Raw genomic sequence first — 57,671 nt, forward strand, 5'->3', positions numbered from 1 at the left:
AGAAAAATTAAAATCCCTCCCTCCGCACGCGAATCACAAAGTACGAACGGAAACGCGAGTGAAGCTAATTACATCGAATGTCCATTTTCTTACAAAACCTTTCCACTACTCACCGTATTTTGTGAAGATATGATACCACAATAATTTGAAGAGGCAGGTGTCATCGAGCTTTATTGATGTCATGGCCAAGACATCTCTTTGTGAGTGTAGTGCGCTCTATCAAGAAGGGATAACAGCGAATATGGAGGCAGCAAACTCATCTTACGGGAAAACATCTTTAAGTTATGTTGGTATATAAGTTAAACTATTTGCATCATTGCTTTGCAAGAATTTGGAGATGTTTAATTCGTTCCACTGAGTAAATATGCTCTACCGATCACGGACAGTACACATTAATAGATTATCACTTGTTTACACAGTAACTGAAGAAGTGAATGTAAATAATTCACTAATGATAATCATAGTTATTCCGTTGTGTTACTAACCCATTGAGACAATGCTTCTAAGCTATCGTATGCTGTTAAATCGACATGCAAGGGTGTCAAAGAAACACACTTATTTTCAATAGCATAAAAATCAGTACCCCATCCTGCATATTGGGTCATCCTTGGAGGGCAAATCCAATAAATAGCCTTTCCTCTTGGGTCTGTCTCACAAATCATGCCTTCTGCGCGATGTCTTGAACCCAAATGCGTTACTTGCCAACCTGCTAAATCATCCCATATACAATCAGGCACGTTAATGTTTATTATCCGATTCCTTGGCAAGGATTGCTCTCGATCACCCAATACAACTTTCTTCACTACTTGCGCTGCAGTATGAAAATGCATAGATCCACAAAGAGAGACAGCTATTGCTGGTGCACCAAGAAGAAATCCCTCTGTTGCAGCGGCAACCGTGCCAGAATATAACACGTCATCACCCAAGTTCGCTCCGTGATTAATCCCAGTGATCACGAAATCGATCTTTTCAGAAATAAGCTCATTCATGGCTATATGAACACTATCTGTCGGTGTACCTTGCACGGCATATCTACGTTCACCAACCTGCCGAACACGCAACGGATTTTCTAGTGTAAGAGAGTTTGAAGCACCTGAGTGATTTCGATCCGGTGCAACGACGGTGATTGTTGCTATTTCAGACAGTGCGTCTGCCAGTATATTAATACCCTCTGCAAAAACACCATCGTCATTACTGATCAGTATATGCATCAGGTTCTCCATCCATTGAATCATCTTATTTATTGATAATTTCTCGCATCACTGCAATAGCAAAGCACCCTACAGACAACAAAAAACTAATTGTTAACACTCTTTCATCCTGCGTCCTCGATATATCCTACAATAAAAGAATCAGTGACAGACGAGCATCGCGAGAACAGATTACAAGCAATAAATACTGGCGCTTGATCGATAATATTTTTCTCTAACTTTCACGCTTACACTTATGTCAGCGATATCTTATCATCAGTCCTCGATCCCTAGATTTTCCATGAGAATTTACCCAACAACACAATATCTTTGCTTACATTCAACACAAACTTCAAATATTCATAGCCTTGTATAAACTACTCACTTAGCACATGACCATGTGTTAATTTCCTGTTCAATATGTGCTAACAACACCATATGAAACAGGTATGACCGCACTGCGGTCAAATAAAAACCACGTTTACTTTTGTTACGAATCCAGAATTTATCTTGTCCTAAAAATTGAGCAGTTATATAATTAGATGTCTTTTAATAAAGACATTAATCTACCAGAGAAATTTGGGATCACTTTGTTACGAATATCGTCAATAAGCAACCAGATGGGCGCGTTCTCATAAGAATCAGTGACGAGAAACGATTGCTAATTAAATCGATTGAACGCAGTTTTTGTTGTAAAGAGTGGCTGCTAAAATCACATCGACACCTTTTTTGCATGGTATAGAACTCGCTTAAGTCTTGATCACTGTGTATCGGAAAGTACACACTAAACTGCTGTTTTGTCATTGCGGGTACTCTTTCAGTCCCGACCACATCACATGTTTTGCAAACTCATTCACGACAGATCTGGTATTTCCACCCATCTTAATGAAGAAAGATGAAAAAATGTTCTCCGTGTTCGACTGATACAAAACCAAAAGTTTGACTTACAGAGAAATACTCTGACTTTTTTAAGCAGCAAGTTACTATTAGTTTACCAGGCTGGCAGCCCAACGAAGTCATTACATTAGTGAAGTCATTACATTAGTCATCGACTTCCCTACGGATAATCACCACTGCTTCACAGGCAATACCTTCTTCACGGCCTGTAAAACCGAGTCGTTCTGTTGTGGTAGCTTTCACATTAATATTACTGATGTCCGTTTCTACATCTTGTGCAATAACCATACACATGGCATCAATGTACAGTGCCATTTTTGGTATTTGTGCAATAATAGTCACATCAAGATTACCAATTACGTATCCTTTCTTCTTCACTTTTTCGTAAATATCGCGCAGTAGAAGACGGCTATCAACTCCTTTCCATTCAGCATTTGTATCAGAAAAGTATCGACCCATATCACCAGCAGCGATCGCGCCGAGTAGGGCATCACAGACTGCATGTATGGCTACATCACCATCTGAATGGGCAATCAACCCTTTCTCGGAAGGAACCTTCACGCCACCCATTAAAACAGGCCCCAACCCACCGAATTTATGAACATCAAATCCGTGTCCAATACGCATTATAATCAGTCCTCACTAGGTGAAATCAATTAGTTTGTGCGTTGCGCCAAGAAAAATGCCACCAGTTCCAAGTCTTCAGGCTGAGTAACCTTAATGTTATCTGCACGACCTGTGACCAATTTCGGTGCCCCACCCACAAGTTCAATAGCCGATGCTTCATCGGTCACAGTAAGTGAATTATTGAGTGCATGTTGCAAAGCACCACATAATTGCTTACGTTTGAACATTTGTGGCGTAAGCGCATGCCAAAGCTGCTTACGGCATACAGTGATCTCGACAACACCATCGTTATTCGCACGTTTCATGGTATCGCGTACTGGAGACGCCAACAATGCACCATCAGGGTGTAGAATTGCTGCTGCTATCAAAGTATCAATGTCGTTATGACTAACACAAGGTCTGACCGCATCATGTACCATGATCCATTCAGCATCCGTAGCTTTCAACCCTGCCAACACAGAATCAATTCGCTCTTCGCCACCCGTTGTCACAACAATACGCAGATTTGATGCCAACGAAGTGTTGTAAAAGTATTCGTCTTCAGCACCAATGGCAATAACTACCTGAGAAATGGCAGGGTGTGCAAGCAAACAGTGTACCGTGTGCTCGAGTAGTGTTTTATGATCTATGATCATATATTGTTTGGGCCATGTTGCACACATGCGCTTTCCGATTCCAGCTGCTGGCACAATAGCCACCACATCTGGAACTGTAGTTTGTGGCAAACACACTTGTACATTACTAGCTGAGGTTTTCATGTTTGTCTTCGTGTTAATGAGCCGAGTGTGGATTAATCGCCAACAATGCGGAAAAAAGTTTCACCTTGTTTTATCATCCCCAATTCATTACGAGCACGTTCTTCTATAGCTTCGTGTCCACGCTTAAGATCAGCAATATCTGCATATATTTGCAGGTTTCGCTGATGGAATTTATCATTGGTTTGTATCGCTAACTTGGCCACATGATAGACATCAAAATAATCTGTGATTCCATTTTTTCCCCACCATAGTTGATATTGGAGCCATCCGAACAAGACAAATAGCAACACTGCCAGCATTTTCATCGCTATTTATTAACCATGACATGATCTAATTGTTGCTTTGTTTGTCCGAGAATCAGAACACAACCATAAAATTAATATTTTCAAATTTATCCCTTTCACACAAGTAGTGCCTAGATAAACACGAAGTTATCGCTATATTAGCGAAAGAGATTATCATAAACTCAATTTTTCAGATAAACTCTTATCGAATCCTGTGCTAGAAGAAAACTTTAAGGATGGATCAATGATGGCACAGTTACCCGCAAAAAAATGAAGGAACACCTGAAATACGAATATATATCTCAGTAATCTCAGTGTGTACATTAAAGATCAAACCTCAAATAAGTCGTTAGCGCAACGCGGGATTTCTTTATACACAGATCTTCCGGAATATTCACTATGATACCGTAATTCTCAACATTCATTTTTGCATCTAAAAAATGTCACCTACCTAATAGGATGGTTATTTTTTAATAATAATACTCACGTTCAATAAATCTACCAATCACTTTGTCGTGTATTTTAGTTGATTTTAAGTATCCAATCCTTCTCAAAATGAGTCGTCTCAGGCGTGTACGGAAGGTCAAGATTTCCCTCTCAATGCGTTACATATAGAGCTTGCCAACGATGTATTTATTTTCAGGAAAAGATATCATATACCTTAAATCCAGCTTGGCACCAAAATACAAGATTGAATATAACTAACAAATTAGAAAGTAACATTGAGGCTCTTTCTCTCACGACAACCGAATGCGTAAGCAATGCTTTCCTTCAATCAATAGTTCCAATTATACCAGAGACAGCATTGGTTATTTTTATTACCACGCAGACCCATTACTCATCTACTTCGCAGATAAGCACCACTTCCTTGACATCAAAAAGGAATGTGGACACACTCTTGGGTGTAAATATTTAAAACTAGGACATCAGCATTAATGCTGATGTATAACACTAGATAAAAGTCTTGGATACCGAGCATTGTTCAACCTAAGTTCAGTACCTTGCTCCTTTATCCCCGCTAACAATCCATGTATGTATTGTATATGCAAACTGGAAGATTCTGGAACATGACTGGCAATGATTAGTGTAAGAGTTACCATGTAAAGGCATGGTCTGTTACACGAAAACAACCCGTTAAATATATGACTATCTTGGATATGATGTAGTTTGGATGAAAACTTCCTCATTTCCTCTCTTAACTAACCTGAGCTGTGTATAAGAAATGAACGAAATGCCCAAGTCTCGATCTGATTGTTTGAAATAACCTATTGACTGCGCAAGGACTTGGGGATGAATAACTCAGACGCTGTTTTTGTCGAAGTCGATGACTTCTGCCAGACTTTCCTCCCTGCATGGGAAAAACACCTAATTTCTTCCGGTATCAAACACAGAAATAAGCCTTTTCGCCTCTCAGTTAGCGAAGTGATGACGATGGTGATAGATTTCCATCAATCTAGCTATCGATACTTTAAAACTTATTATATCCACTTTATTTACCGCTACCTTACCAACGAATTTCCTGAATTAGTCAGCTACACGCGAATACTCAAGCTCATGCAAGGTATCCTAGTTCCACTTTGCTCTTACCTCACTTACCGTTAGGCAAGGCCGACAGAGATTGCCTTCATTGATTCGTCCAAGCTACAGGTTTATCATAACCTCCGCATTTGCAGATATCAGATTTTAAAAGTACTGCAAAGAGAGAAAAAGGCACGATGGGGTGATTCTACGGCTTAAAATTACACCTTATTATCAATGACCAAGGTGGCATTATTTTAGTCAAAGTGACGACGGCTAACGTGGCTAATAGAAAGCCTGTGTCGAGAATTACTGACGAGCTTTTAGGGTATTTATATGGAGACAAAGGTTATATCTCATGACCCATGTGAGCGGGAACTCGCAGACAAGGGCGTGCTACTGATAACTGGTGTGAAAAAGAATATGAAACCTAAAGTGATGAAACTTTGGGATCGCCTGATACTCCAGAAACAATTCATTATTGAAATCGTTTTTGACCAACTAAAAAACATATTCTAGATCGAGCATTCTCGGCACCGTAATTGTATCAGCTTTATGGTCAACTTGCTGGCGGGTCTCATCGCGTATTCATTTCAACCAAAGAAGCCGAGCATCAAGATTACGTGGTTTGATAAGCAAGTGGTTATGCAGATCTGAGGTTAGCTAGCTGGTACAACTCAGAATAAAATGGACTAATGGATCGAAGAAAGTTATGAGCAAGGAGGCTTCATCTTACAAATCATCCTCGAATATGACAGTTTTTACTGTCTCTTGACATTTCAAATGTACTTAAAAAACTACTCTTATACGGAGTTTAAGCTGTCTAATTAGAGTCTAATTATAGGAAGATACGGATAAATTAGTGAAGAATGCGAGCACGTAGTGTTCCCTCGATGGCTTTTAGCTTCTCCAGTGCATTTGCGAAGTGCTTCCTCTCGACATCAATCACGACATAACCGTATTCCTTATTCGTCTGCAGATACTGACCTGCAATATTGATGCCTTCTTCTGCGAAGATGATGTTAATTTTAGTCAGAATGCCTGGTTTATTTTGGTGTATGTGTAGCATGCGCAATGTACCTGCATGCTCTGGCAACACTACTTCAGGGAAGTTTACAGAAGACAATGTAGAACCGTTGTCCGAGTATTTTACGATCTTACCCGCAACTTCAATACCAATATTTTCCTGCGCCTCGTGCGTCGAACCGCCAATATGTGGCGTCAGGATGACATTATCAAATGACTGTAATGGCGACGTAAATGGATCATTGTTAGTTTGGGGCTCCGTCGGAAATACATCAATCGCGGCGCCACTAACGTGACCATTTCCTAGAACATGGCAAAGTGCATCGATATCGACTACGCTACCACGCGCTGCGTTGATAAACACAGTACCTGGTTTCATGAGTGCAAACTCTTCACTACCCATCATGTTCCGCGTAAATTCAGTTTCAGGAACGTGAAGTGAAATAACATGACTCTTATTCAAGAGCTCAGACAATGACCCCACTTGCTGTGCATTACCCAGTGATAATTTGTTTGCAATATCGTAGAAATAAATACGCATTCCCAAATTCTCAGCCAAAATTCCCAGCTGAGTACCGATGTGACCGTAACCGATAATGCCAAGTCTTTTTCCACGTGCTTCGAAAGAATCATCAGCCGATTTTATCCATTCACCCCGATGTAGCATGGCATTCTTTGCAGGAATACCTCGAAGCAAAAATAAAATTTCTGCCAGTACCAATTCAGCAACACTGCGGGTATTAGAAAAAGGGGCGTTAAAAACTGGAATACCTCGCTTCGCTGCTGCAGTTAAATCAACTTGGTTGGTACCTATACAAAAACAACCGATGGCGACCAGTTTTTTAGCTTTTTGAATAACTCCTTCAGTCAACTGAGTACGCGAGCGAATACCAACGAAATGGACATCTTCAATGGCCTTTTCTAGTTCTTCACCTGCCAACGAACCTTTGTGATATTCAATATTATTGTAGCCCGCGCATTTCAGTACTTCTAACGCGCTAGAATGGAGACCTTCAAGTAGAAGGATCTTTATTTTACTTTTTTTAAGTGACACTTCAACCATATGAATTTTAGCCTTTATAAACAACAGTAAGATAAAACCAGAATCAGAAAGTTAATTTTTGCAAGTTAGGTGTGTTAATCAGTAACTTAAGGTAACAAACAGTGCTTAGAAATGTATTAAAAATTACCTTACTTACATAACAAATGTTTGAGTTACATGTCAAAGAAAACTACGAAGCTATATAGATAAAGTTTGTGCACTAAGCAAAAACTAACTTTTCAACACACCCTTTTGTGTACCTTCTAGCACCACATCCGCACCACGGTTTGCGAACAAACCAACCGTTACCACACCAGCAATAGCATTAATTTTGTTTTCCAGTACTTTCGCATCGATGATTTTCAGATTATGTACATCCAATATCACATTGCCATTGTCTGTAATACAACCGTGACGATAACAAGGATCACCCCCCAAATTGACCAACTCACGACCCACATAAGAACGAGCCATTGGGATTACTTCTACAGGAATAGGAAAACGCCCCAATACATCAACTTTCTTGGTGTCGTCAATGATGCAGATAAATTTCTTTGCAATTGCCGCCACGATTTTTTCTCCGGTTAGTGCCGCGCCACCACCTTTAATCATGTACTTGCTAGCATTAATTTCGTCTGCACTATCAACGTAGATATCCAGATACGCCACTTCATTGGAATCAAAGATCGGAATACCGATTTTATCCAAACGTTCACTCGATATAACAGAACTCGACACGACACCTTTTATCTGATCTTTCATTGTATCTAAGGCATCGATAAAGTAATTAACGGTTGAACCAGTGCCAACACCTACAATACTCCCTTTAGTTACGTATTCTAATGCAGCCCAGCCCGCCGATTTTTTCATTTCATTTTGAATCAACATAATTTCCTGTTAATTTGGATGGAGACGCATAGCTACCAACGAACCCGTAATTGTACAGATGGAAATGCCTATACAGTTGAAAATGCCTCTCGCGTAAAAGTTTTGCAGGGAGTATACAACGATTATCCTCCAACATAAGCGGATCTCATATTCAATATGTTGGTTTTCGTCTAGAAAATGATCTTTGATGGTTACAACTCCTGTTAGAACACATGATATCTGCAGTAGTAGACAACTGAATTGCGAATTATACTGCCGAACCATGCAACTGATTGAATATATGACACATAATCTGTTTAATACACCCTACCTATTCCATTCCCACACACGTGACGGCGTTAAGATAGAAGATAGTGGGACATCCCACGCTTCCACTGGTAATATCTCAACTTGTTGGAAATCGTATGCTAGTCCCAAAGCGTGAGGACCCGCACCCATATTCCACCATGATGCCAGTGTCCTATCGTAGTATCCGCCCCCCATACCAAGACGTTGACCTGATCCATCAAATGCCACTAGTGGTGTACAAATGATATCCAGTTTGGATACTGATAACACCTCACTCACATTAAACTTAGGTTCGAGAATACCGTAGCGATTCGGTATCAAATCGGTATTAGGACAGTAATGTAAAAAAAGTAAATTTCCGTTACTAAAAGGATGAATCACGGGCAGATAGACCGCTTTTCCCTGTCTCCAACAATATTGGATCAATGGCTGGGTACCAAGCTCACCATCTACTGAAAGATAAAAGGCAATATAGTTTGCACATCTTACTACCTCGAAATTCTGAAAATGCGTTAATAACTCACACGCTGCAACACGTTGCTTTTCAATACTTAACGCACGACGCTTAGTGCGGATGAGCTTTCGAAGTTCAATGCGCTGTGCAGAGAGTGTGATTTTATCGTGCATCAACGATCCGTACAATCAATGTATATCCTGTTAGGAAAGATCTCAAAGTACTGTTATGATAGTTCGCTCTTGAACCCTATAATTTAAAGGGCTCCGAAGACAAAGGCATAATAATTTCAATACCCTCCCAGCCTACTCAATAACCTATAATGAGTTTCCCTTAGTCGTACTTACCTGTTCAGTAACCAACTTCAGTTGTCAAATACTCCAAAAGCAGACAGGTACGATCAAAGCCGTTTAACGTTGATCAGCAATCGTTTGTTTTAGTACCCGAGCACTATGTTTTAACAATGCTGCTTCAATCGTTTGTTGTAACAGCAAAACTCGCTGCTCCATTTCATTCGTGGTGCTGACAGTTCGCTTTCTTTCTTCACGAAGCTCATTGCAAAGATTAAGAGCAACGATAGTGATTAGTTGCTCTGTATTCGTTACTTTAGTGCGCCCTGACAATTCATGCAACCGCTGATCAAAATCATTTGATGCTTCGATGAGTGATTGTTCCTCACCAATTGGACAATTCACCTGCATGATTTTACCGAGGATTTGAATTTCAATAACCTGCGTAGTCATAACTTCTTTAATCCCCCTTCAAAGGATGATGCTACACCTTGACGTAACGGGAACAAACTATAGGAAATGACAGGTTAAACTGCAAGTCCATCCTAGCTTCGAAGTGCTTATCAATGCACTGGACAATCAAAAAGTCATCCATGTGATGGAAATCAGTACACTTCCAACCATGCCTATATAAATAACACCGAAACGTGACGACTTTAATACCCAATCAACTTGAAGGTACACATTTTTACACCTGAAATTTATCGTTCATTTAACATGTCAAAAAGTCTGTAATATCGAGAAAAAGTGCGGTGAGAAATTGATAAATGGTCTCTTTGGAATCACGTTTATTTTTAGAGTCAGCATTGTTCTACAAACTTTCATTCATCACCTTCAAAATCCTTCCTATTGGATTTAGATTCGGACTATAAGTAGGTAGACAGTGGAGCTAGATATTGAGGATGAATAAGGCATATCTAACTAGGTCACCTCAGTGAGGTCCTGCTCCGTCTAAGATTATATGCAACCTATTTAGTAAATGGATAATCATCTCATCTTTGCAAAAGAACTAACAATCTTTGCGCTGTCGGTGGTATCCTATTCGCTATCATCTATATTTTTAATATCAGAAAAATTAAGCATACCCATAATATTCAAGCAACTACGACTCCCTGTGATTTCAAGTGCTTTATCTTATCTAGGACGTATACATGCGTGCTTTTTGTCGTTTGCGTTTGATAAACGTCGTCAATGAATATAAAAAAATTTATCCTAGGTGCAGGCGGTTTTTGGGATCATCATAGTGACTAATTAAATTACGTTGTTTTCTACGTCAGACTTTCTGGGAATACCTATAGGTATATTATAATTGAAGTCATGATGATGGAGCCATGCAGACAATTCCAAGAATTGTATATTCTATTCGGCGTTATTGATTAAATCAGGCCTATAACGCACTCATCCCAATCTTTTTTATAGTCTTAATTTATCTGCTGGCAGACAAGCATACCAAGTTTTATTAACTTTGTTCATCGCTTTCATATTTGCCAGCGATTCAATAAATTGAGAATTGTAATTAACCTGAGCTGCGCATAAGAAATGAACTAAATTCCCAAGTCGAGATCTGATCGTTTGAAATAACCTATTAACTGCACAAGGACTTGGTCATGAATAACTTAGACGCTGTTTTCAGAGATGTCGACGGCTTCTGCCACACTTTCCTTCCTGCATGAAAAAACCTAATTTCTTCCGGTATCAAACAAATAAACAAGCCTTTTCGACGAAAAATTAGCGAAGTCATGACGATAATGATAGCTTTCCATCAATCGGGATATCGAGACTTCAAAACCTATTACATCCACTTTGTTTGTCGCTACCTCACAACGAATTTCCTGAATTAATTAGCTACACGAGGATGCTCAAACTCATACAAGGTGTTCTAGTTCCGCTTTGCTCTTACCTCACTCACCCTCAGGCAAAGCTGACAGGAATTGCCTTCGTTAATTCGTCCAAGCTACAGGTTTGGCATAACCTACGCATTCTCAAACATCAGGTTTTTAAAGGTACCTCGAAGCGAGGAAAAAGAACGATGGGGGTGGTTCTATGGAGACAAAGGTTATATCTCTGGTTTATTGGAGCGGGAATTTGCAGAAAATGGAGTGACACTGATAACGGGTGTAAAAAAATATGAAACCAAAAGTGATGAAACTTTAGAACCACCTGATGCTCCAGAAACTATTTATTATTGAAACCATTTTTGACCAACTAAAAAACATATCCCAAATCGAGCATTCTCGGCACCATAGTTGTATCCGCTTTATGGTCAACTTACGGGCGGGGCTTATCGCGTATTCATTTCAACCAAAAAAGCTGAACATCAAGATTACTAGGTTTGATAAGCAAGCACTTATGCAGATCTGAGGTTAATTACGAAGAGTAAGTTTAGGGGTGAGCAACTGTTTATAGCAAATTATAGTGAAACATTGCTGTCTCTACTGATGAGTAGTTTATGATAACCCCTGTCCTTTTTCCACTCTGATAGTTTTTCCTCTTTTAAAGTCTTTACAGCTCCATTTCGAGGATGTCCTTCCTCCCAGTACTCCGCGTTGCCTCAAGGTGGAATACTTAGCGTTATTCCTTTGTTTTTCAGTACGTGGTTACATGCTTTTGTGTCATAGGCTCCATCAGCACTGACTTGCTGTATCTTTCGTCGTAATGGGTTAAGCAATATAGGTAAAACCTTATTATCATCTACAGAAACTAGGCTAACTCCTACAGCAATAGCCTTATGAGTAAACACATCAACGGTAAGATGAAGTTTACGCCAGATACGTCGCTTATCCTTACTGTGTTTACGTGTTTTCCATTCACCTTCGTCGTATAATTTTAGGCTTGTAACATAAATAACGACCTAATCGGCATCTCCTCGACTAGGCAAACGGTACTTAACTTTTACGTTCTTACGAACGCATGACTAATGCAAGTGGATGTAGGTAATTTAAGTGAGACGTTCATCAACGTAAAAAATGAATTGAGAAAGCCTTTTAACCTACGAAGTGGGAGTATTAAAAATACCTTTCACCATCAGTGCCGTTTCCATCGCAGTATTCGAAAATATAAACCTATGGCCATGATAATCTGATCGTAGGAATTGCGATTAGTTCAGATATTTGGGAAACAACGCCATTATATGCTAAATAACTATTCAACATACATCACAATTTAAAGGGTATGATGATAAATCGGAACTCTAAGATGCGCTATGAGAATCAGAGTTAAAATAGTTGAAGGGTGGCTGTTTCATGGATGCACAGAGCTTAAGAAATCATCTCGGTACTACAACCTTCTGATGCAAGCAGTACTGATTTTACACGATCGAGGATTCGAGCATCACGCATTATATCATGCTAGCTTTCGTGCAGGTGTTTTTCCTTGAAACGGTAACTGTCACAGCACGTAGTTTTAAGCTAAGTTCATCAAAAATCAAGCATCTTCAATGGTCACGGGGTTATAGGGTATATATTATAAACATGTTTAGCCAGCTTGTGATGAGAAGTGATACATATGGTAAAGAATGAACGGCATTTAAGGTTTCCTAACTTAACCCAAGTAACTTTACCAAGATACATCAACATTGCTACCATGCTTTGTGGTAGATTAAACCATCAACTAAGCACTAGGAAGCTAATATTGTACAATTGCACTAACCACTATCAAGAGTTGTTCATCCAATCACAAACAATGCTGCCACGAACACTTAGTATATCGATGAACAATTAACTCAGTTGACTTCTGCTTCAAACCCTTACTTCCTAGCGACAATTACAGCCTTCTGAATCATCTTTATGCATTGTCAGAATGGGTGAATTCTTTTAGTGCTGGTATTCAGCTTGGCATCGATTACGACGATGCCATGGAAGAGGAGCAAGCTATTTTGTTTGAACAAGTGATAAAACATATTCAATTATACCATGACTTACATACTGAACTTGGTATAAAGCCCGATGATAGTGCAACTCACAACAAGCCAACATCGGCTAATTTTGGTTGGGGACTTAGTAGGACATGAATACGTCTGCACCTGTGACACATAAATTTGATGTCGTCATCACGGGTGGCGCAATGACAGGTGCCTCTCTGGCATTAGCAATTGAACACTTTACTAATGCTGGCTTGACCGTTGCGGTTGTCGAAGTGGCAATTCTGGACGATACTAAGTTTAGCTGTGACGCCAGAAGCATTGCCTTATCTTACGGTAGCTGCCAACTACTTGAACGCATTGGCGTTTGGCAGTCTTTAGCACCGTTTGCCACTGTCATCAACACCATCCATATATCCGATCAAGGACACTTTGGTTTAACTGACATACATGCTAACAATGAAGACATCCCATTTTTAGGGAATGTTATTGAGCTAGCTGATGCTAGACAGGTATTTCATCAGGCGTTATGGAATACAACTAACGTAACGCTTTTCTGTCCCGCAGCAGTGTCATCCGTCGAACGAACCATCGATGAAGTACTGTTAACTCTGAATGATGGTCAAACATTAAAAACCAAGTTATGGGTTGCTGCTGACGGCACGATATCATCGTGTTGTAAAATGCTCAGCATTGACCATCATGAACATGACTTCAAGCAAATAGCGCTGATTGCCAATATCACAACTGAATTACAACACAAAGGCCATGCATTTGAACGCTTTACACACTCAGGTCCCCTCGCTTTACTACCCCTATCTCGAGGGCGTTGTTCTTTAGTTTGGTGTTTAAATTCAGAAGACGCATCCGTACTTTTAAGAAGCAGTAATAACGAATTCCTAGATGCACTCCAGCGCACTTTTGGTTGGCGCTTGGGCCGTCTAGTGAGTGTTGGTCAGCGTCGCTTGTATCCACTAATTTTACACCAATCAACACGTATAATTAGCCATCGTTTTGCTGTAGTGGGCAACGCTGCACAAACACTTCACCCTATCGCAGGACAAGGGTTTAATCTTGGACTACGTGATGTAGTAACACTGGCAGAAGAAATTTCATCAATGTACCAGCAAAATCAAGATTGTGGTGAAATGGAAATGCTACAGAGCTATCAACAACGGCGATTTCCTGACAGAAATACCATTATTGCTATTACATCAGGGCTTGTCCATGGTTTTTCCAACACATCGTTACCATTAACGTTTGGTCGAAATTTAAGTTTGGTGGCCTTATCTGTTTTCAATGGATTAAAAACTCCTTTATTTCAACACGCAATGGGATTAGTAAGACGACCATGAAAATGATTAATGTTGATATCGCCATTATTGGCGGCGGTATCGTTGGACTGACTTTCGCTGCTGCACTAGCTGATAGCGATTTACGTATCATTGTTATTGAAGATAAAGTTCAAGAACCAACACTTAGTGATTTGCCAAATCCTCGTGTATCAGCACTAAACCGTGCCAGCGAATTCATACTGAGAAATATCGGTGTGTGGGAAGATCTTTCCTCTCACCATAACAACTCATATCAAAAGATGTCCGTGTGGGAGCAAGATAGCTTCGGATCAATTGAATTCGATGCCTTAGATTTAGGTCAACCAAATCTTGGTCATATCATCGAAAACCAAGTGATTCATTTAGCGTTACTTGACCGCATAAAACAGCAGCATAACGTAATATTGCTTTGTCCCAACAAATGTACCTCCATGCGGTTTGGAGAAACAGAAACATGGCTAACACTTGATTCTAGTAATTTAATTACTACAAAATTGGTTGTCGGCGCTGATGGCGCAAACTCTTGGGTCCGAAATCAGCTTTCAATACCACTCACCCATTGGGATTACGGTCAAAGTGCACTGGTTACCAATATCCGCACCACTGAACCACACAATAGCGTTGCGCGTCAAATATTCACACCTGACGGACCTCTGGCTTTTTTACCACTATCACAACCAGATCTCTGCTCAATCGTATGGTCGCAATCGCCTCGGCTTGCGAACGAACGTCATAATATGCCAGACCACAAATTTAACAAAATACTCACGGCAGAATTCGATGCACGACTTGGACTGTGCTTTGTTGAAGGTGAGCGAGCTGTATTTCCACTAAAAATGCGCTATGCACGTGATTTCGTCGTCAATCGGGTCGCTCTGATTGGTGATGCTGCTCACACTATCCATCCACTTGCAGGACAAGGCGTGAACCTTGGTTTGTTAGATGCAGCAACGCTGGCACAAGAATTACGTCGCCTTCATGACGAAGGAAAAGACATTGGCAAGAAAGCTCATCTGCGTAGCTTCGAACGCTGGCGTAAAACCGAGGCAACACAGATGATTGCGATTATGCAGGGATTTCGTGATTTATTTTCTGGTGACCATCCAACTAAGATACTATTTCGAGGCATAGGTTTGATCGTTGCCTCTACACTGCCAAGTATTAAGGTGCAGTTTATTAAGCATGCTCTCGGGATAACTGGAGATTTACCAGAATTAGCTAGGAGAAAGTAGGTTATAAGGTACAAAAAGAGGACTACTCTTTCTTGTTATTATCCTTCACTACCCAACTACACAGAAACCAAAAAACTCCCAAGAAGACCACCCAGCTCCCACTCGGAACTATTTCTCAATTTAAATTAGTTTAGAACAGAGCTATTACACTTGGCCTTTAACTTCTTTGCGACCATAGAAAGGTGCGAGTACACCTAGTGCTTCTTCTATCCGGATCAGCTGATTATATTTAGCAACACGGTCGGAACGGCTCATAGAACCAGTTTTGATTTGGCCAGCCGCAGTTCCTACCGCTAGATCTGCGATAGTTGCATCTTCAGTTTCACCTGAACGGTGAGAGATCACTGTAGTGTAGCCTGCATCTTTTGCCATTTTAATAGCAGCAAGAGTTTCGGTCAGTGACCCAATCTGGTTAAACTTGATCAAGATAGAGTTAGTGATGCCTTTTTCTATGCCTTCGGCAAGGATCTTAGTATTAGTTACGAACAGATCATCACCAACCAATTGAATTTTGTCACCCAATAGTTCAGTTTGGTGCTTAAAGCCAGCCCAATCAGACTCATCCAAACCGTCTTCAATAGAAATAATAGGGAACTTCTCTACCAAACCTGCTAGATAGTGGTTGAACTCTTCAGAAGTAAATGTTTTTCCTTCACCTTTCAGGTTGTAGGTACCAGTTTCTTCATTGTAAAACTCAGACGCTGCACAGTCCATCGCCAGTGTAACGTCTTGTCCTAGTTCGTAACCTATCGATTCAACCGCTTCTTTGATTACAAGAAGAGCATCAGCATTAGATTTTAAGTTAGGAGCAAAACCACCTTCATCACCAACTGAAGTGTTCATTCCTTTAGATATCAATACTTTAGATAAGCTGTGGAATATTTCTGAACCCATACGAACAGCTTCTCTTAATGTTTTCGCACCAACAGGCTGAATCATAAACTCTTGGATATCTACGTTGTTATCAGCGTGTTTACCACCGTTGATGATGTTCATCATGGGAAGAGGCATGGAGAATACGTTTGGAGTGTCGTTTAGATCAGCGATATGCTCGTACAGTGGTATGTTTTTCGCTGCAGCTGCAGCTTTTGCATTCGCCAGAGAAACAGCTAGGATTGCATTAGCCCCAAACCTAGATTTGTTCTCAGTACCATCTAGGTCAATCATAATTTGGTCGATTTCTGCTTGGCGAGTCGCATCCTTACCTCTTAGAGTGTTTGCAATTTCACCGTTCACAGCTTCGATCGCCTTCAGTACGCCTTTACCTAGGAAACGTGAGTTGTCTCCGTCACGCAATTCCAATGCTTCACGAGCACCCGTAGATGCACCAGAAGGTGACGCAGCCATACCTACGAAACCACCTTCTAGGTGAACTTCTGCTTCTACCGTGGGATTACCACGTGAATCAATAATTTCACGACCCAGAACTTTAATAATTTTAAACATTAATGTTTCCTTTAATATATCAATTGGTTATAAAGTATATAAGAGACTACACAATCGTCATAATTGCTCTTTATTCAGTTGCAGCCTCCAGGTTGATTTCTACCAGCCGCAGCTACAAATCCAGAAAATAGTGGATGCCCGTCACGAGGTGTTGAGGTGAATTCAGGGTGGAACTGACAAGCCACAAACCATGGATGATTAGGGTTTTCAATAATTTCTACTAACTGTTTATCTGCTGATAATCCAGAGACAACCAAACCAGCATCTTCAAGTTTTGAACGTAGCACATTGTTCACTTCATAACGGTGACGATGACGCTCATAAATAGTCGCATTACCATATAATTCACGAGCCTTTGTCCCTTCCTTCAGATGGCATAGTTGCGCGCCAAGGCGCATGGTGCCACCAAAATCTGACTTTTTTGTACGCTCCTCAACGTTACCTTCTCCATCAACCCACTCCGTGATCAAACCCACAACAGGAAACTTGCTTTCTTTATCGAACTCGGTTGAGTTCGCATTTACCATGGCAACCACGTTGCGCGCGTATTCAATCACGGCAACTTGCATACCAAGACAGATCCCTAGGTAAGGGACGTTATTTTCACGTGCATATTTAGCAGCCATAATTTTGCCTTCAACACCACGATCACCAAAGCCACCAGGTACGAGAATCGCATCTAGACCTTTCAAAGTCTCATCGCCTTTGGTTTCTACGTCTTGAGAATCAATATACTTGATCTTCACCGTTAAACGTGTTTTCAAGCCACCGTGTTTCAATGCTTCACTAACCGACTTGTAGGCGTCTGGCAGTTGAATGTATTTTCCAACCATACCAATGACCACTTCACCCGTTGGGTTGGCTTCTTCATAAATAACTTGTTCCCACTCAGAAAGGTCTGCCACGGACGCGTCGATACTGAATCGGTCACACACTAGATCATCAAGACCCTGCGCACGGAGAAGTGAAGGAATTTTATAGATAGAATCCACATCCTTCAACGAAATAACTGCTTTTTCTTGTACGCTACAGAAAAGGGCAATCTTAGCTCGTTCATTTTCAGGGATGACACGATCGCTTCGACAAATAAGAATATCTGGCTGGATACCGATAGACAGCAACTCTTTAACAGAGTGTTGGGTAGGTTTGGTTTTTACTTCACCTGCCACTGCAAGGTAGGGGACCAGAGTCAGATGCACGAACATCACGCGCTCACGGCCAACCTCTACTGCCAGTTGGCGTAATGCTTCAAGGAACGGCAAGGATTCAATGTCACCTACTGTGCCACCAACCTCAACAATAGCAATGTCATAGCTTACAGATCCTGCGATAACACGTTCTTTAATGGAGTTGGTGATATGAGGAATAACCTGAATGGTCGCACCCAGATAATCGCCACGTCGCTCTTTCCTCAGTACGTCAGCGTATATGCGACCAGAAGTAAAATTATTACGCCTCGTCATTTTTGTGCGGATAAAACGCTCATAGTGACCCAAGTCAAGATCCGTTTCTGCACCGTCTTCTGTAACGAATACTTCGCCGTGTTGGGTTGGGCTCATTGTACCTGGATCCACGTTGATATAAGGATCCAGTTTCATCAGGGTTACGTTCAGACCACGTGCTTCTAAGATTGCCGCTAGTGACGCAGCTGCAATACCCTTACCTAGGGAGGAAACCACCCCGCCAGTAACAAAAATATAATTTGTCGTCATGCTAAACCTAAGAGTTGGATTTAGAGGGAATAATTAGGAATCTAGACGGGCTAAAATGTTACCAGAGCCAGAAACTTTCCGCAACGTGAAAACTACCCCCCACAGAATAACATTCCTTGTCGTAAGAAATTAAGCAATTTACGACGAATTATTAACCTAAGATCTGTATAAAAATAATCTAGAATTTAAAAAATCCAAGTAATTTCAATGCTAGGTTTCTTTGGTTAGAACGTATAAGCAATAAGGTGGACAATAAGGTTTACTACACTTCGGTTTCGAGAATGCTCGATTTGGCACCTGTTTTTAACTGATCAAAGATTGTCTCGATGATAAAACGTTTTCTCAACATAAAGCGGTCCCAAAACTTCATCACCTTTTGTTTCCTGTTCCTCCGTTTATTCGTAATAAGACTAACCTATTTCTTGGTGAGTATGCTCTCAAGGGAACCAGATATATATTTTTTATCTTCAGAGTGTGACCCCCAAAGATGATCGGTCATATCATGCACGAATTTTCTGTCATCAACATTGGTTGTTGTTACCTTTATCGAAATCCAAATCATACCACCTTGGTCATTGATGATAAGGTGAAGTTTAAAGTCATAGAACCCTCCCATCGGCTCCTTACCTCGTTTAACCATCCCCTCCAACACTCAATGCCGTGAAATGGCGTTGTTTCATAAATATCTAAACTAATTGCAATGTCTACGATTAGATCATCATGGAATTAAACAGGAAGTTATAATATGAAAGGCCAAGCACAAGATCAGCAACTGGAAACAATGTAATTAAACATTAGTAAACCAAGGCTTAGTGATTTTTTTAGATATACGTCACTGCTATTAAGGCATGGCCTTATATAAAACATCACGGTCATCGTGGCCGTGGGTTTATATTTTCGGATATTGCGATTGAAACGGCACTGATGGTGAAAGGTATGTTTAAACTCCCACTTCGTAGATTAAAAGGCTTTCTCCATTTAGTTCTTACGTTGATGAATGTCCCTATGAAATCCCCTAAATAAACCTATATTAGTAAGCTAGTAAGCGTTCTCAGACATCAGGTTTTAAAGGGTACCGAGAAGCGAGGAAAAGGAACGATGAGGTGGTTCTATGGCTTTAAATTACACCTTAATTAACCTCAGATCTACATCAGTGCTTGTTTATCAAACCTCGCATCAAGATGACTAGGTTTGATAAACAAGCACTGATGTAGATCTGAGGTTAACTATGAAAAAATCCATTTTCTAGACTGAAATAAACTCATTGAATACATGACTATGAAAACAGTGTCTACATTATTTTTGCTAAAGTCCTTATTGAAACTGATGCTTGGATTCAAACGATTTAATCTCTAGCTTCGACACTAATAAACAAAAAGATCCTGTTATAAATCAACGATTTGTCATCATAACTTAGTGCGTCCAGTACATTTATTTGATGATACACTAAATGACAGAATTAACAGTTTATTTTTTATCCTACGGATAACCATTTCGGAATCTCGCCGTTTCTTCCTGTTCTTATTACAACAAAAATAATACTCGTTATACTTTAAATAATACATATACAGAACGCGATTTATGTTTTCAAAAAACTTCTATTTTACCTCGGTTCGTGATCCCACGAATCAGTGAAGACGTTTCACTCCATGCACCTCTTTAACTTGCTGTAATCGACTAATCACCCGACTGAGCACCTCAAGATCACTCAATTCCAAATCAAAATCCATGATACAAATTTCTTTTTTGTAATCAATACGAGTTCGCATACCCGATACTTTAACTCTCTCATTGGTCAGTACTGTATTGAGATCTTTAATCAACCCATTTCGCTCTGTAGCAGATACACGCACACAGATCTGGTAACTACCAATATATCCCCTCCCCCATACTGTCTCGATAATACGTTCAGATGCATGATGACGGAGCTTTGATAGCTGATCACAGTCCGCACGATGTACCGAGATACCTCGACCCTGTGTCACGTAACCTTCAATGGCATCTCTAGGTATAGGTTGGCAACAACGCGCAAGGTGGATCATTAAATTATCCACGCCTTTCACCACAACTACATCTCGACGGGGTTTTTTCGGTATGAATGTCGTATCTGTTTGCTCTAATCTTTGGCGGAGTTGCTGATCTTCTTCTGCTTTTGTCGGTTTGTTAAGCAAAGAATTTATGTAATTAACTACTTGGTTTATCCGCAGATCACCGCTACCAACACCCGCATAAATTTCATCAATGCTGTTCACATTGAAACGTTTCATGGCCAACGTTACATCTTTACTCACTGCACTGATTTTCACCAGTTCCATATCTAGGATTTCTTTACCTGCAACAACATTTTTTTCGTATGCTTGCTTGCGGAACCACGCATTGATTTTGGCACGCGCACGACCCGACGTGACAAAACCTAGGTTTGGATTGAGCCAATCACGAGATGGGTTAGGCTCTTTTTGAGTGATAATTTCAACCTGATCACCCATGCTCAGATGATACATGAACGGTACAATACGCCCTCCTACTTTTGCACCGATACAACGGTGCCCAACTTCTGAGTGGATATAATAAGCAAAATCTAGTGGCGTAGCACCTGTGGGTAAATCCACCACATCACCGCGTGGGGTAAAAACGTAGATACGATCATCAAGCACCTGACTATGAAGTTCATCAAGTATTGTACCAGAATCCGACACTTCCTTTTGCCATGCAAGCAGTTTACGAAGCCAAGTAATCTTCTCATCATAACCTCTCCGACCAATAGAGCTCCCTTCTTTATACTTCCAGTGTGCAGCTACTCCAAGCTCTGCTTCATCATGCATGTGCCTAGTACGTATTTGAATTTCGACGGTTTGGTTTTTCGGCCCCAATACTACCGTGTGAATGGATTGATAACCATTCGGTTTAGGATTGGCAACATAGTCGTCAAATTCTTTAGGGAGGTGACGATATTTAGTGTGCACTATACCAAGTGCGGCATAACAATCTTGCAGGTGATCAGTGATAATGCGAATTGCACGCACATCAAAGAGTTCTTCAAATTCGAGGTTTTTTTCCTGCATTTTTAACCAGATACTATAAATATGCTTAGGTCTGCCATCCACTTGAGCATTAATGCTAGATGACGCCATTGCTTCTTGTAGGTCTACCACAAACTTATCAATATATTGCATTCTCTCAATACGACGTGCAGCCAATTTCTTGGCAATTTTCTTGTAAGTAGCAGAATGCTGATAACGAAATGCGTAATCTTCAATTTCCCATTTTAACTGCCCAATACCCAGGCGATTTGCCAGTGGTGCATAAATGTTGGTACACTCTTTAGCGACAGACTGTCGAATTTCATCTGATTTATTCTTTACTTCACGTAGATGGCTAATTCGCTCTGCTAGCTTGATTACCACACAACGGAAATCAGCCACCATTGACAACAACATACGACGGACGTTATCCACTTGCGCATAAGGTACCGCTTCTTTTGTTGTAGCATTGAAGTGGTGAATTGCCGCCATTTCCTCAACCCCACAGACCAATCTGGCAATAGTATTACCATAAACTTCCGTCAATGTGAGACGATCCAGTAACCCATCCTCTACCATAGGAAAGAGCAAGGCTGCCTGTAATGTTTCCTTGTCCATACTCAACGTGACAAGAATTTCTACCATTTCACGGCCACGACAAAGGGGTTGCACCCGTGACGTATCATCGCCCAATGTCAAGCAATGATGATAGACGTCAATCAACACCTGAGAAATTACTGGCCCTTGGTCAAGTACTGCCACCCAGATCTCAAGTGTAAAATCTGCATTGTCATTTAGATGTGAGCCACGTATTGCAACCATTTCACTATCCTGTTCTCTCTTAGCTCTGGTTGGTAATCAGCTCAACCACCAACGATGACTCACTATATAGCATTTATTAACAACGCCATTGATTCTAAGTACCCTGTGTGGGTACACACTCAACCTAACCAGTTAATCACCTTTTCTAACTGTACTTGACGGTCACATGCAAGTGTCACAGGGTTATAAGAAACCTATACCACGCACTCAGCACCTAATTCTGCCATATACGGTATAACCTCTAAAGCACCCGTGAGTGCGAGACCGCGAAAAATTTTGCCATCTATTCACTAACCCTATGTGGTGCTCGCAGCAGCAGTTTAAACGTTCACATATATAGAAGGTTTCATTGGGAATCGCATTTAATACGGTATTATCAGGATGATCTATATCATGGCATCCATACCTTCAACACCACCTGTTTTTCAAAAGGAAAAGTACAGTTACCAAAACCACAAAGCAGGCCTAGCCTTCGACGTTAGCACCTGTAAATTCAATGATGATGCCTCCCTATTAATGGAGATATCAGTAGTCACTTCAGTGAAGTCTTTCGACTTAAATACCCATGTAAATCCATAAAACTGATCACATAGCATGTCATCAAATAGACTAGACGTTGTATTTCTTAATCACATAGCTATAGACATAAGGTCAATAAAAACTTCTTGGCAATCACATGAATACTCAGTAAATTCTCATCATGCCGTATTTTCACCATACACACCAACAACCTGAATACTATTTATCTCTCTTAAGAATGAGAGACCTCCCCATAGTACGTTAATCGGTTTTATCACAAAATTATGCAGAAGTAGAAACGTACTAATTTTTAGATGCAATCTGGCTGCAAGCGCGTAGAGATCCTCCCAAACAGATCAACCCTCTGGGTTGTTGAGCTGTCTATTTTTAATCATCAACCACATTTTTATACCAGCGAATGTAGCTGTGGCTCCTTCATTTTACTCCCTTCCTAGGCACTGATGCATATTACCTTTGAGTTTCTGGTAGCTTTACTCGACTAGGTTAGTCAAATACTTAACTTGAAGTCCTTCAATCAAGTTGAGCAATCCTCCCCGTAAATCTGAGTTGAATATTGATATTATGCAGTGCTCACACATGGGCAGCACTCTTATAAGTCACCAACTTTTCAGATAAACTGTTATGGCATATTGCCTTGTTGAAAAAGACGCGAACCACTTTCTCATCACGGTGTTAGCACAGTAGAGAATCAATGACATTACCGAATGTATCAACAACCAGATAATAATACTTCCACTGATCTTTGACGTTGATATATGTCGCATCCATCCGTCATAAAGAAGCGATAGGCTTTTTTACTTGATGAGCCTACTGTTCCCGCAAAGGCGTATATTTAATAACGCACAGATTGCTGGTTGAGTGATCAGTATTGATGCTGTTATTTCCAAAATATCTGAACTAATCGCAATTTTTAAGATCAGATCATCATGGAGTTAAGCGGGAGATGATGCTGGAAAAAACCAAGCACAAGATTGGCAATTGGTAACAATATAATAAAGCACTAGTAAACCGTGGCTCAGTCACTTTCTGGATAAACGAAGCTACCATTAAGGCATAGCCTTTTCTAAAGCATTACGGTCATCGTGGACGTGGGTTTATATTTTCAGATACCGCGATTGAAAGAGCACTGATGGTGAAAGGTATTTTAACGCTCCCACTTCGTGGATCTGAAGGTTTTCTCAATTTGGTTCTTACGTTGATGCATGTCACGCCAAAATCCCCTACATACACTTGCATTAGTAATGCGTTCAAAAACCGTAAAAGTTAAGTACCATTTGCCTAGTAAAGGAGCCGTCGCACATGTTGTTATTGATGCCATAGGGCTAAAGGTATACGGCGAAGTCGAATGGAAAACGCGTAAATACGGGAAGGATAAGCGGCATCTCTGGTGCAAACTTCATCTCACGGTTGATATGTTTACTCATGAAGTTATAGCCACCGAAGTTAGCCTAGTGTCAGTGGGTGACAATGAGATTTTACCCACATTGCTTAACCCATTACGACGTAAAGATACAGCAAGTCAGTGCTGACGGAGTTTAGACACAAGAGCATGTCACCACGTACTAAAAAACAAAGGAATAAAGTCTACTATTCCACCGCGAAGCAACGCGAGTTACTGAGAAGAAGCATATCCTAGAAATGAAGCTGTAAAGGCGTTAAAAGATGACAAACTGGCGGAGTAGACAAAGGACATGGGTTATCACAAACGATCATTAGTAGAGACAGCAATGTTTCGCTATAAGCAGTTGCTCAGTCCTAAACTCACTCTTCGTGATTATCATTCTCAAGTTGGTGAAGCACTGGCAAATGTGAAGGCAATGAACAAAGTCAGTAAGACTCGGTATACCTGTTCGCCAGCAGACAAATCAAGATTGTAAAGAAGATCGGGATCAGTGCGTTATATGCCTGATTTAATCAACAACGCCGTTATATTGGTATATCGCAATAACTGCACCATCAAATGTATTTGAAATAGAACTCATCCAATTGACAAAACAGTGTTATAATTGGCACGGTTAGGTACATAATACAATACGAGCGATAGTGTCGTACACAAGTAAACCATCAGTAAATAAGCCTTTTTAACCAATTAGTTCGGCTAACACCAAAGGCTTAAATTTCTGCCTAACCCTCTCAGCCTGTAATAACGGCGCAAATTATGAGGAATAATACATCAAATAATGGATAGCTAATCTTAGCTAATTAACGCGGTTCTTCGAAGATCGTAAAATGTAGGTGAAGGTGTTGATTTCCACTGTATTACTCCGTAAAAGGGGGGTAGTAAGACAATACCTAGTTCTGATTGTTAGACTGATCATTTACCGATTAAAAAACGTTTGTGATCTTGCCTCGGATATATCCCAAAGATAATGAGCCTCTCAATAGCAACTCTTGGTTCCTCAACGTATAATAATCGTATCATTCTTCATGCGAAGTTACTGAAGGAAACATGGATATTCTTATAGCACTTATTGCCAGCCTGCTCTATTTTATTGCTATTTTTAAGATCATTTCAGGATTGTCGAGCCCTCACCAGATCCCCGTACGGTCTGTCTTTCTTCGTGCCTTAGGTGCACTTACACTCCATACCTGCCTTTTAACAGATCTTATTTTGTCTGGTAGCGGTCAAAACCTCAATATCCTTAACATCGCATCTTTCATCAGTTTAATCATCGCCACAATCACGACGGGATTAATGTTCAAGTTACGTGTGTGGGTATTACTCCCTGTAGTGTATAGCTTTTCCGCTATAAATTTGATTGCAGCCACCTTATTATCTAGTACGGTTATCACACACTTGGAAGCACATCCTAAGGTGTTAGTGCATGTCTCTTCGGCGCTTTTTTCTTATTCAACATTGATGCTTGCCGCTCTGTATGCCATTCACTTGGCTTGGTTGGATCATCAACTCAAAAGCAAAAAGAAAATAATCATGAACCAAAATCTTCCGCCTCTCATGGTTGTTGAACAACAGCTTTTCAATATTATCATGATCGGGGAGATCCTACTAACACTTACACTAATGACTGGCTTCGTGTTCGTCAACGACATGATAGCACAAGGAAAACTTCACAAAGCAGTACTGTCCGCAATAGCATGGATCATATATGGAGTTCTACTGTGGGGACACTACCGATTGGGTTGGCGTGGCCGACCTGTCATCTGGTTCAGTATCATTGGTGCCTTCTTTTTGACCCTCGCCTATTTTGACAGTCAATTTGTACGCGAAGTAATTATTACTGAATGACCAACGTCACGTAATATGTTGATCCTAAATTCAGATAATAACTGGAACACTTATGGTCTGCGTAGAAGAGAAATAAAACTACAAAAAGAAGTACGCCTTTCTCTCCAAGGAAATAAATTAGTACTTCCATTATTATCAATAGTTGGCCATGGGATGAAGATAACAAAGTGCAGCCATTTTAGAACGTGAAATTTCAATCTACGATATCGTAAAGACAATCGAATGCCATCGTTTTTCAGTTTACCGATAGCCGAAAAGATACCTTAATAAGGGTGCCTATTACCCTGAAATTTCTCAAGAACTATCAACAAATAATCGCAAGCTAGCAAACACTGTCCGTCAGGTGAAATGCACAGGTACGATATCTTAAGCTACCATCAAATACTCTAAAAAACAACGTTAGGAGAATGATACTAAAGACTCACTCTCCCACGTGTGTTGAGGATATGTTTTATTTTGTCAATTTCCCTAATTACTGCCCTCGTTCAGGTATTTTTTGGTAAAAATCACCTTATCAGATCATTGATATGCTTATTCAGCCACCGATGACTTAACCAATAAAGTCTGGCAAAAGAGAAATCAGCGTTTTTAATTTCAGAAACCTTCTCATGATCGGCGAACTCTATACCGTTATCTGACGTGAGGATGTTGAAGTCATAAAAGGTGAAATTTACAATTTAAATAAACGTTTCCACTACAGTACCCGCAGGTCATGTATTCAATAGGTTCATCTTACGTGTAAAATACCTTCTTTTACAGGGTAATGATTATAGCTATCGTTGACGTTAAATGTGGTTTTTACTCGCAAAAAAACTGTTTAAAAGCATGGCATCTAGCTTGGTGGATACCTATGTTATCGTTGCCAAGCATGTTGCCGAACTTTCCAGTTTGAATATACATACAGGGCTTATCTGCGAAGTAGATGAGCAATGGTCTTTCGTAGGTAACAAAAATACCCCTCGCTGGCTTTAGTATGCTTGGGAACCTCAATTAAAAAATTTTTACTCACGCATTCTGGTGTCTAGAAAGAACAAATTTTAATTTTATTTTCAATCTATTATCCATATTCAATGTTGCATTTTCGTGCACAGACGGTTTCAATGTGTACGATATTTCTTCCCGAGAATAAACACATTGTTGGCAAGCTCCATACATAACACATTGAGAGCAAAAATTTAACCCTCCGTATACGCTTAAAACGACTCAACTGGAAAATGATTGGATACTCAAAATCAACGGAAATATACGACTAAAAATATACGACTAAAGTGATCGGGATATTCATTGAATGTAAGTATTACCTTTAAACCATAATCAACTTATTGAATACATGACCCTTCTTGTTGCACGTCAAGATGGAGTGTGGTTAGATAAGAAGGTACGCGTTCTTTAGGATGAGTAAACACTCACCAACTGCAGTGAGTCTTAAAAACTATTGATATGTCCATTATATCAGAGGGACGTATTTATACAGTAGTATCATCCATGATTTCTTGTTTACCGTCACTTAATTTGCACGTTTAAAAGTAGTGACACAGCCATACATAAAGTGAGTTGGGTATGTTTGAAAACTTAACTGATCGTTTATCCCGAACACTGAATAATATCAGGAATCGTGGTCGTCTCACTGAAGATAATATTAAGGATACTTTACGCGAAGTCCGCATGGCGTTGCTGGAAGCAGACGTTGCCCTCCCTGTTGTACGTGAAGTAGTAAAGCGTATTAAAGAGAGTTCAGTAGGCTTAGAAATATCGAAAAACCTGACTCCAGGTCAGGAATTTATTAAAATTGTTCAGTTTGAACTTGAAGTTCTGATGGGCGAATCTAATGCTGAGTTGGATTTGACATCTCAACCACCCGCCGTCATCCTGATGGCGGGCTTGCAAGGTGTAGGTAAAACAACTAGTGTTGGTAAGCTAGGAAAAATGCTCAAAGAGCGTCACAAAAAAAAAGTACTGGTGGTGTCAGTTGACGTTTATCGACCTGCTGCGATTAAGCAGTTGGAAATGCTGGCAACAGAAGTTGGCATTGATTTTTTCTCGTCTTCAGTGGATCAAAACCCGATTGATATTGCCAACGCTGCACTGGCGCATGGCAAACTGAAATTTTATGACGTTGTCATTGTAGATACTGCAGGTCGACTACATGTCGACGCAACGATGATGGACGAAATAAGACACATTCACGCGGCGATTAATCCGACTGAAACTTTATTTGTGGTTGACGCCATGACCGGTCAAGACGCTGCGAACACAGCAAAAGCATTTAATGATGTGTTACCGCTGACAGGGGTAATACTGACCAAAGTTGATGGTGATGCACGTGGTGGCGCCGCGTTATCTGTACGTTATTTGACAGGAAAACCAATTAAGTTCTTAGGTGTAGGGGAGAAAATAGGTGCGTTAGAACCTTTCTACCCTGATCGTATTGCAAGTCGTATCTTAGGTATGGGTGACGTATTGTCACTTATCGAAGATTTAGAACGGAATGTCAATAAAGACAAATCAGAACAATTGGCGAAGAAATTTAAAGAAAAAAAAAGTTTTGATCTTCAAGATTATCATAACCAACTTCAACAAATGAAGAACATGGGTGGTATTATTGGGATGTTAGAAAAGCTTCCAAGCTTGTCTAATTTGAGCAATGATGTAAAAAATCAGGTTAACGACAAACTGATTGTCCAGGTGGAAGCAATCATAAACTCTATGACGCCGAAAGAGCGTATACGACCAGATTTACTTAAAGTTTCACGTAAGAAACGTATCGCTGCAGGTTCAGGTACACAGGTACAAGATATTAACCGCTTGCTCAAACAATTCAATCAAATGCAGAAGATAATGAAGAAAATGCAAAAGGGTGGCATGAAAAATATGATACGCAATATGAAAAATATGGTGGATAGTGGTGGCAAAATGTTCCCCCGCTAAGACTTAATATCAAAGTCACCTAAAATTCTCGGTAATTTAGTAGTTAACATGATTTACGCATAAGAAATAAACTAAATACCCAAGTCGCGATCTGATCGTTTAGATTAGATCATCAGTTAAACAATGACCTTATTCTGAATAAGTTAGACACTCTTATCACTATCACTGATATCGACGATTTCTGTCAGGTTTTCCTGCATGAGCAAATACCGGATTCTAAGGACATTGTTGATATAACTGAACTACAGGTAGGTAATAATTTATGTATTCCACAACGTCGCCTGTTTGATGGAGTGGCTAAAATGAAGTAAGGGAACGGATAGGAGGGTTCTATGGCTTTAAAATTCACCTTATCATCAACGTTTAAGGCGGTATCGTTTCGGCAAAGGGAATAATAACCAATCATGTATTCAATATGCCTAGCTTAATAAGTCACCCAGTTTGAAGAAGCCGTAGTTATACAGATTCTGAGGTTAGTTATACAAAGGAGATATCTGAATTCAAGCCTGAAGTCAAACAGTTTCCAATCAAGCTACTAATGCTATTTCTTTAAAAAGAACGGCAGATTATATAAACCCTAAACATTTCTTATGTCCGATGATTAATTCTTGCTTGAGTAAAGGTAATATCTTCATCCGTGACCGTTCTTAAATCTGTCCCTCTCTATATACGTATACGCACTCTCTCAAAAACCATTAACATTTGGCTTATTAGTGATAATTCAATTCTTTTCCTGTCAGCGGGGTTATATGTAAAACAGTTGCATTGGGTAAAAGAAAGCGTAGAATGAGGTAGGTTTCTCCTAGAACATAATAGCTTTGTATTTTCACAAAGCCTATCTTTTATTTAGTACTGCAAAAGAGGACGGTATGGTCACCATTCGTTTGGCACGTCATGGCGCTAAAAAGCGTCCATTTTACCAAATTGTTGTTACGGATAGTCGTAGCGCACGTAACGGGCGTTTCATCGAGAAAGTGGGATTCTTCAATCCAATTGCACAGGGTCAAGAAGAAAAGCTGCGTCTTGATCTGGGTCGTGTCCACCATTGGATTGGCCACGGTGCAACCGTTTCTGACCGTGCAGCCAAACTTATCAAAGATGCCACAAAAGCAGCATGATTGATGGATGCAATGATTGAAAGAAGAAGACGTGAGTGAGCAAGAAAAGGTTGTAATAGGTAAACTAGGTGCCTCTTATGGGATCCGTGGGTGGCTTAAAATCTTCTCTTATACGGACAACCCTAGAAGCATTTTTGACTATAAACCTTGGTTCATAAAGGTTTGTAATGAATGGAAAGTATTCCAAGTTGAAGACTGGAAACGTCACGGCCAAGGTTGGCTTTGCAAATTGCAGGGTCTAGATCAACGTGCAACCGCCCAAACTATGACGAATACTGAAATAACCATTAACGCAGAGACATTACCTGTTCTGTTAAAGGATGAATTCTACTGGCGAGAATTGTTCGGTATGGAAGTCATTACTACTCAAGGGTATAGCTTCGGAAAGGTGACTGACATATGGGAAACAGGCTCCAATGATGTACTGGTTATCACCACCAATATGAAAGATGTTTTTGGTAAAAAGGAACGATTAGTACCTTTCCTTGACGGAAAGGTAATTAAGCTGATTGATCGCTCTGCTCAACGAATAGAAGTTGACTGGGATCCTAGGTTTTAATTACTGCGGTAACGATTTAACTCTATATGAGAGAGGAAATATGTGGGTTGGTGTCATCAGCCTTTTTCCTGAAATGTTCCGTACTGTTACTGAATTTGGGGTGACGGGCAACGCGGTAAAAAAAGGACTGCTTAAGATTGAAATGTGGAATCCTCGAGATTTTACACAAGATAAGCACAGGACAGTCGACGATCGACCGTATGGGGGTGGTCCCGGCATGTTGATGATGGCAAAACCTCTAATTAATGCCATTAACACAGCCAAAATCGCTCTAGGAGGCGAGGTAAAAGTAATTTACCTATCACCTCAAGGAAGAAAACTTGATCAAACTGGTGTTGAAGAGCTGGCTAAGAATGAAAAATTTATCGTTCTATGTGGACGCTACGAAGGGGTGGATGAGCGCATAATACAAACAAAAGTTGATGAAGAATGGTCTATCGGCGATTTTGTGCTCAGTGGAGGTGAAATCCCAGCAATGACGTTAATTGATGCTGTTGCTCGGTTTGTTCCAGGGGTGCTTGGAAACTCTTCTTCTGCAGAAGAAGATTCTTTTGCAAATGGCTTATTGGATTGTCCGCACTACACTAGACCCCGAATATTAAATGGATTGGCTGTACCTCAGGTACTCAAATCAGGTAATCATCAGGATATTCGCCGTTGGCGATTACAGCAGTCATTAGGCCGAACTTGGCTTAGAAGACCAGAGCTTTTGGAGAACCTAGCTCTGACTGACGAACAGGGATTCCTACTTGCTGAGTTCATTAATGAACAAAACGCGGAAAGTACCTAAACATACTTAGTATCAGTTTATTCTAGGGTTATAGAAAATGAATAACATCATCAAAGCGATCAACAACGAGCAACTTAAGCAAGATCTTCCTGAAATTGAAGTTGGAGACACTTTGGTAATTCAGGTTAGAGTCAAAGAAGGTGAACGTTCACGTCTGCAGGCCTATGAAGGTATCGTAATTGCTAAACGTAATCGTGGACTGCATTCAGCAATTACCGTCCGTAAAATCTCTAACGGTGAAGGTGTTGAGCGTGTCTTCCAGATTCATTCACCAGTAGTTGATAATATTTTTATAAAACGTCGCGGGGCTGTACGGCGTGCAAAATTGTACTACCTGCGAGAACGTTCTGGTAAGTCTGCGCGTATTAAAGAGCGTCTAGCTAAGAAATAATCCCCCTACAGGTTTAGGGACCTAGAAGGGGTAGTAAAAAAGCCGATCTTCTTACTTCAGGAAGCCTGATAACAACAAATAGGATACAGAATGGTCAATAATCGATTGTTCTGCCTGTTTTTATCGCTTTAGTCACCCCTTTTCCGTCCCCAGCCTCCTGTCCAGCATTCTACCAATCTAGGTTAAACTGCACTGCCCCTAAGAAATGAACTAAATTCCCATGTCCTTATGCAGTCAATAGTTTTTTCTAAACGATCAGATTGCGACATGGAAATTTAGTTCATTTCTTAGGGGCAGTGCAGTTTAAGTAAATCCTTATGGCTAAAATCTCCTACATTCAGATCCGTAAACAAGCTAGAATTGTGTTTCTGTAAAGGAATACACGCATGAAGTGAAGAAGTCGGGGATAGAAGCTTCCCAGATGGGAGACTTGAGTCACTTAAATTCGAAAAAAGGTTACCGTCATCATATTATAGTGACTCAAACTGTCTTTTATCAGATCCACGACGGGGACACATACATTATTGATCTAATCATATAAAGTAATATCAATGAGGAAAATCAATCTGCATAAATTTCGTTCGCTGAAATAGTATACGGTGTGTCAATTACGGATGCATGTATTAGTTGGTAGAATACAGGAGAACGGCTAAAGAATATGACATTGAATTGAGACCCTTCTTGGAAGAAGTGTTCAAAAGGAAATTAAACCCAATGGTTTCTAAGTTGTCTCACCTTCGAGATAAAATTGATGAAGTTGATAAAAAAATGGTTGAGTTGTTGGCTCGTCGCCTTTCTCTTGTTACCCAAGTAGGCGAACTGAAAAGTCTGCAGGGCTTACCGATTTATGTTCCTGATCGAGAAGCTGCTATGTTGGCATCGTGTCGCAAAGAGGCTGAATTAAAAGGTGTACCCCCTGATCTTATTGAGGATATTTTATGCCGTACCATGCGAGAATCTTACACCAATGGAAATGATTTTGGCTTTAAGTGTTTGAATACTGGATTACGTTCAATTGTTATTGTTGGAGGCAACGGACAACTTGGTAGGTTGTTTGGTAAATTGTTCCACCTCTCGGGCTATGACGTAAAAGTGTTAGAGTCTGAGGATTGGCAACATGCTGATAAAATATTGCCGGATGCGGGCATGGTGGTTGTGACTGTCCCTATTAACTGTACTGACACGATTATTCGCAAGTTGACAACTCTTCCTGATGATTGCATTCTGACGGATTTGACTTCAATAAAGAGTACGCCATTACAGGCAATGATGGAATCTCATAACGGACCTGTAGTGGGGCTTCATCCTATGTTTAGCTCTGATATTACTAGCCTTGCTAAGCAAGTGATCGTCTATTGTGACGGACGCAACCCAGAAGCGTATCAATGGCTATTGGAGCAATTTCGGATTTGGGGTGCTAGTTTACATTGCATTAGTGCGACTGAGCATGATCAGGGTATGACTTTGATTCAAGCCCTTCACCACTTTACCTCGTTTGTCTACGGTGTGCATTTAGCAGAAGAGAACCCAAATTTATCGCAGCTAACAGCGTTAAGTTCACCCATTTATCGTTTGGAACTGGCGATGGTAGGACGATTATTTGCACAAGATGCGCAGCTGTATGCAGATATCGTAATGTCATCACCGCAAAATATAGACGCAATAAAACTCTTTCATACACGATTTGGGGAAGCGATTACTTTGCTAGATCTACAAGATAAAGGGGGTTTCATATCTGCTTTCCAACATGTGGAAGATTGGTTCGGTGATTTTTCACAACACTTCTTGAAAGAAAGCCAAGCCCTATTGAGACAAGCAAACGATACAGTACATCTTGGATAAGCGATGGAACCATAACAAGAGGTAAAGCTCATCTTTTTGTTTTAAGATCTTATGTATGCAAAATCAACAATCATGTATTGAATAAATTACTCTTCGTGTAGGACGTGTTTTTAATTCAGGGTAACAATTTCTATTATCAAGTATGGTATCTGCATTGATGGACACCAAAATACCTAATTGCCAGTTATGCTAATGCCCCTTACAACTGATGAGATACATGATCACCAGAACTACTATTCTCAATCGAGAAGTTCCCGTAATTAGCCTTGTCATTGAACGTTGTTTTCCAAATATCTGAACTAATCGCAATACCTGCTATCAAATCAACTTGTAGTTAAGCGGGAAGTGATGATATGAAAGGCCAAGCACAAAATCAGCAACTGGAAACAATCTAATCAAGCATTAGTAAACTGAGGCTAAATCACTTTTTAGATAGACGACGCTGCCATTAAGACATGAAATTGTCTAAAGCCTCAGTGCCGTGGTTTTATATTTGCCGATACTTAGATTGAAACGGAACTGATGGTGAAAGGTATTTTCAGCCCCCACTTCGTGCGTTAGGAGGCTTTCTTAATTCGACTTTTACGTTGATAAATATCCCGCTGGAATCATCTACAGATACTTGCATGAGTAATGTGTTTGAAGAACGTAGAAGTTAAGTAATCTAAGCTACGCATAAGAAATAAACTAAATACCAAAGTCGCAATCCGCGCATTTAAAAAAACCATTCACTGCATAATAACTTTGGTATGAATAACTTAGACGCTGTTTTCGTCGATGTCGACGACTTATGACAGACTTTCCTCCCTGCATGGGAGGAACACCTAATTTCTTACGGTGTCAAAGAAAGAAACCTTATCACATCTCCGTTAACAAAGTTATGACATTAGTGATAGCTTTCCATAAATCAGGATATCGAGACTTTAAAACTTATTACATCCACTTTATTTACCGCTACCTCACCAACGAATTTCCTGAATTATTCAGCTACACGCAAATGCGCAAGCTCATGCAAGGTGTTCTGGTTTCGCTTGACTCTTACCTCACTCACCGTCAAAGATTACCTTCGTTGATTCATCCAAGCTATAAGCTTATTACAACCTACGTATTTTCAGACATCAAGTGTTTAAAGGTACAGCGAAGCGAAGAAAAGGAACTATAGGGTGGTTTTACGGCTTCAAATTACACCTTATTGTCAATGACCAAGATGCATTATCTCAGTCAAAGTGACGACGGCTAACCTAGATGATAGAAAGCCTATATCGGCAATTACTGACGAGCTTTGGGGTATTTATACGGAGATAAAGGTTATATCTCTGATCCATTTGAGCTAGAACTCGCAAACAAGGGAATGACACTAATTAACGGGTATAAAAAAGAATATGAAACCCAAAGTTATGAAACTTTGGAACCGCCTGATACTCTGGAAACGATTTATTATCGAAACCGTTTTTGATCAACTAAAAAACATATCCCAAATCGAGCATTCTTGGCACCGTAGTTGTATCAGCTTTATGGTCAACTTGCTGGCGGGGCTCATCGTGTTATAGGCCTGATTTAATCAACAACGCCATTATCAATTAATAATATTTAGCAAATACTATAATATTAAATATTATCAGCCCCACACTTGAGGCTGATTCTTAACTCTATCAGAGACTTATACAACTTCTTTTTCATCAGTCGGAATTTCAATATGGCTAGCTCGGCGTGCTTCACCCCTATGTGCTTGTTTATTGATCTGTTTCTCTAGTTTTTGACCTGCTTCATTAATTGCTGCATACATGTCTTCATGTTCTGCAGAAGCAATTAGTTTTACACCTGGTACAGAAACGCTAACTTCAATCCTAAATTTGTGGCTTGGCTCTTCGTTGATGACGGCATGAGGATTGATCAGCATAATTTGCCACTTTTCGAGTTTCTCGAAACGAGAAGTAATACGGTCACGGATGGCAGCAGTAATAACGACGTTTTTACCAGTAATATCTACAATCATAGTTGTTCCCTCGGTAGATTTTTCTTTGCTAAACTCATTTTTAGATTACTTTCTTGAATGATAAATGATGTGAGTCAACTCACTATTATGGTGTGGAATCTTCTTAAACTGACTATTTGTGATCCTGATAAGAATTCTGAGCAGAATGGTGCCAATAAATACTTGAAGATTGCTGTTAGACAGGTGCAATTCGAATAGATTCAGATGGTGTTGTTTCCCAAATATATGAACTAATCGCAATTCCTACGATTAGATCAGAAACTGAAAACAATATAATCAAGCATTAGTAAACCGTGGCTCAGTGACTTTTTGAATAGACGTCGCTGCTATTAAGGTATGGCATTGTCTAAAACATCACGGTCATCATAGCCGTAGGTTTATATTTTCCGATACGAAGATTGAAACGGCACTGATGGTGAAAGGTATTTTTAGGCTCACTTCGTGGATTAAAAGGCTTTCTCAATTCGGTTTTTATGTTGATGAGCAGCCTACTGAAATTCCCTATATACACCTGCATTAGCAAGTGTTCAAAGACCGTAAAAATTAAGTACCGTTTGCTGAATCAAGGAGCTGTCTCTCACGTCGTTATTGAGGCTACAGCCCTCAAAGGATACGACGAAGGTGAATGGAAAACGAGTAAACACAGTAAGGAGATAAGGTGTATCTAGCGAAAACTTCATCTTGCCGTTGATGTGTCTGATCATGAGGTTGTTGCTGTAGAAGTTAGCCTAATTTCTGTAGGGGACGATGATGTTTTACCTACATTGCTTAACCCCTTCCGATGAAAGATAAAGCAAGTCAGTACTGATAGAGCCTATGACACAATAGCCTGTTACCACGTACTGAAGAACAAAAGAATAACATCCAGTATTCCACCTCTAAGCAATGCGGGGTACTAAAAGGAAAGGTATCCTAAAAATGAAGCTGTAAAGGCTTTAAAAAAGACAAACTGGCGGAGTGGAAAAAGGACAGGGATTATCATAAACGCTCATTAGCAGAACTTGCAATGTTTCGCTATAAACAGTTGCTTAGCCCTAAACTTACTCTTCGTGATTACAATACTAAAGTTGGTGGAATGCTGGCAAATGTGAAAGTGATGAACAAAATTAGAAGACTCGATATGCCTGTTCGACAGCAGATAAATTAAGACTGTAAAAAAGATTGGGATCAATGCGTTATAGGCCTAATTTAATCAACAACGCTTGTTGAAAGTAAAATCGACTAAAATAAGTGTCCCGATGAAGTAAAAACGCTATATGATAAACTTTACACTTTTAGAGTGAATATTACTGGCAGATTCTTTCTAGGTAATAAAGTCAGGATCACTCATGAGTGATCCCCTAGATTTTATTGTAACCACAGTCTGATATGGAAATAATATGTATGATAGCAACCAGACTTCAAAGGACAGGTAAACACTTGGTTACCTTCTGCGGTTGTAGCACTCTCATTTTATTTAACTGCTGTTCAGCTGAATTAATTCAAGGATACGTGTGGCAGGTTCTTCCAATTTTAATGCTTCATAGGCTTGTAGTGTCAGCCATAACGATTCTCTTGCGGCGGTAGTATCAGGAAAATTACGTTGTAATTTCTGGCAACGGTTAATCACGGCAATCCAAGCTTCACGGCGGACGTATAAGTCAGCAATAGACAGTTCATAATCAGCCAATCTATTTTTCAACGCAACCATACGCTTTCGAGAATCAGCTCCATATTCACTATTTGGGTAACGGTCTAATAATTGACGGAAATCAATAAAAGCACGATGAACAGGTACTGGATCGCGATCGCTACGCTTGATATTCAGCAAGTTATGCAAAAAGTTTCTATCTTGTGCCATGTTGGTTAAGCCGCTCATGTAAAGCATCCAATCCATTCTTGGGTGACTAGGATGCATACGCAGAAAGCGTTCAATGGTAGCTTCGACTAGTGCCAAATGGTCACTCTTGTAATAGGCATAAATAAGATCGAACTGAACTTGTTTTGAATAAGCACTAAAAGGATAGCGAGAATCTAAGGCTTCTAATTTTGTAATGGCTGAATTCCAGTTTCCTTTATCTAACGAAACCTTAGCCTTTTGGTAGAGTTCAAACGGTGGACTATCTGGTACCACCTTTTCAAGGCTAGAACAGCCTGCCATCAGAAAAATAGCAATGAGAGAAGAAAGGGTTAGGTTTTTCATTAATATAGTTATTTCCTTAAAACAATATTTTCAGCCTTTTCCATTACGCACTCAGACGAAAAAAGCTACAATAACTCGATAAGGGTTATTCTACCCCTAGATCCGATATACCACCAACCAGTAACGTGACCGTGCCCACGTGCAGGAACACGTACTTAAACATTAGTCTCATAGAGAATAACAAAGTTCGTCATGGCACAGTATTTAGAGTTAAGCAGTATAATTAGTAAGAATCAACTTGGACAGCGTCTGGATCAAGGGGTAGCAGAATTGTTTCCTGATTATTCACGCTCTCTGATTAAAAAATGGATTTTGACCGAGAAAGTAAGCGTAAATGGAATGATGGTTAACAAACCACGTATAAAAATGATGGGTGGTGAAGCCATTGTTGTTCAGGTCGAAATTGAAGACGAGAAACGTTGGGAACCTCAGGATATCCATCTCAATATCGTCTACGAAGATGAACACCTCCTAGTGATTAATAAGCCTCGAAACCTAGTCGTTCATCCAGGGGCAGGTTGTCCTGACGGTACAATTCTTAATGCTCTGTTGTACCATTACCCGAATATTACGGAAGTACCTCGTGCGGGTATTATTCACCGTCTTGATAAAGATACCACAGGTCTCATGGTAGTGGCTAAAACTGTGCCAACGCAAACACGTCTAGTGCGTACATTGCAGAAACGAACAAATTTCACCCGTGAGTATGAAGCTATTGCTATTGGTACAATGACTGGTGGTGGTTTGGTTGAAAAAGCAATCAGTAGGCATCCTCGCAAACGTACACACATGGCTGTGAATGAGTTAGGTAAATCAGCCAGCACACATTATCGTGTCGCAGAACATTTTCGTGCACATACCAGATTACGTTTACGTTTAGAAACTGGTCGTACGCACCAAATTCGTGTTCACATGGCATATCTGAATCACCCTATAGTAGGTGACCAGTTATACAGTGGCCGGCCACGTCAGCCTCGAAATGCAGGTAATGAGTTGATTCAAGTTCTACGTGAGTTTGATCGTCAAGCACTGCATGCAATTATGCTTCGTGTTGAACACCCGATTACGTGCAAGTTGATGGAATGGCATGCGCCTATACCAGAAGATATAGCTAAATTGATAGTCGTATTACGTGCTGATGCTGAAGAGTTTAGTAATTTGTATCCATGATCATGGATTGGATTACGCCAAACTGGCCTGCGCCGTCTAATGTCAAAGCCATTAGTACCACGCGTATGGGCGGAGTGAGTTTACCACCTTACAACTGTTTAAATTTAAGTAAGGATGTCGGGGATAATTCTGAACATGTTACGAAAAATCGCGCACTCTTTGCAAAAACAATGCAGATGGCATCGACGCCAGTCTGGCTTAATCAAGTACATGGAACAAAAGTGGTAACACTACCTCTGTCATCGACTTCCCTCATTCCTGTTGCCGATGGTTCTTATACTCGTGAGGTAGGTCAGGTGTGCACTATCATGACGGCAGATTGTCTCCCCGTTCTATTTTGTGATAAAGCCGGAACACAAGTGGCAGCAGTCCATGCGGGCTGGCGTGGACTACTCAACGGTGTGTTAGAGCAGGCTCTATCCCATTTCACAAACCCACATCATGTGATGGTTTGGTTAGGACCTGCCCTTGGGGCATCTGTGTTTGAAGTCGGTGGTGAAGTTCGTGAGCAGTTCATTATAAGTGATTCAAGCACTGATATTGCCTTTATACCTCAAAATGATCGTTGGTTAGCTGATATTTATTTACTAGCTAGTCATCGACTTAACCAGTTTGGAAAAATTAACATATATGGCGGGGATTTATGTACTGTATCTGCATCTGACCGTTTTTTTTCATACCGTGTAGCACATAAAACAGGACGTCAAGCAAGTTGTATATGGATCACTCCTCGATCTTACTAATAAAGTTTCACCAAACAACTTGAAATTGGTCTAGACTGCTCCCATTTCATTTACATAACATAACATAACATAATGTAATTTAAAGGAGGGGCTATGCGCCTTGACCGATTTACCAGCAAATTCCAGTTGGCTATTTCAGACGCCCAGTCGCTGGCTCTAGGGAGGGATCACCAGTACATTGAACCCGTTCACTTGATGGTCTCTCTCCTTAATCAGGATAGCAGCACTATTCGACCTTTGATGATACTCCTTAATGTCGATGTCACTCAATTACGTTCTGGCTTAAGTCAACAACTCGACAAGTTACCTAAAGTGATCGGGACAGGTGGTGATGTTCAGCTTTCACATGGCATAATCCTTCTTTTTAATATGTGTGATAAATTCTCACAAAATCGTAAAGATAAGTACATTTCATCTGAATTATTTGTCCTTGCAGCCGTGGCTGATAAAGGTCCTCTGGGGGAGTTGCTTCGTAAATTAGCTCTGACCAGTAAAAAGATTGAAGATGCGATCAACAAATTGCGTGGTGATCAGAATGTTGATGATCCGAATTCAGAAGAAAATAGACAAGTATTGGAGAAATTCACTATTGACCTAACTGAGAAAGCTGAGCAGGGAAAACTAGATCCTGTTATAGGTCGAGATGAAGAAATTCGTCGCACTATCCAAGTCCTTCAACGCCGAACTAAAAATAATCCTGTGATCATTGGTGAACCAGGTGTAGGTAAAACGGCCATTGTCGAGGGTCTTGCCCAGCGAATAGTGAATGGTGAAGTGCCAGAAGGTCTCCGCAATAAGCGAGTACTATCGCTTGACATGGGGTCCCTAGTGGCAGGAGCTAAGTATCGAGGTGAATTTGAAGAACGTTTGAAGTCAGTACTCAATGAGTTAGCAAAAGAAGAAGGTAACATCATTCTTTTTATTGATGAAGTCCACACAATGGTGGGAGCCGGTAAAGCAGAAGGATCGATAGATGCTGGAAATATGCTTAAGCCTGCTCTTGCACGTGGTGAATTACATTGTGTGGGTGCGACCACATTGGATGAATATCGGAAGTATATAGAAAAAGATGCAGCTCTTGAACGTCGTTTCCAAAAAGTATTAGTGAACGAACCTACAGTGGAAGATACCATCGCCATACTACGCGGGCTTAAAGAGCGCTACGAACTTCACCATGCAGTAGAAATTACCGATCCTGCGATTGTGGCCTCAGCGACCTTATCCCATCGCTACATATCTGATCGCCAACTACCTGATAAAGCGATTGATCTTATCGATGAAGCAGCATCTAGTATTCGTATGCAAATTGATTCGAAACCAGAGCAATTAGATAGGTTAGAACGACGTCTTATCCAACTTAAAATTGAACAACAGGCATTAGCAAAAGAAAATGATGATGCCAGTAAAAAACGTTTAGATACGCTACAAGACGAAATTGATGTAAAAGAACGTGAATATGCGGAGCTTGAGGAAGTATGGGTTGCTGAAAAAGCGGCACTTTCAGGTACACAGCATATTAAAAGTTCATTAGAACAAGCACGTATCGACCTAGAAATTGCGCGGAGAGCCAGTGATTTAAATCGAATGTCAGAACTCCAGTATGGACGAATTCCAGAGCTCGAAAAGCAGTTAGATTTAGCAAGTCAAGCAGAAATGCAAGAAATGACGCTACTTAAAAACCGTGTAACTGATGCTGAAATTGCAGAAGTATTATCTCGTCAAACCGGTATCCCTGTTGCAAAAATGCTCGAAGGTGAAAAAGAAAAACTACTGAATATGGAAAATGAATTACATGGACGTGTTATTGGTCAAGAAGAAGCGGTGAGTTCAGTAGCCAACGCAATTCGCCGTAGTCGTGCTGGTTTGGCTGATCCAAATCGTCCTATTGGTTCTTTTCTCTTCCTAGGTCCTACGGGCGTAGGTAAGACTGAACTCTGTAAATCATTGGCGGAGTTCTTGTTCGACAGCAGTGTTTCTATGGTACGGATTGATATGTCCGAATTTATGGAGAAGCACTCAGTTGCTCGGCTAGTAGGTGCGCCTCCTGGCTATGTGGGCTACGAAGAGGGAGGCTATCTAACCGAAGCTGTTCGACGTCGTCCCTATTCGGTGATCTTGCTTGATGAAATAGAAAAAGCCCACCCTGATGTATTTAATTTGTTGCTGCAAGTCCTCGACGACGGGCGACTTACGGATGGACAAGGGCGGACTGTTGATTTCCGTAATACCGTGGTGATAATGACATCTAACTTGGGTTCTGATCGTATTCAAGAATATTCTTCCGAACTGGACTATGATTGCTTAAAAGTTACGGTTATGGATGTTGTAAATAAACACTTCCGTCCTGAATTCATTAATCGTATTGACGAGGTTGTCGTATTCCATCCGCTAGGGCAAGATCACATTAAAGAGATTGCAGGTATTCAACTTCAATATCTTGCTAGACGCATGACAGAACGTGATCTGACCTTAGAAGTCACGGGTGAAGCACTTAACTTGATTTCGAAAATTGGTTTTGATCCTGTATATGGTGCACGTCCACTCAAACGAGTGATTCAGCAACTTATTGAAAATCCACTGGCACAATCAATACTGAAAGGTGAAGTGAAACCGGGAAAACCTATAAGGCTTATTGTTGAAAATGAGAAAATAAAAGCGATACAATAGTATTTAGGCCTTTTTGGCACAAAAAAATAGTAAAAAAATAGGGTATCGACCGTAGTGACTAGCAAAAATATCGTTGCTAGTCATGTTATTTAACCTTCCCAGTTAAATATACGTACATGGATTGTCAAAAGGGAATAAAAGAGCAAATGATCGAACTTGCTATGAACAATAAAAGTATTCGCAACTCCTCTCGACTGCTCCACATCAGCATTAATGCGGTTGTTTGGGTTTTAAAAAATTTAATTTAACCTCAAATCTGCATAAGAGCTTACTTATCAAGCCACGTCATCTTAATGCTAGGCTTCTTTGGTTGAAATGAATACGCGATAATCCCTGCCAGCAAGTTGACCATAAAACTGATACAACTACAATGCTGAGAATGCTCGATTTGAGATATGTTATTTAGTTAGTCAAAAACAGTTTCAATAATAATCGTTTCCAGAGCATCATGCGATCCCAAAATTTCATCACTTTGGGTTTCATATTCTTTTTCACACCAGTTATCTGTGTAACTCCCTTGTCTGCGAGTTCTCGCCCCAATGGATCATAGATATAATATTTATCTCCGTATAAACACCCCCAAATCTCATCAGCTATTTCTGATACAGACTTTTTATCATCCAAGTTAGCCGTCGGCACTTTGATTGAGATAATGCCCTCTTAGTCATTAATAATTAACCTGATCTGCGCATAAGAAATGTTTACTGTTTAGGTGGCCTGCCGTTATTCTTAAAGAAATGGCATTAGCCGCTTGACTGGAAAGTGTCATATTTCAAACCTAAATTTAAACTCTCACAAGGAGAAATTTAAAGTATTAAAAAATCTGCATTTAAGACTTGTTCATTTACCACTACATCATCAGATGTCTACTACTGAACAAATTTACATTATTGAGGTGATCCATGAGTTTTTTAAATAAATTACCTATTGAATTTCCGTTTCCTAATAAAGTTCAAACTGTTATATGTTGTGACTTAGATGAAACCTACATTCCATTCGATTCTAATAATAAATCTAAAGGTGGCGTTGAATGTTTGGAAGGATTTATGTGCTCAAAGGGCGTAGAAAATGGAATGGTCCTCGGCTGGATTACGGGTTCAAGCCGTAACGCTATTTTCCATAAAGTGCATAATTATATCAATAGAAGTCCTAGCTTTATTTGCTGTAGTCTGAGTACTGAGTTCTATTGGATTAAAGTTGGTGAGTTAAAGTCATCTAAATCTTGGAAACAAAGAATTATTAAGTCAGGCTATGACAGATACAAGGTAGGTGAAATTATTAAATCAGCAAAAAACAAAAACATAGTACTTATCAAGCAGCCTGATAATTATCAGGGTGACTTTAAAATAAGTTATTACTATAAAATCAATGATAACATAGAGAGCGACTTTTCATGGCTAAAAGAAGAGGCTGCCAACGCTAATTGCCACATTATATTGACAAAATCTAATCCTGCAGTTAGCGATCATAGTGATTATTACGATATCGAATTTATACCCACCTGTTGTGGAAAAGATGAAGCTGTTTTATTCGTTATGCAGAAACTAGGTTTAGACAAAAAAGCCATTTACTCTTTCGGAGATAGTTGTAATGATTTCCCTATGTTCTTAAAATCTGGTAACGGTTACTTAGTCTCTAATGCCGATCCTTATGCGATAGCACTATATGGGTCTTGCCTTGAAAAGGCTTATTGCCACGGTATTTTAAGTGTTTTAAATAGAATCTGACTATGATTATTAAAACTATTGAGTACATGAACTGTTAGGTGACGGCAAATAAATTACGGCTATGTATACAATAGGTTGTAATGGTTCCTTAGTATGACTTACAACCAACTTGTATACTACTACAGATATCATGTGTCCTAACAGGATTTATCATCCATACAAAATTTATTTTCTAGAGGTGTTGTTGATTAAATCTGGCCGATAACACACTGATCTCAATCTTCTTTACATTCTTAATTTGTCTGCTAGCAAACGGGCATAACGAATCTTATGACTTTATTCATTGCTTCCACATTTGCTAGCACTTCACCAACTTCAACATTGTAATCACGAAGAGTGAGTTTAGATCTCAGCAACTGTTTATAGCGAAATATTGTTGTTTCTGCTAATGAGCGTTTGTGATAACCAAGTCCTTTTTCCACTCCGCCAATTTATCTTCTTCTAACGCCTTTAACATTTCATTTCTAGCATGCCCTTCCTCTCAGTACCCCGCGTTGCTTCGAGGTGGAATATTGTGCGATATTCCTTTGTTCTTTAGTACGTGGTTGACATGCTTGTGTGTCATACACTCCATCAGCACTGACTTGCTGTATCTTTCGTCGTAAAAGGTTAAGCAATGTAGGTAAAACAGCATCGTCCCCTACAGAAATTAGGCTAACTTCTACAGCAACAACCTCATGATCAGACACATCAACGGCAAGATGAAGTTTTCGCTAGATACACCGTATCTCCTTACTGTGTTTACTCGTTTTCCATTCACCTTCGTCGTATCTTTTTAGGGCTGTGGCATCAATAACGACGTGGGCGACAGCTCCTCAACTCAGTAAACAATACTTAACTTTACGGTCTTAAAACGCATGACTAATGCAGGTGTATATAGCGAATTCCAGTAGGATATTCATCAACGTAAAAATCGAATTAAGAAAACCTTCTAATCCACGAAGTGGGAGCCTAACAATAGCTTTCACCGTCAGTGCCGTTTCAATCGCAGTCTCCGAAAATATAAACCCACAGCCACGATGAACGTGATGCTTTAGACAAAGCCATGCCTTAATAGCAGCGAGCAGCGACGTTTATTCAAAAAGTCACTGAGCTACTGTTTACTAATACTTTGATTATATTGTTTCTAGCTGCTGATCTTGTTCATGCTCTTTCCCATTATAATCTTCCGCTTAATTCCATGATAATCTGATCGTAGAAATTACGATTAGTCAAAATATTTTGGAAACAACAACTTTTATAGAAGGAAATAAATTAATTAGACATATGATCTAAATTACCTCAGATATTCATAAGCGCTTGCTTACCAAGCCGCATCATCTTGATGATCGTCTTCTTTGATTGAAAGGAATACTCGATGACCCCGCCAGCAAGTTTCCCATAAAGCTGACAAAACTACGGTGCCAAGAATACTTGATTTTAGATATGTTTTTTAGTTGATCAAAAACGGTTTAAATAATAAATCGTTTCCAGAAGATCAGGCGATCCCAAAGTTTTATAACTTTGGGTTTCATATGTTTTTTCACACCCGTTATCAGTGTCACTCCCTTGTCTACGAGTTCCTGCTCCAATGGATCAGAGAGATAACCTTTGTCTCCGTGTAAACACGCCCAGAGCTCGTCAACCATTTCCGACACAGGCTTTCTATCATCCACGTTAGCCGTCGTGACTTTGATTTGAAATAATACCGATCATTGATAATAAGGTATAATTTTAGGCCGTAGAACCACCCCAGCGTTCCTTTTTCTCGCTTCGCGGCACCTTTAAAAACCTGATATCTGAGAATGCGTAGGGTATGACAAACCTGTAGCTCGGACGAATCAACGAAGGCAATGCCTGACGGTTAGTGAGGTAAGAGCAAAGCGGAACCAGAACACATTTCATGCGTTTGAGCATTCTCGTGTAGCTAACTAATTCAGAAAATTCGTTAGGGAGGGAGCGGCAAATAAAGTGGATGTAAGAGATTTCCAAGTCATAAAACCATGATGGATTAAAGGAAAAATAATTGTTATGACTTCACTGATTGGAAGGTCAGAAGGTTTATTCTTTGTTTAGGTACCTAAGTCCAGTATTTTCACCAAGCAGGTAGAAAAACCAGACAAAAGTCATCGACATTGGTGAAGACAGTATTTGAATTATTCAGACTAACGTCCTTATTCGACTGATGATTTTTTCAAAAACTTTAAACTCGACTTTGGTATTTAGTTCATTTCTCATTCTAACCTAGGGTTAGGCTAATGCACCATTCAAAACAGTCTATGAACCGCTTCTCCATAATATTTAGAAATGGATAAAAAGACTACGTATAACAGAACACAATAAAGAAGCGATGACAGGTTATTTCCTAAATTACGTTCTATAATATCATGTACTTTTCCATCAATTCATCATATGTTTCCCTTTTGTCAGGATTGTTGATGATACAATTAGTGATGGGACAGACTGATTGACATGTTGGCTTCTCATAGAGACCTACGCATTCCGTGCATTTATTTGGATCAATCTGGTATATTTCTATACCAAAAATAATTGCTTCGTTCGGACATTCTGGATCACACATGTCACAGTTAATGCATTTCTCGGTAATCAAGAGTGCCATAAATTACACATCTGCCGTTTGAGTGGCATTTGGTCTACGGGTGTTTGTTCCTTCTACGAGGTTTCGTATGAGAAGAGCAAATGTAAGATCCTTGTCCAGTGGAACTGGAATAAAGACGAAGTAACCATTACCTTTCGCATCGTAGATGACTTGATTCTTATCGTTTTCCATAGTTTCTAGTGTGAAAATTACATTTCCTTTTGGTGTCATCAACTCTAATGAATCACCCACGATGAATTTATTCTTCACTTCTACCTCAGCCAGGTATCCGCGGCGTTTCCCTGTAAACACACCGACAAACTGCTGCCGTTCTGAGACAGAATATCCGTACTCGTAGTTTTGGTATTTACTATGAGTGTGGCGACGAAGGAAGCCTTCGGTGTAACCTCGGTGAGACAATTGATCTAATGTTGACATTAGGGTTTCGTCAAACGGTTTTCCAGCACTGGCATCATCAATCGCTTTGCGATAGACTTGTGCAGTACGTGCACAGTAGTAGAATGATTTGGTACGGCCTTCAATTTTCAATGAGTGAACACCCATTTTGGTGAGGCGATCAACGTGCTGTATAGCACGGAGATCTTTTGAGTTCATGAGGTAAGTGCCGTGCTCGTCTTCGAATGCTGCAAGTTTTTCATCTGGACGGTGCGCTTCTCTGATTAATACGACTTCATTTGTAGGCTTACCCAAACCCAAGGTATTATCAGGCTGTTCTTCTACTTCTTTAACCCGCTTAGCTGTATCAGCTTGAATTTCTACGATTTGACCTACATCATCTTCAGTAGCTTTCTCGATTTTATATTCCCAACGACAAGCATTAGTACACGTGCCTTGGTTAGGATCACGTTTGTTGATGTAACCAGAAATTAGGCAGCGTCCAGAATAAGCCATGCAAAGTGCGCCATGAACGAATATTTCTAATTCAGTTTCAGGACAATTTTCACGAATCTCTTCAATCTCTTCAAGAGATAGTTCACGTGAAAGAATAACACGTTCAACGCCTTGTGTAGACCAGAACTTAACTGTTGCCCAGTTAACCGCATTAGCCTGCACTGAAAGGTGAACAGGAATTGTAGGAAAGGCTTCACGTACCATCATGATTAAACCTGGATCAGATATGATGAATGCATCAGGAGCCATTTCTACAATAGGTATAAGATCATGTATAAATGTTCTCAGTTTAGAATTATGAGGATGGATATTGCAAACTAAGTAGAATTTTTTACCCAACACGTGTGCTTCATCGATACCAATTTTTAGATTTTCATGGTTAAATTCGTTGTTACGTACACGGAGGCTGTAACGTGGTTGACCGGCATAAACAGCATCAGCTCCATACGCGAAAGCATAACGCATGTTTTTCAAGCTGCCTGCAGGAGACAGAAGTTCTGGTATAAACATAGTAATTATTTCTTTTTGTCTGAGTGTAAGTCAATCGCATTAAAAAAGGTGCGTGCGAAGGATTCAGGATTTTACTGTTATCTCGTTGATATAGCCAGTTTCATTCTGCCAACCAATTGAAGAAAGTGATATCATCCATGATCTCCTACGGATTTATTAAAAGGATGTGTGTAAATTAACACTCATATGAATTATAAAATGCGGTGTTTTCTTATACTCTGGCTTCGTTATTCTGACGGTGTACCTCGTGATTGATAAGTGGATTTATGTACGAAAAGAAGAACAAGATATTTAGTCGGCTGTCTACATCGGTTCTTAGTTTAATGGGGCTGTCACTTGTAACGGTTGCGATATCAGTGAATCTAAGTCAAGATGTGACGCATATTGTCCCTCTCAACCTATCTGATGCTGTACTTCCATCCCTATCTACTCCGAAACTGGCTACCGAAAAACAAATTAACTTACCAGATTATGAATACACTGTTCAATTAGGTGACAGTCTTAGTCAAATATTTATCAAATTGGGAATTTCCTATGATGATCTTCTCAGTGTGATGGAAACTGATCTTAACCACCTCCGCATTGACACACTGCAACCGAACAATATATTGCAGTTTTGGGTTGATGGCAGCAAAAAACGTCTTGATAAGCTCGAACTTATCTTTAATGTGGCACAAAAGGTAGTGTACCGGCGTTTACATGATGATAGCTATGAATTCACTGACGTAAATATTATTGGTGAGTGGATACAAAATGTTACGGTTGGCAGTATTGAAGGTAGTTTTTCCGTTTCTGCACTCAATGCAGGCTTGAGTTATAACGACGTTCACAGTATCACTAATTTACTAAAAAATAAAATTAACTTTTCTCGAGACTTACGTGTAGGAGATAAATTTGAAGTGGTTCACTCGGAACAATTTATTGCAGGACAAACAAGTGGGCAAAGTGAAATGCAGGCGATTCGTATTCAACGCCATGGTGTATTGATCACCGCCTACTTGCATACAGACGGGAATTATTACGACAAATACGGAGATAGCCTTCAGCGTGCATTTCAACGCCATCCTACGATAGGTAAAGAGCATATTAGTTCTGGCTTCAACGCTAAACGTAAACACCCAGTGACAGGACGTATATCACCACACAATGGAACTGATTATGCAGTACAGATAGGAACTCCGGTGATATCTACTGGTGATGGTGTAATCGTAATGATACGTGATCATCCATATGCGGGTAAGTATATTGTGATTGATCATGGTAACCAATACAGAACTCGTTACCTGCATAACAGTAAAATTTTAGTTCGAAAAGGACAGCGTGTAATACGAGGACAACGTATTGCATTGTCAGGAAGAAGTGGTCGAGTGACTGGTCCACACATACACTATGAATTACTCATCCGAGGTAAAGCGGTCAATGCCATGACGGCGAAGATCCCAATGGCTACCTCTGTTCCCCGGACAGAAAGGAGTGCATTTGCAAAAGCAGTCACTATGTATGACAAAATGATGTTTGCGAAACTATAGAGTAAGTAACAGGGCATTTGTTGCGATGCTGCCCGAATTTAGGTATGAGGTTCAATACTTATCCAATCAAGCTGATAATGTCATTCTTTAAAAGAGCAGCAAGTTAATTACACCCTAAATATTTTTTAAACCTATGATTGATCCTTGCTTGAGCGAAGGTAATATATTTATCAGTGACTATTCTTAAGTCTATCATTTTCTTTACATATTGTTTCAAAATCTCATTAACCTCAGATCTGTATAAGCGGTTTCTTTCCAAGCCTAGTGATTTCAAAGCGAGGTTTTTTGGTTGAAACATATAAGCAATGACTCCAGTAATCAGGTTGACCATAAAGCTCTCCCAACTTTAGTGCCGAAAATATTCTATTGGTGAGATATTGTAAGTCATTAAATACTCTAAAAACATCGTTAGGAGAGCAATACCCACGACTCTTTCTACCACGTGTATTGGGGATGTGTTTTGGTATTGTTTTCCAAGTGTCTGAACTAATCGCAATTTCCACGATCAGATCATCATGGAATTAAACGGGAGGTGATGATGGGAAAGGGAAACAATATAATCCAAGTATTAGTAAACCGTGGTTCAGTCCATTTTTGGATAGACGCCACTACCATTAAGGCATGGTATTGTCTAAAGCATCACGGACATCGTGGCTGTGGGTTTATATTTTTGGATACCGAAATTTAAACGGATTGATGGTGAAAGGTATTTTTAAGCTTCCACTTCATGGATTAGAAGGCTTTCTCAATTCGGTTTTTACGTTGATGCATGTCCCGCTGAAATCTCCTACATACACTTTCATTAATAAGTGTTCGAAGACCGTAAAAGTTAAATACCGTTTGCCAAATTGAGGAGTTATCTCCCACATCATTATTGATACCACAGCCCTAAAATGATACGACGAAGGTGAATGGAAAACGTGTAAACACGGTAAGGAAAAGCAATGTATCTGGCATAAACTTCATCTTGACGTTTATGTATCTACTCATGAGGTTATTGTTGTAGAAGTTAGCCTAAATTCTGTGGATGAGAATGCAGTTTTACCTATATTGCTTAATCCATTACGACGAAAAATACAGCAAGTCAATGCTGATGGAGCGTATGACACACAAGTATGTCACCACGTACCGAAAAACAAAGGAATATCGCCAGTATTCCACCTCGAAGCAACGTGGGGTACTGAGAGGAAGGGCATGCTAGAAATGAAACTGTAAAGGCGTTAGAAGAAGATAAATTGGCGGAATGAAAAAAGGACTTGGGTTATCACAAATGATCATTAGCAGAAGCAGCAATGTTTCGCTATAAATAGTTGCTCAGATCTAAACTCACTCTTCGTGATTACAATGCTTAAGTTGGTGAAGTGCTAGCAAATGTGGAAGCAATGAATAAAGTCATAAGACTCATTATGCCCGTTCGCTAGCAGACAAATGAAGAATGTAAAGAAGATTGGGAGCAGTGTATTATAGACTTGATTTAATCAATAAAGCCCTCTAAGCGCGTAAAGTTTTACCCAATGTGGTTGACATCCACCCCCACGTTCTCGCTTCGCGACTACCGAAGGAAAATTCCATTACTGGGTAACACTAAATTGCTTTAGTGGTGAATTCCTGTTGCTGGTGGTATGGTTACACCACTCACTTCACAGGCTAATAAGGGATGTCCTCACTCTAAAATATTTATAGCGCCAACAACGTTAATGTTGTTAGCGTAATTACACTCTACGCATTCGAAGATCGCTTGTCTTTTACGATTTTTCCGTGAGACATGACCGCAATACGGATAAGTTTGACTTGTGTAATGAGCAGAAACGGCAATAATTAAGCCACCCTTCCATATCTGCTTATACTCAATCTGCCATCTAAACTCATACCAACCCCGATCTAAGATTGATTTAACTGAAGCAGCGCATAAGAAATGAACTAAATGCCGAAATCGCGATCTGATTGTTTGAAATAAACTATTGTCTGCACAAGGACTTGAGCATGAATAGTTTAAACGCTATTTTCGTCGATGTCGACGACTTTTGCCAGACTTTCCTTCCGGCATGGGAAAAATATCTAATTTCTTCCGGTTTCAAACAAAGAAACAAGCCTTTTCGCCTTTCAGTTAGCGAAGTGATGACGATAGTGATAGTTTTCCATTAATCTGGGTATCCAAATTTCAAAACTTATTACATCCACTTTGTTTATCGCTACCTCACCAACGAATTTCCTGAATTACTTAGTTACACGTGGGTGCGCAAACTCATACAAGGTGTCCTCGTTCCGCTTTGATCTTACCTAACTCACCGTCAGGCAAGGCCGATAGGGATTGCCTTTTTTTATTAGTCTACACTATAGGTTTGTCACAACCTACGCATTCTCAGAGATCAGGTTTTTCAAGGTACCTCGAAGCTAGGAAAAGGAACGATGGGGTGGTTCTACGGCTTCAAATTATACCTTATTATCAATGACCAAGGTGGCATTATCTCAGTTAAAGTGACGACGGCTAATGTGGATAACAAAAGGCCTGTATCGGAAAGGGTTAACAAGCTTTAGGGGTGTTTATACGGAGATAAAGGTTATATCTCTGATCCATTGGAGCGAAAACCTGCAAACAAGAGAGTGATACTGAGAACGGATGTAAAAAACATGAAACCTAAAGTGATGAAACTTTGGAACTGCCTGATGCTCCAAAAACGATTTATTATTGAAACAGTTTTTGACTAACTAAAAAACATATCCCAAATCGAGCATTCTCAGCACCATAGTTGTATCAGCTTTATGGTAAACTTGGTGGAGGGGTTTATTGCGTATTCATTTCAATCAAAGAAGCCGAGCTTCAAAATGACTAGGTTTGATAAGCAAGCGCTTATGCAGATCTGAGGTTAATGTATTAAGTCCTAAATTTTCCCTGACATTTCTACCGTGTTCTTCTGTATTACCTTTTGCGGAGCGAGACATATTCGCTATACGTAAATCTTCTATTGCTATCATCGCGTGATTTTTGCTGATTTGATTAGAAGTTTTGTGTAGAAAGTCTTTGCAGCAATTGGTAATTCTAGAGTGCAGGGTTTAAATTTTTGCTATTTATTTTTTTAATTAGCAGAGAGTTTAACTTTCTTTGCCCGCTTATGTTGTTCTTTAGTTAGTCAATCTGAGTGATTGCGATAGCCATTTCATGGCTTAACGTGATGCTCCATCAGAAAGAGCAATGAACCTAGTGATGCCCATATTAACGCCAATAGCAGACATTGAGTCATTTGTAGGCTCTATAATTTCTTGCTCAACCTAAAATGAAATATACCAGTGACCAGATTTAAAACTAACGGTGCAATTTTTAATTAAACTTTATACGTCTTGAGACTTGCGGAATTTAACCAAACCTACTATTTTCGGTAGTTTTACTCGCGAGGCATCTAACTGGCAATATTTGTTAAAATTAATGAAACGGATTGAGTCTTGGCTCTTTCCCTTCTTTGTAAATCTCGGTCTTTCTGACGTAAGTATCTTATCAAAACAATGCATCCACACACCGTGCAAGTCCTTTAATTTTTGTTGTAGGTTGTCGGTATATGCACCTTTCAATCAAGAGAGGTTTTCTTTTTTTGGGTCTGCGGATTTAGTGATTGATTTTCACAGGATTTATTAATTGGTTAAAATCGGATTTAATGATTGACATCATAAACCAAATACACTTGTATTAAGAACGTGGAGACATCCACAGCCGAACTCAGCGGTGACTCTGAAAAGACAAGGATTTAACCATGAAAACTATCTCTATTGCTGAATTTGAAACTCTGGTAGCTCGCAACGACTGGCAGCGAGAACAAGATTGCGAAGTTTTAGAGCGTCTTGATCGTTAGGTTGAAGAGTGGAACGAAGAAAACGAATCTTTTGATCTGAACGATATTCCTCACGTTTTTGGTTTGGCTTCTAAAACCTCAACCTTAGATGGTATCAAAATTACTTACACCGAAGGCTTTAACTACGACGAATGCAACTCCGACTCTCTGTCTACAGGAACCGAGGGACAGGATGCTGGTTGGTCTGTAGAAAGCGTTACGGTTGTTGATGAAAATGGTGACGAGCTGAATGCACACGAATTGGCTGACTATCTGGATTCTGATTTCAGCAGTATTAATTACAGCGTACTTGAGATAGAGCAAATAATTGACGTAGATGAGGACTCTGACATGGAAACATTTACACTTGATATTGATAACGAGCCAAACGTTCGCTTTACTGGTGAACTGGTAGCAAATGCGGCTAGTTCTGATAATCAAGCTATTGGCGGTAGTTATAACGGTCAAACTGGTCGTTGGACAGAGTTATCTCTTTACAAGACCAAAGGCGGAAAATTTATCTGTCATCAAGTTGGTCGCACTAAAAGGCAAGATGAGCGTGACCGTTTTAGCGGCAAGGTCTGTGAAACGCTGGAAGAGGTTAAAGAGTTTTTTGGCCACCGCTGGCTATCCAAAGAGTTGTACGCTGAGGCTAGCATTGATGATGTAGTAGAAGTGGAGTGACAGCAATGGGCTTCGGCTCCTGTCTTTTTGACTATGACAAATATTATGAATTGGCCTGACTACAATGTTAGTCAGGTTCATGAATCTGAGTATGATTATCAGGTTTACGCTGAACTAAAATACCCGCCTTCATTTTGCATCCACTGCTACACATCTGATCTCGTTGGTTTTGGGAAAAGAACCGAAATTCTTATGGATAGACCCATGCACGGCAAGCATGTCGGCATCCACCTAAATCGTAAACGTTTTAAGTGCCAAAGTTGTAATAAGACGTTCTACAAGCTTATATCGCGCAAAGATAAAAAACGTAGGATGACTAAACGGCTTATTGAATACATCGAGCGAGAGAGCCAGAAACGTATATTTTTAAGTATTGCAGATGATATAGGTGTGGATGAAAAAACAATCCGTAACATATTTCAAGATTACTGCGAGCGTGAAGAAGAACAACTGAAATTCGAAATGCCAAAATGGTTAGGAATTGATAAAATTCATATCATCAAGAAACCTCGATGCGTGTTACCCAATATTGAGCATCAAACAGTCATTGATATGCTCGACAACCGTAATAAATCAACTCTACTTTGCTACTTTACAAAATGCGAAGACAGAGAGCGTATTGAATTTGTCGCAATGGACATGTGGCGTCCTTATAAGGACACGGTAGAAACCATGATACCGAATGCCACTATCGTCATAGATAAGTTCCACGTAGTCAAAATGGCTAACGAGTCGTTAGAGCGTGCAAGAAAAGCAATATGTAGCCAACTTACGCCACAACAGCGCCGTGGACTACTAAAGGATAGGTTTGTACTGCTAAAGCGAAAGCACGAACTCTCAGATGCGGAATACTTACGTTATTCTGGCTGGATACTTAACTATCCTGAAATGGAAAAAGCTTACGAATTTAAAGAGTCTTTCTTTGTCATTTGGAACAGTCAGACGCGTGATGAAACTCAGCAAGCTTACTACGCTTGGCTACGACTGGTTTCACCTGAAATGACGCGGTCTTTCGATCCGTTAATCAAAGCTATGGGGAACTGGCACAATGAAGTTTTTGCGTACTTTGATCATCCAATAACGAATGCTTATACGGAAAGTCTCAACAACCTCATTCGAGTTATGAACCGTACTGGTCGAGGTTATAGCTTTGAAGCTCTTAGGGCTAAAATGCTATTTACTGAAGAATTACAAAAAGTGAAACGTCTACTATATCAATGAGATCCAATTCCTGATGATGCCATTAGCTTGTTTGATATGGCTGTGGAACCGAAAATAGTAACGAACTATGGTTCGAGCATATCAACTTTGATCAAATAATTTGGAAGGGATTTTAAAAGTCCCATTTCACTCACTAAATCCGCATACCCATTTTTTCTTCCATCTTATAATCAGCTTGTGTAAATCAAAGACACTTGGGATCTTCTCACCTTTATCAAGCTTGTCTAAGCAATGACGCAGTCCCTGATTCCACACAAACCGTACATGGCCGCCAAGCACAGTTAGTCCAACTACCTATTCGGTGGTAGGTTCTAATCTAAATTTATAAGATGTAAGTATTAACATGATGTTTAGTATCATATAGATTATTTTTTTGAATAAGAATTCAATCAATTAACCACTATCGGAAGCAAATAAATCGAAGAATACACCATGCTTTGGGTGAGAAAACCGAACCAATTCCCATAAAACACACATTTTCAAGGGATTACGACCTGATACCTCTTCGAAAATCTCTACATAGCTGATACCTTTGGTGTAGATCATCATTGCATTTACCAAGTCTCCTGCTGCCCTCGCTATCACTTCATACCACTTCTTAAAGCTCGCTGTCGCTTGAAGACCATAATATCTCACTCGTCGAAATCCTTTAGGAAAAATATGCTGAACCCGCCTGCCCACAAATACCTGAGTATCCACTGTCTCATCCGTTTTTAACTTCGTTTTATGTCATTGACAGTAATACCTGATTTGATGACCGCCATACCCAACTATCCTAGATAAGCCTATCGGCGGGGATGACAAATAGTTAGTTAGGTATCATATTGACCCTCGGTAGCTTTTGCTTGGGACTTTATTTTTACGATCATTGCCAATGATCGGCATAGAAACCATCAGGATAGGATACTTAGCCCATAAAGTTCTTATCACATATTCATACACCGGAAACTCGATCTCAATTAACTTCAGTAAGTATTTTTACCAAAATAATCGTAGCTAAGATAACGATAAATGCTGAAACCATTTCCAATCTTAGTTGGAAGGAAAGAATGCACTTTCAGCCAGCATCACATGTAAATGTGGATTTGAGTTGCCATTACGGCAATAGGTATGGATGAAAATAATAACGGCAATTGCACACGTATTTGTCTTAAAGTGTGCCTAAATTAATTCTGATAAACAGGCTTACGCCAAAACCATAAACCAAGAATATAAACGCCTCTGATTGGAGTGATTATGGAAAGGAATACGAAGTTACTCAGGAAAGGTTAAGACAACTTGCCGATAGCTCACTATAGGAAACAGGAGGACGCCTATTTTGACCATACTCTCCCGTGCATAACGCTTTCCACATTGAGGACAAGTTTTTCCCTTACAACTAAAGTTAACTTTATGTTGCCCTTGACCGAAACTCCATCATTGGTAAGTGACAAAGCCATTTTCTGAGCTTCTACACTTCAGTATCTTAGCGATTTCTGAATGATAATAATCGGTGTCATAGCGAGGGTTACTAGATACGAATATGGCCCAATTCATAGTAAAAATACGTTTAAAGCGAAGCTTCTTCGATTTGATACCTTTAAAATTCATTCATGCATTTTATCTGTTCAATCGTGCTAAATATATCACAGAAAGAGACATGCCTTAAGCCCTATCACATATATCTTTTGGAAGAAAATTTCTAGATAAAATAACAGAGAGCGGGATCAAGTTCTATCTTGAATCTTTGGGACTTTGACGTTAATGTCGCCGAACCCAGTTTGTAGGTACCGCTCAGGAAAATGGTCATTGCGAACCACTCCCTGCTTTCCGTTAGCTTGGAGTGA

Annotated in this window: 47 protein-coding genes and 14 pseudogenes (1 of these 61 cut by a window edge); 29 read left to right on the plus strand and 32 right to left on the minus strand. The window is 39.9% G+C overall.

Annotated features, from left to right (window positions below):
• Nucleotides 1-464 precede the first annotated feature (464 nt).
• From surE to BTN49_RS20110, 5 genes are all read right to left on the minus strand, one after another.
• Nucleotides 465-1,211, minus strand: coding sequence for a 5'/3'-nucleotidase SurE (gene surE / locus BTN49_RS02690; protein ID WP_097355902.1), 747 nt, complete (start codon nucleotides 1,209-1,211; stop codon nucleotides 465-467).
• Between the two features lie 1,020 nt (nucleotides 1,212-2,231).
• Nucleotides 2,232-2,714, minus strand: a complete 483-nt coding sequence (gene ispF, locus BTN49_RS02695) for a 2-C-methyl-D-erythritol 2,4-cyclodiphosphate synthase (RefSeq protein WP_097355903.1) — start codon at nucleotides 2,712-2,714, stop codon at nucleotides 2,232-2,234.
• Nucleotides 2,715-2,743: 29 nt separating this feature from the next.
• On the minus strand, nucleotides 2,744-3,472 hold the full coding sequence (ispD, locus tag BTN49_RS02700; RefSeq protein WP_097355904.1) for a 2-C-methyl-D-erythritol 4-phosphate cytidylyltransferase: 729 nt from the start codon (nucleotides 3,470-3,472) through the stop codon (nucleotides 2,744-2,746).
• A 32-nt stretch (nucleotides 3,473-3,504) separates the two neighbouring features.
• Nucleotides 3,505-3,777, minus strand: a complete 273-nt coding sequence (gene ftsB, locus BTN49_RS02705) for a cell division protein FtsB (protein WP_097355905.1) — start codon at nucleotides 3,775-3,777, stop codon at nucleotides 3,505-3,507.
• 449 nt (nucleotides 3,778-4,226) lie between these two features.
• A complete protein-coding gene (locus BTN49_RS20110; RefSeq protein ID WP_097355906.1) occupies nucleotides 4,227-4,358 on the minus strand; it encodes an IS1 family transposase in 132 nt (43 codons plus the stop codon).
• A 688-nt stretch (nucleotides 4,359-5,046) separates the two neighbouring features.
• Here BTN49_RS20110 and BTN49_RS02715 point away from each other — a divergent pair.
• Nucleotides 5,047-5,931, plus strand: a pseudogene (locus tag BTN49_RS02715) (IS982 family transposase).
• A 202-nt stretch (nucleotides 5,932-6,133) separates the two neighbouring features.
• On the opposite strand, the gene serA reads toward BTN49_RS02715, so the two are convergent.
• The 4 genes from serA to zapA form a co-directional block, all read right to left on the minus strand.
• Nucleotides 6,134-7,363, minus strand: coding sequence for a phosphoglycerate dehydrogenase (serA, locus tag BTN49_RS02720; RefSeq protein ID WP_097355907.1), 1,230 nt, complete (start codon nucleotides 7,361-7,363; stop codon nucleotides 6,134-6,136).
• A 210-nt stretch (nucleotides 7,364-7,573) separates the two neighbouring features.
• Complete coding sequence (rpiA, locus tag BTN49_RS02725; protein ID WP_097356058.1) at nucleotides 7,574-8,227, minus strand: ribose-5-phosphate isomerase RpiA; 654 nt, start codon at nucleotides 8,225-8,227, stop codon at nucleotides 7,574-7,576.
• 309 nt (nucleotides 8,228-8,536) lie between these two features.
• On the minus strand, nucleotides 8,537-9,145 hold the full coding sequence (locus BTN49_RS02730) for a 5-formyltetrahydrofolate cyclo-ligase (protein ID WP_097355908.1): 609 nt from the start codon (nucleotides 9,143-9,145) through the stop codon (nucleotides 8,537-8,539).
• Between the two features lie 237 nt (nucleotides 9,146-9,382).
• Complete coding sequence (zapA, locus tag BTN49_RS02735; RefSeq protein ID WP_097355909.1) at nucleotides 9,383-9,715, minus strand: cell division protein ZapA; 333 nt, start codon at nucleotides 9,713-9,715, stop codon at nucleotides 9,383-9,385.
• Between the two features lie 1,154 nt (nucleotides 9,716-10,869).
• On the opposite strand from zapA, the pseudogene BTN49_RS02740 reads away from it, so the two are divergent.
• Nucleotides 10,870-11,623 (plus strand): annotated as a pseudogene (locus tag BTN49_RS02740) (transposase).
• Between the two features lie 42 nt (nucleotides 11,624-11,665).
• Here the strand turns inward: BTN49_RS02740 and BTN49_RS21765 are convergent.
• A pseudogene (locus BTN49_RS21765) lies at nucleotides 11,666-12,107 on the minus strand (IS5 family transposase); the annotation flags it as partial.
• 945 nt (nucleotides 12,108-13,052) lie between these two features.
• On the opposite strand from BTN49_RS21765, the gene BTN49_RS12700 reads away from it, so the two are divergent.
• Genes BTN49_RS12700 through BTN49_RS02760 form a run of 3 tightly spaced genes read left to right on the plus strand, consistent with a single transcriptional unit; the run spans nucleotide 13,053 to nucleotide 15,687 of the window.
• Entirely contained in the window at nucleotides 13,053-13,271 is a 219-nt protein-coding gene (locus BTN49_RS12700) for a YecA/YgfB family protein (protein WP_146679045.1), read from the plus strand.
• Entirely contained in the window at nucleotides 13,268-14,476 is a 1,209-nt protein-coding gene (ubiH, locus tag BTN49_RS02755; RefSeq protein WP_097355911.1) for a 2-octaprenyl-6-methoxyphenyl hydroxylase, read from the plus strand. The genes BTN49_RS12700 and ubiH overlap by 4 nt, the downstream gene beginning before the upstream one ends.
• Nucleotides 14,473-15,687, plus strand: coding sequence for an FAD-dependent 2-octaprenylphenol hydroxylase (locus BTN49_RS02760; RefSeq protein ID WP_097355912.1), 1,215 nt, complete (start codon nucleotides 14,473-14,475; stop codon nucleotides 15,685-15,687). Before ubiH ends, BTN49_RS02760 begins: the two co-directional genes overlap by 4 nt.
• A 144-nt stretch (nucleotides 15,688-15,831) precedes the next feature.
• Here the strand turns inward: BTN49_RS02760 and eno are convergent, their stop codons facing one another.
• From eno to BTN49_RS17140, 3 genes and pseudogenes are all read right to left on the minus strand, one after another.
• On the minus strand, nucleotides 15,832-17,133 hold the full coding sequence (gene eno / locus BTN49_RS02765; RefSeq protein ID WP_097355913.1) for a phosphopyruvate hydratase: 1,302 nt from the start codon (nucleotides 17,131-17,133) through the stop codon (nucleotides 15,832-15,834).
• A 74-nt stretch (nucleotides 17,134-17,207) separates the two neighbouring features.
• The gene (locus BTN49_RS02770) at nucleotides 17,208-18,845 is read right to left on the minus strand and encodes a CTP synthase (RefSeq protein ID WP_097355914.1); all 1,638 of its coding nucleotides are present in this window, start codon (nucleotides 18,843-18,845) and stop codon (nucleotides 17,208-17,210) included.
• 262 nt (nucleotides 18,846-19,107) lie between these two features.
• Nucleotides 19,108-19,485: pseudogene (locus BTN49_RS17140) on the minus strand (transposase).
• Nucleotides 19,486-19,685: 200 nt separating this feature from the next.
• Between BTN49_RS17140 and BTN49_RS02785 the strand changes: the two are divergent.
• Nucleotides 19,686-19,868, plus strand: a complete 183-nt coding sequence (locus BTN49_RS02785) for a transposase (RefSeq protein ID WP_223823996.1) — start codon at nucleotides 19,686-19,688, stop codon at nucleotides 19,866-19,868.
• Nucleotides 19,869-19,898: 30 nt separating this feature from the next.
• Nucleotides 19,899-19,976, plus strand: a pseudogene (locus BTN49_RS20120) (transposase); the annotation flags it as partial.
• A gap of 497 nt (nucleotides 19,977-20,473) precedes the next feature.
• Here BTN49_RS20120 and relA read toward each other — a convergent pair.
• Together relA and BTN49_RS20125 are read right to left on the minus strand one after the other, a co-directional pair.
• A complete protein-coding gene (relA, locus tag BTN49_RS02795; RefSeq protein WP_097355918.1) occupies nucleotides 20,474-22,687 on the minus strand; it encodes a GTP diphosphokinase in 2,214 nt (737 codons plus the stop codon).
• Between the two features lie 1,212 nt (nucleotides 22,688-23,899).
• Complete coding sequence (locus tag BTN49_RS20125; protein ID WP_146679048.1) at nucleotides 23,900-23,995, minus strand: DDE-type integrase/transposase/recombinase; 96 nt, start codon at nucleotides 23,993-23,995, stop codon at nucleotides 23,900-23,902.
• 181 nt (nucleotides 23,996-24,176) lie between these two features.
• Between BTN49_RS20125 and BTN49_RS02800 the strand changes: the two are divergent.
• The 10 genes and pseudogenes from BTN49_RS02800 (at nucleotide 24,177) to tyrA (ending at nucleotide 34,102) form a co-directional block, all read left to right on the plus strand.
• A pseudogene (locus tag BTN49_RS02800) lies at nucleotides 24,177-25,141 on the plus strand (IS5 family transposase).
• Nucleotides 25,142-25,676: 535 nt separating this feature from the next.
• Nucleotides 25,677-26,474, plus strand: a complete 798-nt coding sequence (locus BTN49_RS02805; protein ID WP_097355919.1) for a cytochrome C assembly family protein — start codon at nucleotides 25,677-25,679, stop codon at nucleotides 26,472-26,474.
• A 789-nt stretch (nucleotides 26,475-27,263) separates the two neighbouring features.
• Complete coding sequence (locus BTN49_RS20130; RefSeq protein ID WP_394336623.1) at nucleotides 27,264-27,446, plus strand: hypothetical protein; 183 nt, start codon at nucleotides 27,264-27,266, stop codon at nucleotides 27,444-27,446.
• Nucleotides 27,447-27,634: 188 nt separating this feature from the next.
• Nucleotides 27,635-27,727, plus strand: coding sequence for an IS1 family transposase (locus BTN49_RS20135; protein ID WP_394336630.1), 93 nt, complete (start codon nucleotides 27,635-27,637; stop codon nucleotides 27,725-27,727).
• Between the two features lie 307 nt (nucleotides 27,728-28,034).
• A complete protein-coding gene (ffh, locus tag BTN49_RS02815) occupies nucleotides 28,035-29,402 on the plus strand; it encodes a signal recognition particle protein (protein ID WP_097355920.1) in 1,368 nt (455 codons plus the stop codon).
• Between the two features lie 869 nt (nucleotides 29,403-30,271).
• Entirely contained in the window at nucleotides 30,272-30,520 is a 249-nt protein-coding gene (gene rpsP, locus BTN49_RS02820) for a 30S ribosomal protein S16 (RefSeq protein WP_097355921.1), read from the plus strand.
• A 31-nt stretch (nucleotides 30,521-30,551) separates the two neighbouring features.
• Entirely contained in the window at nucleotides 30,552-31,079 is a 528-nt protein-coding gene (gene rimM, locus BTN49_RS02825; RefSeq protein WP_097356060.1) for a ribosome maturation factor RimM, read from the plus strand.
• A 40-nt stretch (nucleotides 31,080-31,119) separates the two neighbouring features.
• On the plus strand, nucleotides 31,120-31,869 hold the full coding sequence (gene trmD, locus BTN49_RS02830; RefSeq protein WP_097355922.1) for a tRNA (guanosine(37)-N1)-methyltransferase TrmD: 750 nt from the start codon (nucleotides 31,120-31,122) through the stop codon (nucleotides 31,867-31,869).
• 37 nt (nucleotides 31,870-31,906) lie between these two features.
• Nucleotides 31,907-32,260, plus strand: coding sequence for a 50S ribosomal protein L19 (gene rplS / locus BTN49_RS02835; protein WP_097355923.1), 354 nt, complete (start codon nucleotides 31,907-31,909; stop codon nucleotides 32,258-32,260).
• A gap of 714 nt (nucleotides 32,261-32,974) precedes the next feature.
• Nucleotides 32,975-34,102, plus strand: a complete 1,128-nt coding sequence (tyrA, locus tag BTN49_RS02840) for a bifunctional chorismate mutase/prephenate dehydrogenase (RefSeq protein ID WP_097355924.1) — start codon at nucleotides 32,975-32,977, stop codon at nucleotides 34,100-34,102.
• A 199-nt stretch (nucleotides 34,103-34,301) separates the two neighbouring features.
• Here tyrA and BTN49_RS18895 read toward each other — a convergent pair whose 3' ends face one another.
• On the minus strand, nucleotides 34,302-34,424 hold the full coding sequence (locus tag BTN49_RS18895) for a hypothetical protein (RefSeq protein WP_263363536.1): 123 nt from the start codon (nucleotides 34,422-34,424) through the stop codon (nucleotides 34,302-34,304).
• A gap of 427 nt (nucleotides 34,425-34,851) precedes the next feature.
• Here BTN49_RS18895 and BTN49_RS21770 point away from each other — a divergent pair.
• Nucleotides 34,852-35,643, plus strand: a pseudogene (locus BTN49_RS21770) (IS982 family transposase); the annotation flags it as partial.
• A gap of 119 nt (nucleotides 35,644-35,762) precedes the next feature.
• On the opposite strand, the gene hpf reads toward BTN49_RS21770, so the two are convergent.
• On the minus strand, nucleotides 35,763-36,098 hold the full coding sequence (gene hpf / locus BTN49_RS02855) for a ribosome hibernation-promoting factor, HPF/YfiA family (protein WP_097355927.1): 336 nt from the start codon (nucleotides 36,096-36,098) through the stop codon (nucleotides 35,763-35,765).
• 265 nt (nucleotides 36,099-36,363) lie between these two features.
• On the opposite strand from hpf, the pseudogene BTN49_RS02860 reads away from it, so the two are divergent.
• Nucleotides 36,364-37,245 (plus strand): annotated as a pseudogene (locus tag BTN49_RS02860) (IS5 family transposase); the annotation flags it as partial.
• A gap of 309 nt (nucleotides 37,246-37,554) precedes the next feature.
• Here BTN49_RS02860 and bamD read toward each other — a convergent pair.
• The gene (gene bamD, locus BTN49_RS02865; protein WP_097355928.1) at nucleotides 37,555-38,280 is read right to left on the minus strand and encodes an outer membrane protein assembly factor BamD; all 726 of its coding nucleotides are present in this window, start codon (nucleotides 38,278-38,280) and stop codon (nucleotides 37,555-37,557) included.
• 192 nt (nucleotides 38,281-38,472) lie between these two features.
• Between bamD and rluD the strand changes: the two genes are divergently transcribed.
• From rluD to BTN49_RS20145, 4 genes are all read left to right on the plus strand, one after another.
• On the plus strand, nucleotides 38,473-39,450 hold the full coding sequence (gene rluD / locus BTN49_RS02870; RefSeq protein ID WP_097355929.1) for a 23S rRNA pseudouridine(1911/1915/1917) synthase RluD: 978 nt from the start codon (nucleotides 38,473-38,475) through the stop codon (nucleotides 39,448-39,450).
• 2 nt (nucleotides 39,451-39,452) lie between these two features.
• Entirely contained in the window at nucleotides 39,453-40,193 is a 741-nt protein-coding gene (gene pgeF, locus BTN49_RS02875) for a peptidoglycan editing factor PgeF (protein WP_097356061.1), read from the plus strand.
• 93 nt (nucleotides 40,194-40,286) lie between these two features.
• Nucleotides 40,287-42,860 carry an ATP-dependent chaperone ClpB gene (clpB, locus tag BTN49_RS02880; protein WP_097355930.1) on the plus strand — a complete coding sequence of 858 codons (2,574 nt, stop codon included), beginning with the start codon at nucleotides 40,287-40,289 and terminating at the stop codon, nucleotides 42,858-42,860.
• A gap of 116 nt (nucleotides 42,861-42,976) precedes the next feature.
• Nucleotides 42,977-43,108 (plus strand): IS1-like element transposase, encoded by a 132-nt coding sequence (locus BTN49_RS20145; RefSeq protein WP_097355931.1) that lies wholly within the window; start codon nucleotides 42,977-42,979, stop codon nucleotides 43,106-43,108.
• A 20-nt stretch (nucleotides 43,109-43,128) separates the two neighbouring features.
• Here BTN49_RS20145 and BTN49_RS21775 read toward each other — a convergent pair.
• A pseudogene (locus BTN49_RS21775) lies at nucleotides 43,129-43,547 on the minus strand (transposase); the annotation flags it as partial.
• Between the two features lie 215 nt (nucleotides 43,548-43,762).
• On the opposite strand from BTN49_RS21775, the gene BTN49_RS02895 reads away from it, so the two are divergent.
• A complete protein-coding gene (locus BTN49_RS02895; RefSeq protein ID WP_097355933.1) occupies nucleotides 43,763-44,587 on the plus strand; it encodes an HAD family hydrolase in 825 nt (274 codons plus the stop codon).
• Nucleotides 44,588-44,832: 245 nt separating this feature from the next.
• Here the strand turns inward: BTN49_RS02895 and BTN49_RS02900 are convergent.
• The 6 genes and pseudogenes from BTN49_RS02900 to trhP all read right to left on the minus strand — a co-directional run.
• Nucleotides 44,833-45,648, minus strand: a pseudogene (locus BTN49_RS02900) (IS5 family transposase); the annotation flags it as partial.
• 390 nt (nucleotides 45,649-46,038) lie between these two features.
• Entirely contained in the window at nucleotides 46,039-46,215 is a 177-nt protein-coding gene (locus tag BTN49_RS17145; RefSeq protein WP_423248243.1) for a transposase, read from the minus strand.
• Entirely contained in the window at nucleotides 46,140-46,373 is a 234-nt protein-coding gene (locus tag BTN49_RS21780; protein WP_423248242.1) for a transposase, read from the minus strand. The genes BTN49_RS17145 and BTN49_RS21780 overlap by 76 nt, the downstream gene beginning before the upstream one ends.
• The gene (locus tag BTN49_RS21785; protein ID WP_223823644.1) at nucleotides 46,301-46,558 is read right to left on the minus strand and encodes a hypothetical protein; all 258 of its coding nucleotides are present in this window, start codon (nucleotides 46,556-46,558) and stop codon (nucleotides 46,301-46,303) included. The genes BTN49_RS21780 and BTN49_RS21785 overlap by 73 nt, the downstream gene beginning before the upstream one ends.
• A 385-nt stretch (nucleotides 46,559-46,943) precedes the next feature.
• Nucleotides 46,944-47,186, minus strand: a complete 243-nt coding sequence (locus BTN49_RS02910) for a YfhL family 4Fe-4S dicluster ferredoxin (RefSeq protein ID WP_097355934.1) — start codon at nucleotides 47,184-47,186, stop codon at nucleotides 46,944-46,946.
• Between the two features lie 3 nt (nucleotides 47,187-47,189).
• Complete coding sequence (gene trhP, locus BTN49_RS02915) at nucleotides 47,190-48,587, minus strand: prephenate-dependent tRNA uridine(34) hydroxylase TrhP (protein WP_097355935.1); 1,398 nt, start codon at nucleotides 48,585-48,587, stop codon at nucleotides 47,190-47,192.
• A gap of 266 nt (nucleotides 48,588-48,853) precedes the next feature.
• On the opposite strand from trhP, the gene BTN49_RS02920 reads away from it, so the two are divergent.
• Nucleotides 48,854-50,116 carry a peptidoglycan DD-metalloendopeptidase family protein gene (locus tag BTN49_RS02920; protein ID WP_097355936.1) on the plus strand — a complete coding sequence of 421 codons (1,263 nt, stop codon included), beginning with the start codon at nucleotides 48,854-48,856 and terminating at the stop codon, nucleotides 50,114-50,116.
• Nucleotides 50,117-50,219: 103 nt separating this feature from the next.
• On the opposite strand, the gene BTN49_RS20155 is transcribed toward BTN49_RS02920, so the two are convergent.
• Entirely contained in the window at nucleotides 50,220-50,447 is a 228-nt protein-coding gene (locus tag BTN49_RS20155) for a hypothetical protein (RefSeq protein ID WP_097355937.1), read from the minus strand.
• Between the two features lie 204 nt (nucleotides 50,448-50,651).
• Here BTN49_RS20155 and BTN49_RS02930 point away from each other — a divergent pair.
• A pseudogene (locus tag BTN49_RS02930) lies at nucleotides 50,652-51,537 on the plus strand (IS5 family transposase).
• 242 nt (nucleotides 51,538-51,779) lie between these two features.
• On the opposite strand, the gene BTN49_RS20160 reads toward BTN49_RS02930, so the two are convergent.
• A complete protein-coding gene (locus BTN49_RS20160) occupies nucleotides 51,780-52,061 on the minus strand; it encodes a zinc ribbon domain-containing protein (protein ID WP_097356062.1) in 282 nt (93 codons plus the stop codon).
• 38 nt (nucleotides 52,062-52,099) lie between these two features.
• On the opposite strand from BTN49_RS20160, the pseudogene BTN49_RS21790 reads away from it, so the two are divergent.
• Nucleotides 52,100-52,981 (plus strand): annotated as a pseudogene (locus BTN49_RS21790) (IS982 family transposase).
• Here BTN49_RS21790 and BTN49_RS21795 read toward each other — a convergent pair.
• A complete protein-coding gene (locus BTN49_RS21795) occupies nucleotides 52,922-53,167 on the minus strand; it encodes a transposase (RefSeq protein ID WP_146679080.1) in 246 nt (81 codons plus the stop codon). The pseudogene BTN49_RS21790 and the gene BTN49_RS21795 overlap by 60 nt on opposite strands.
• An 857-nt stretch (nucleotides 53,168-54,024) precedes the next feature.
• Here BTN49_RS21795 and BTN49_RS02950 point away from each other — a divergent pair.
• Both BTN49_RS02950 and BTN49_RS02955 read left to right on the plus strand, forming a co-directional pair.
• On the plus strand, nucleotides 54,025-54,624 hold the full coding sequence (locus BTN49_RS02950) for a hypothetical protein (protein ID WP_199399295.1): 600 nt from the start codon (nucleotides 54,025-54,027) through the stop codon (nucleotides 54,622-54,624).
• A 33-nt stretch (nucleotides 54,625-54,657) separates the two neighbouring features.
• A complete protein-coding gene (locus tag BTN49_RS02955; protein ID WP_199399296.1) occupies nucleotides 54,658-55,845 on the plus strand; it encodes an ISL3 family transposase in 1,188 nt (395 codons plus the stop codon).
• 126 nt (nucleotides 55,846-55,971) lie between these two features.
• Here BTN49_RS02955 and BTN49_RS20170 read toward each other — a convergent pair whose 3' ends face one another.
• The 4 genes and pseudogenes from BTN49_RS20170 to BTN49_RS13760 form a co-directional block, all read right to left on the minus strand.
• Nucleotides 55,972-56,124 carry a helix-turn-helix domain-containing protein gene (locus BTN49_RS20170; protein ID WP_394336624.1) on the minus strand — a complete coding sequence of 51 codons (153 nt, stop codon included), beginning with the start codon at nucleotides 56,122-56,124 and terminating at the stop codon, nucleotides 55,972-55,974.
• A gap of 114 nt (nucleotides 56,125-56,238) precedes the next feature.
• Nucleotides 56,239-56,559: pseudogene (locus tag BTN49_RS02960) on the minus strand (transposase); the annotation flags it as partial.
• Nucleotides 56,560-57,099: 540 nt separating this feature from the next.
• Nucleotides 57,100-57,231, minus strand: a pseudogene (locus BTN49_RS20175) (transposase zinc-binding domain-containing protein); the annotation flags it as partial.
• A 320-nt stretch (nucleotides 57,232-57,551) separates the two neighbouring features.
• Nucleotides 57,552-57,671: the 3' portion of a hypothetical protein gene (locus BTN49_RS13760; RefSeq protein WP_158523585.1), read on the minus strand. It continues 51 nt past the right edge of the window; only the last 120 of its 171 coding nucleotides appear in the window; the start codon falls outside the window, past its right edge — the gene reads right to left on this strand; its stop codon occupies nucleotides 57,552-57,554.

The organism is Candidatus Enterovibrio escicola (assembly GCF_002464935.1).
In the GTDB taxonomy this organism is placed as follows: Bacteria; Pseudomonadota; Gammaproteobacteria; order Enterobacterales; family Vibrionaceae; genus Enterovibrio; species Enterovibrio escicola.

Bases quoted from the DNA above. Each gene is read 5' to 3' on its own strand.
- surE (WP_097355902.1), bottom strand. From the start codon at position 1,211: ATGCATATACTGATCAGTAATGACGATGGTGTTTTTGCAGAGGGTATT.
- ispF (WP_097355903.1), bottom strand. From the start codon at position 2,714: ATGCGTATTGGACACGGATTTGATGTTCATAAATTCGGTGGGTTGGGG.
- ispD (WP_097355904.1), bottom strand. From the start codon at position 3,472: ATGAAAACCTCAGCTAGTAATGTACAAGTGTGTTTGCCACAAACTACA.
- ftsB (WP_097355905.1), bottom strand. From the start codon at position 3,777: ATGAAAATGCTGGCAGTGTTGCTATTTGTCTTGTTCGGATGGCTCCAA.
- serA (WP_097355907.1), bottom strand. From the start codon at position 7,363: ATGGTTGAAGTGTCACTTAAAAAAAGTAAAATAAAGATCCTTCTACTT.
- BTN49_RS02730 (WP_097355908.1), bottom strand. From the start codon at position 9,145: ATGCACGATAAAATCACACTCTCTGCACAGCGCATTGAACTTCGAAAG.
- zapA (WP_097355909.1), bottom strand. From the start codon at position 9,715: ATGACTACGCAGGTTATTGAAATTCAAATCCTCGGTAAAATCATGCAG.
- ubiH (WP_097355911.1), top strand. From the start codon at position 13,268: ATGAATACGTCTGCACCTGTGACACATAAATTTGATGTCGTCATCACG.
- BTN49_RS02760 (WP_097355912.1), top strand. From the start codon at position 14,473: ATGAAAATGATTAATGTTGATATCGCCATTATTGGCGGCGGTATCGTT.
- eno (WP_097355913.1), bottom strand. From the start codon at position 17,133: ATGTTTAAAATTATTAAAGTTCTGGGTCGTGAAATTATTGATTCACGT.
- BTN49_RS02770 (WP_097355914.1), bottom strand. From the start codon at position 18,845: ATGACGACAAATTATATTTTTGTTACTGGCGGGGTGGTTTCCTCCCTA.
- relA (WP_097355918.1), bottom strand. From the start codon at position 22,687: ATGGTTGCAATACGTGGCTCACATCTAAATGACAATGCAGATTTTACA.
- BTN49_RS20125 (WP_146679048.1), bottom strand. From the start codon at position 23,995: ATGGATGCGACATATATCAACGTCAAAGATCAGTGGAAGTATTATTAT.
- BTN49_RS02805 (WP_097355919.1), top strand. From the start codon at position 25,677: ATGGATATTCTTATAGCACTTATTGCCAGCCTGCTCTATTTTATTGCT.
- BTN49_RS20130 (WP_394336623.1), top strand. From the start codon at position 27,264: ATGTGGTTTTTACTCGCAAAAAAACTGTTTAAAAGCATGGCATCTAGC.
- ffh (WP_097355920.1), top strand. From the start codon at position 28,035: ATGTTTGAAAACTTAACTGATCGTTTATCCCGAACACTGAATAATATC.
- rpsP (WP_097355921.1), top strand. From the start codon at position 30,272: ATGGTCACCATTCGTTTGGCACGTCATGGCGCTAAAAAGCGTCCATTT.
- trmD (WP_097355922.1), top strand. From the start codon at position 31,120: ATGTGGGTTGGTGTCATCAGCCTTTTTCCTGAAATGTTCCGTACTGTT.
- rplS (WP_097355923.1), top strand. From the start codon at position 31,907: ATGAATAACATCATCAAAGCGATCAACAACGAGCAACTTAAGCAAGAT.
- tyrA (WP_097355924.1), top strand. From the start codon at position 32,975: ATGGTTTCTAAGTTGTCTCACCTTCGAGATAAAATTGATGAAGTTGAT.
- hpf (WP_097355927.1), bottom strand. From the start codon at position 36,098: ATGATTGTAGATATTACTGGTAAAAACGTCGTTATTACTGCTGCCATC.
- bamD (WP_097355928.1), bottom strand. From the start codon at position 38,280: ATGAAAAACCTAACCCTTTCTTCTCTCATTGCTATTTTTCTGATGGCA.
- rluD (WP_097355929.1), top strand. From the start codon at position 38,473: ATGGCACAGTATTTAGAGTTAAGCAGTATAATTAGTAAGAATCAACTT.
- pgeF (WP_097356061.1), top strand. From the start codon at position 39,453: ATGGATTGGATTACGCCAAACTGGCCTGCGCCGTCTAATGTCAAAGCC.
- clpB (WP_097355930.1), top strand. From the start codon at position 40,287: ATGCGCCTTGACCGATTTACCAGCAAATTCCAGTTGGCTATTTCAGAC.
- BTN49_RS20145 (WP_097355931.1), top strand. From the start codon at position 42,977: ATGGATTGTCAAAAGGGAATAAAAGAGCAAATGATCGAACTTGCTATG.
- BTN49_RS02895 (WP_097355933.1), top strand. From the start codon at position 43,763: ATGAGTTTTTTAAATAAATTACCTATTGAATTTCCGTTTCCTAATAAA.
- BTN49_RS17145 (WP_423248243.1), bottom strand. From the start codon at position 46,215: ATGGTTGACGAGCTCTGGGCGTGTTTACACGGAGACAAAGGTTATCTC.
- BTN49_RS02910 (WP_097355934.1), bottom strand. From the start codon at position 47,186: ATGGCACTCTTGATTACCGAGAAATGCATTAACTGTGACATGTGTGAT.
- trhP (WP_097355935.1), bottom strand. From the start codon at position 48,587: ATGTTTATACCAGAACTTCTGTCTCCTGCAGGCAGCTTGAAAAACATG.
- BTN49_RS02920 (WP_097355936.1), top strand. From the start codon at position 48,854: ATGTACGAAAAGAAGAACAAGATATTTAGTCGGCTGTCTACATCGGTT.
- BTN49_RS20155 (WP_097355937.1), bottom strand. From the start codon at position 50,447: ATGGTCAACCTGATTACTGGAGTCATTGCTTATATGTTTCAACCAAAA.
- BTN49_RS02955 (WP_199399296.1), top strand. From the start codon at position 54,658: ATGACAAATATTATGAATTGGCCTGACTACAATGTTAGTCAGGTTCAT.